50 protein-coding genes, 1 rRNA gene and 1 other RNA gene (1 of these 52 only partly in view) are annotated in these 56,805 nt (G+C 71.7%); 32 read left to right on the top strand and 20 right to left on the bottom strand.

The genetic code is table 11. The features are described from left to right. Window positions 1-335: the 5' portion of a GntT/GntP/DsdX family permease gene (locus D0D15_RS13170; protein ID WP_094006792.1), read on the bottom strand. The gene continues 1,039 nt to the left of window position 1, outside the view; only the first 335 of its 1,374 coding nucleotides appear in the window; its start codon is at window positions 333-335; its stop codon lies beyond the left edge, outside the window. Further along, window positions 332-829, bottom strand: a complete 498-nt coding sequence (locus D0D15_RS13165) for a gluconokinase (protein ID WP_094006791.1) — start codon at window positions 827-829, stop codon at window positions 332-334. Before D0D15_RS13165 ends, D0D15_RS13170 begins: the two co-directional genes overlap by 4 nt. A gap of 133 nt (window positions 830-962) precedes the next feature. Here D0D15_RS13165 and D0D15_RS13160 point away from each other — a divergent pair, with 133 nt between their 5' ends. Beyond that, window positions 963-1,631, top strand: a complete 669-nt coding sequence (locus tag D0D15_RS13160) for a FadR/GntR family transcriptional regulator (protein WP_094006855.1) — start codon at window positions 963-965, stop codon at window positions 1,629-1,631. A 34-nt stretch (window positions 1,632-1,665) separates the two neighbouring features. Next, window positions 1,666-2,619, top strand: coding sequence for a cobalamin biosynthesis protein CobD/CbiB (locus tag D0D15_RS13155; RefSeq protein ID WP_115944464.1), 954 nt, complete (start codon window positions 1,666-1,668; stop codon window positions 2,617-2,619). On the opposite strand, the gene D0D15_RS13150 is transcribed toward D0D15_RS13155, so the two are convergent. The 3 genes from D0D15_RS13150 to D0D15_RS13140 form a co-directional block, all read right to left on the bottom strand. Next, window positions 2,549-3,430, bottom strand: a complete 882-nt coding sequence (locus D0D15_RS13150) for an SURF1 family cytochrome oxidase biogenesis protein (protein WP_094006789.1) — start codon at window positions 3,428-3,430, stop codon at window positions 2,549-2,551. The genes D0D15_RS13155 and D0D15_RS13150 overlap by 71 nt on opposite strands. Before the next feature lie 370 nt (window positions 3,431-3,800). Next, a complete protein-coding gene (locus D0D15_RS13145) occupies window positions 3,801-4,661 on the bottom strand; it encodes a fructosamine kinase family protein (RefSeq protein ID WP_198958288.1) in 861 nt (286 codons plus the stop codon). Window positions 4,662-4,728: 67 nt separating this feature from the next. Continuing rightward, on the bottom strand, window positions 4,729-5,244 hold the full coding sequence (locus tag D0D15_RS13140) for a low molecular weight protein-tyrosine-phosphatase (protein WP_162830563.1): 516 nt from the start codon (window positions 5,242-5,244) through the stop codon (window positions 4,729-4,731). On the opposite strand from D0D15_RS13140, the gene D0D15_RS13135 reads away from it, so the two are divergent. From D0D15_RS13135 to D0D15_RS13125, 3 genes are read left to right on the top strand one after another with little or no spacing between them, the layout of a single operon-like run. Further along, window positions 5,243-6,049 (top strand): Nif3-like dinuclear metal center hexameric protein, encoded by an 807-nt coding sequence (locus tag D0D15_RS13135; protein ID WP_115944463.1) that lies wholly within the window; start codon window positions 5,243-5,245, stop codon window positions 6,047-6,049. The genes D0D15_RS13140 and D0D15_RS13135 overlap by 2 nt on opposite strands. A 15-nt stretch (window positions 6,050-6,064) precedes the next feature. Then, window positions 6,065-6,802, top strand: a complete 738-nt coding sequence (locus tag D0D15_RS13130; RefSeq protein WP_094006780.1) for a zinc ribbon domain-containing protein — start codon at window positions 6,065-6,067, stop codon at window positions 6,800-6,802. Continuing rightward, window positions 6,799-7,878 carry a bifunctional RNase H/acid phosphatase gene (locus D0D15_RS13125; RefSeq protein WP_094006779.1) on the top strand — a complete coding sequence of 360 codons (1,080 nt, stop codon included), beginning with the start codon at window positions 6,799-6,801 and terminating at the stop codon, window positions 7,876-7,878. Before D0D15_RS13130 ends, D0D15_RS13125 begins: the two co-directional genes overlap by 4 nt. A gap of 7 nt (window positions 7,879-7,885) precedes the next feature. Here the strand turns inward: D0D15_RS13125 and D0D15_RS13120 are convergent, their stop codons facing one another. After that, window positions 7,886-9,112 carry an SLC13 family permease gene (locus tag D0D15_RS13120; protein ID WP_115944462.1) on the bottom strand — a complete coding sequence of 409 codons (1,227 nt, stop codon included), beginning with the start codon at window positions 9,110-9,112 and terminating at the stop codon, window positions 7,886-7,888. Window positions 9,113-9,200: 88 nt separating this feature from the next. Between D0D15_RS13120 and rnpB the strand changes: the two genes are divergently transcribed. The 10 genes from rnpB (at window position 9,201) to D0D15_RS13070 (ending at window position 22,283) form a co-directional block, all read left to right on the top strand. After that, window positions 9,201-9,587: RNase P RNA component class A (gene rnpB / locus D0D15_RS13115), an RNA gene on the top strand. Window positions 9,588-9,627: 40 nt separating this feature from the next. Continuing rightward, window positions 9,628-10,500: an SCO6745 family protein gene (locus D0D15_RS13110; protein ID WP_115944461.1), complete on the top strand. Its 873-nt coding sequence runs from the start codon at window positions 9,628-9,630 to the stop codon at window positions 10,498-10,500. Between the two features lie 819 nt (window positions 10,501-11,319). Beyond that, a complete protein-coding gene (locus tag D0D15_RS13105; protein WP_094006776.1) occupies window positions 11,320-11,586 on the top strand; it encodes a hypothetical protein in 267 nt (88 codons plus the stop codon). 18 nt (window positions 11,587-11,604) lie between these two features. After that, the gene (locus tag D0D15_RS13100; RefSeq protein WP_094006775.1) at window positions 11,605-12,060 is read left to right on the top strand and encodes a hypothetical protein; all 456 of its coding nucleotides are present in this window, start codon (window positions 11,605-11,607) and stop codon (window positions 12,058-12,060) included. 10 nt (window positions 12,061-12,070) lie between these two features. Then, window positions 12,071-14,956, top strand: coding sequence for an ATP-binding protein (locus D0D15_RS13095; protein ID WP_094006774.1), 2,886 nt, complete (start codon window positions 12,071-12,073; stop codon window positions 14,954-14,956). After that, window positions 14,953-17,013 carry a hypothetical protein gene (locus D0D15_RS13090; protein ID WP_094006773.1) on the top strand — a complete coding sequence of 687 codons (2,061 nt, stop codon included), beginning with the start codon at window positions 14,953-14,955 and terminating at the stop codon, window positions 17,011-17,013. Before D0D15_RS13095 ends, D0D15_RS13090 begins: the two co-directional genes overlap by 4 nt. A gap of 5 nt (window positions 17,014-17,018) precedes the next feature. Continuing rightward, window positions 17,019-17,615, top strand: a complete 597-nt coding sequence (locus D0D15_RS13085) for a hypothetical protein (RefSeq protein ID WP_094006772.1) — start codon at window positions 17,019-17,021, stop codon at window positions 17,613-17,615. Between the two features lie 3 nt (window positions 17,616-17,618). Next, on the top strand, window positions 17,619-18,617 hold the full coding sequence (locus D0D15_RS13080) for a C40 family peptidase (protein WP_094006771.1): 999 nt from the start codon (window positions 17,619-17,621) through the stop codon (window positions 18,615-18,617). Window positions 18,618-18,630: 13 nt separating this feature from the next. Further along, window positions 18,631-19,932, top strand: a complete 1,302-nt coding sequence (locus D0D15_RS13075) for a hypothetical protein (RefSeq protein WP_115944460.1) — start codon at window positions 18,631-18,633, stop codon at window positions 19,930-19,932. 311 nt (window positions 19,933-20,243) lie between these two features. Continuing rightward, entirely contained in the window at window positions 20,244-22,283 is a 2,040-nt protein-coding gene (locus tag D0D15_RS13070; RefSeq protein ID WP_158224455.1) for a tetratricopeptide repeat protein, read from the top strand. Here the strand turns inward: D0D15_RS13070 and D0D15_RS13065 are convergent. From D0D15_RS13065 to D0D15_RS13060, 3 genes are read right to left on the bottom strand one after another with little or no spacing between them, the layout of a single operon-like run. Next, entirely contained in the window at window positions 22,267-23,190 is a 924-nt protein-coding gene (locus D0D15_RS13065; RefSeq protein ID WP_158224454.1) for a carbohydrate kinase family protein, read from the bottom strand. The two genes, D0D15_RS13070 and D0D15_RS13065, sit on opposite strands and share 17 nt — an antisense overlap. Continuing rightward, window positions 23,187-23,474: a hypothetical protein gene (locus D0D15_RS35910; RefSeq protein WP_158224453.1), complete on the bottom strand. Its 288-nt coding sequence runs from the start codon at window positions 23,472-23,474 to the stop codon at window positions 23,187-23,189. The genes D0D15_RS13065 and D0D15_RS35910 overlap by 4 nt, the downstream gene beginning before the upstream one ends. Next, on the bottom strand, window positions 23,467-24,678 hold the full coding sequence (locus D0D15_RS13060; RefSeq protein ID WP_094006767.1) for a UDP-N-acetyl glucosamine 2-epimerase: 1,212 nt from the start codon (window positions 24,676-24,678) through the stop codon (window positions 23,467-23,469). Before D0D15_RS13060 ends, D0D15_RS35910 begins: the two co-directional genes overlap by 8 nt. Before the next feature lie 274 nt (window positions 24,679-24,952). On the opposite strand from D0D15_RS13060, the gene D0D15_RS13055 reads away from it, so the two are divergent. Further along, window positions 24,953-27,856 (top strand): AfsR/SARP family transcriptional regulator, encoded by a 2,904-nt coding sequence (locus D0D15_RS13055; RefSeq protein ID WP_158224452.1) that lies wholly within the window; start codon window positions 24,953-24,955, stop codon window positions 27,854-27,856. A gap of 185 nt (window positions 27,857-28,041) precedes the next feature. Continuing rightward, the gene (locus D0D15_RS13050; RefSeq protein ID WP_094006765.1) at window positions 28,042-28,239 is read left to right on the top strand and encodes a hypothetical protein; all 198 of its coding nucleotides are present in this window, start codon (window positions 28,042-28,044) and stop codon (window positions 28,237-28,239) included. Between the two features lie 53 nt (window positions 28,240-28,292). Here D0D15_RS13050 and D0D15_RS13045 read toward each other — a convergent pair whose 3' ends face one another. Next, window positions 28,293-28,685, bottom strand: coding sequence for an SCO5389 family protein (locus D0D15_RS13045; protein WP_094006764.1), 393 nt, complete (start codon window positions 28,683-28,685; stop codon window positions 28,293-28,295). 21 nt (window positions 28,686-28,706) lie between these two features. Further along, window positions 28,707-29,669, bottom strand: coding sequence for an ATP-binding protein (locus tag D0D15_RS13040; protein ID WP_094006763.1), 963 nt, complete (start codon window positions 29,667-29,669; stop codon window positions 28,707-28,709). Between the two features lie 125 nt (window positions 29,670-29,794). Between D0D15_RS13040 and D0D15_RS13035 the strand changes: the two genes are divergently transcribed. From D0D15_RS13035 to D0D15_RS13025, 3 genes are read left to right on the top strand one after another with little or no spacing between them, the layout of a single operon-like run. Further along, window positions 29,795-31,198, top strand: a complete 1,404-nt coding sequence (locus D0D15_RS13035) for an RNB domain-containing ribonuclease (protein WP_094006762.1) — start codon at window positions 29,795-29,797, stop codon at window positions 31,196-31,198. Continuing rightward, on the top strand, window positions 31,195-31,569 hold the full coding sequence (locus D0D15_RS13030) for a DUF4326 domain-containing protein (RefSeq protein WP_094006761.1): 375 nt from the start codon (window positions 31,195-31,197) through the stop codon (window positions 31,567-31,569). Before D0D15_RS13035 ends, D0D15_RS13030 begins: the two co-directional genes overlap by 4 nt. Then, a complete protein-coding gene (locus tag D0D15_RS13025) occupies window positions 31,566-32,339 on the top strand; it encodes a helical backbone metal receptor (RefSeq protein WP_094006760.1) in 774 nt (257 codons plus the stop codon). The genes D0D15_RS13030 and D0D15_RS13025 overlap by 4 nt, the downstream gene beginning before the upstream one ends. On the opposite strand, the gene D0D15_RS13020 is transcribed toward D0D15_RS13025, so the two are convergent. After that, complete coding sequence (locus D0D15_RS13020; RefSeq protein WP_094006759.1) at window positions 32,326-33,054, bottom strand: cache domain-containing protein; 729 nt, start codon at window positions 33,052-33,054, stop codon at window positions 32,326-32,328. The two genes, D0D15_RS13025 and D0D15_RS13020, sit on opposite strands and share 14 nt — an antisense overlap. A 34-nt stretch (window positions 33,055-33,088) precedes the next feature. Further along, a complete protein-coding gene (locus D0D15_RS13015) occupies window positions 33,089-33,832 on the bottom strand; it encodes a FadR/GntR family transcriptional regulator (protein WP_167481501.1) in 744 nt (247 codons plus the stop codon). Window positions 33,833-33,964: 132 nt separating this feature from the next. On the opposite strand from D0D15_RS13015, the gene D0D15_RS13010 reads away from it, so the two are divergent. Genes D0D15_RS13010 through D0D15_RS12985 form a run of 6 tightly spaced genes read left to right on the top strand, consistent with a single transcriptional unit; the run spans window position 33,965 to window position 40,375 of the window. Next, complete coding sequence (locus D0D15_RS13010) at window positions 33,965-35,395, top strand: gamma-aminobutyraldehyde dehydrogenase (protein ID WP_094006757.1); 1,431 nt, start codon at window positions 33,965-33,967, stop codon at window positions 35,393-35,395. A 5-nt stretch (window positions 35,396-35,400) separates the two neighbouring features. After that, window positions 35,401-36,468 carry an ABC transporter ATP-binding protein gene (locus tag D0D15_RS13005; protein ID WP_115944466.1) on the top strand — a complete coding sequence of 356 codons (1,068 nt, stop codon included), beginning with the start codon at window positions 35,401-35,403 and terminating at the stop codon, window positions 36,466-36,468. Window positions 36,469-36,480: 12 nt separating this feature from the next. Next, the gene (locus D0D15_RS13000) at window positions 36,481-37,692 is read left to right on the top strand and encodes an ABC transporter substrate-binding protein (RefSeq protein WP_094006756.1); all 1,212 of its coding nucleotides are present in this window, start codon (window positions 36,481-36,483) and stop codon (window positions 37,690-37,692) included. A gap of 1 nt (window position 37,693) precedes the next feature. Further along, the gene (locus D0D15_RS12995) at window positions 37,694-38,551 is read left to right on the top strand and encodes an ABC transporter permease (RefSeq protein WP_162830562.1); all 858 of its coding nucleotides are present in this window, start codon (window positions 37,694-37,696) and stop codon (window positions 38,549-38,551) included. Between the two features lie 10 nt (window positions 38,552-38,561). Then, window positions 38,562-39,368, top strand: a complete 807-nt coding sequence (locus tag D0D15_RS12990) for an ABC transporter permease (RefSeq protein WP_094006755.1) — start codon at window positions 38,562-38,564, stop codon at window positions 39,366-39,368. Between the two features lie 53 nt (window positions 39,369-39,421). Beyond that, the gene (locus D0D15_RS12985; protein WP_115944459.1) at window positions 39,422-40,375 is read left to right on the top strand and encodes an undecaprenyl-diphosphate phosphatase; all 954 of its coding nucleotides are present in this window, start codon (window positions 39,422-39,424) and stop codon (window positions 40,373-40,375) included. Between the two features lie 436 nt (window positions 40,376-40,811). On the opposite strand, the gene panB is transcribed toward D0D15_RS12985, so the two are convergent. Further along, entirely contained in the window at window positions 40,812-41,672 is an 861-nt protein-coding gene (panB, locus tag D0D15_RS12980; protein ID WP_094006753.1) for a 3-methyl-2-oxobutanoate hydroxymethyltransferase, read from the bottom strand. Between the two features lie 601 nt (window positions 41,673-42,273). After that, window positions 42,274-42,981 (bottom strand): maleate cis-trans isomerase family protein, encoded by a 708-nt coding sequence (locus D0D15_RS12975; protein ID WP_094006752.1) that lies wholly within the window; start codon window positions 42,979-42,981, stop codon window positions 42,274-42,276. A gap of 292 nt (window positions 42,982-43,273) precedes the next feature. Here D0D15_RS12975 and D0D15_RS12970 point away from each other — a divergent pair, with 292 nt between their 5' ends. Then, window positions 43,274-43,807 carry a methylated-DNA--[protein]-cysteine S-methyltransferase gene (locus D0D15_RS12970; protein ID WP_094006750.1) on the top strand — a complete coding sequence of 178 codons (534 nt, stop codon included), beginning with the start codon at window positions 43,274-43,276 and terminating at the stop codon, window positions 43,805-43,807. A 146-nt stretch (window positions 43,808-43,953) separates the two neighbouring features. Here D0D15_RS12970 and D0D15_RS12965 read toward each other — a convergent pair whose 3' ends face one another. From D0D15_RS12965 to secA2, 3 genes are all read right to left on the bottom strand, one after another. Then, window positions 43,954-44,550: a DinB family protein gene (locus D0D15_RS12965; RefSeq protein ID WP_094006749.1), complete on the bottom strand. Its 597-nt coding sequence runs from the start codon at window positions 44,548-44,550 to the stop codon at window positions 43,954-43,956. Between the two features lie 65 nt (window positions 44,551-44,615). Then, entirely contained in the window at window positions 44,616-46,325 is a 1,710-nt protein-coding gene (locus D0D15_RS12960) for an NAD+ synthase (protein ID WP_094006748.1), read from the bottom strand. Between the two features lie 33 nt (window positions 46,326-46,358). Beyond that, a complete protein-coding gene (gene secA2, locus D0D15_RS12955; RefSeq protein WP_094006747.1) occupies window positions 46,359-48,677 on the bottom strand; it encodes an accessory Sec system translocase SecA2 in 2,319 nt (772 codons plus the stop codon). A 114-nt stretch (window positions 48,678-48,791) separates the two neighbouring features. Here secA2 and D0D15_RS12950 point away from each other — a divergent pair, with 114 nt between their 5' ends. Next, window positions 48,792-50,384 carry an alpha/beta hydrolase gene (locus tag D0D15_RS12950; RefSeq protein WP_244214951.1) on the top strand — a complete coding sequence of 531 codons (1,593 nt, stop codon included), beginning with the start codon at window positions 48,792-48,794 and terminating at the stop codon, window positions 50,382-50,384. A gap of 22 nt (window positions 50,385-50,406) precedes the next feature. Continuing rightward, window positions 50,407-51,960, top strand: coding sequence for an alpha/beta hydrolase (locus D0D15_RS12945; protein ID WP_094006746.1), 1,554 nt, complete (start codon window positions 50,407-50,409; stop codon window positions 51,958-51,960). Here D0D15_RS12945 and D0D15_RS12940 read toward each other — a convergent pair. Next, entirely contained in the window at window positions 51,957-52,652 is a 696-nt protein-coding gene (locus D0D15_RS12940) for an LppX_LprAFG lipoprotein (protein WP_094006745.1), read from the bottom strand. The two genes, D0D15_RS12945 and D0D15_RS12940, sit on opposite strands and share 4 nt — an antisense overlap. Before the next feature lie 17 nt (window positions 52,653-52,669). Next, window positions 52,670-53,620: a GlxA family transcriptional regulator gene (locus tag D0D15_RS12935; RefSeq protein WP_094006785.1), complete on the bottom strand. Its 951-nt coding sequence runs from the start codon at window positions 53,618-53,620 to the stop codon at window positions 52,670-52,672. Between D0D15_RS12935 and D0D15_RS12930 the strand changes: the two genes are divergently transcribed. The 3 genes from D0D15_RS12930 to D0D15_RS12920 all read left to right on the top strand — a co-directional run. Beyond that, window positions 53,619-54,971, top strand: coding sequence for an MFS transporter (locus D0D15_RS12930; protein WP_233157368.1), 1,353 nt, complete (start codon window positions 53,619-53,621; stop codon window positions 54,969-54,971). The two genes, D0D15_RS12935 and D0D15_RS12930, sit on opposite strands and share 2 nt — an antisense overlap. 9 nt (window positions 54,972-54,980) lie before the next feature. Continuing rightward, window positions 54,981-56,324, top strand: coding sequence for a type I glutamate--ammonia ligase (gene glnA, locus D0D15_RS12925; RefSeq protein WP_017987056.1), 1,344 nt, complete (start codon window positions 54,981-54,983; stop codon window positions 56,322-56,324). Between the two features lie 377 nt (window positions 56,325-56,701). Further along, window positions 56,702-56,805 (top strand): 16S ribosomal RNA (locus D0D15_RS12920); the annotation flags it as partial.

The following is a 56,805-nucleotide window of genomic DNA, read 5'->3' as shown; positions in this document are numbered from 1 at the left end:
CACGGCAGCGCCTTCGACGAGGTGCGGGACAGGATCGTGTCGACGATCTGCTCCGCCCCGCCGGAGTCGGCCAGCAGCTTGCCGAGCATCGCACCCAGCGCGATCAGCAGGCCGACCGACGCGACGGTCGAGCCGACCCCGCTGGAAAAGCTCTTGATCACTTTGTCGACCGGCAGCCCGCCCAGCAGGCCGACCACCAGCGATCCGAAGATCAGGGACAGGAAGGCGTGCATGCGGGCCTTGCTGATCAGCACCACGATCAGGGCGATGCCGACCAGCGTCGCGACGACCAGCCGGGTGTCGGTCCCGGTCCAGGCGGCGGCGAGAGTACTCACGGCTGCTCCTTCGCCAGCTCGGTGAGCGCGCGGTCCACGATCGCCGCGGGGGATTCGAGGATGTCGGCGACCATGCCGCGCTCATCGGTTTCGAGGGGTTCGAGGTCGGCGAGCTGGGAGTCCAGCAGCGACACCGGCATGAAGTGCCCGGTCCGCCCGCGCATCCGCTCCGCCAGGACGTCCCGCGGGCCGTCGAGGTGCAGGAACCACACGTTCCCGCCGGTCCGCAGCACGTCGCGGTAGCGCCGCTTGAGCGCGGACGACGACACCACGCCGCCGGTGCGCTGGTGCTCGGCGATCCACGCCGCGATGGCGTGCAACCAGGGCCACCGGTCGTCGTCGTTCAGGGGATGGCCGGACGACATCTTCTCGATGTTGGCCGGCGGGTGGAAGGCGTCGGCCTCGGCGTATTCGACGCCCAGTCGCTCGGCCAACGCCGAACCCACCGTCGTCTTGCCCGACCCGGCGACACCCATCACGACGATGACCGTCATTGGCTTCGCTCCTCCGACCTCGCTGTCACTCGATCAGTGCAACGCAAAAGTACTACTTATTCAACCCACAAGTACTACTTAATCGAATCAGTGGTCTAGCGTCACCGGCGTGGCCGAGGGAATGCACGAGCGCATGCTCGACGCGGTGGGGACCGCGATCGCCTGTGGGGAACTGCCGCCGGGATCGGTGCTGCGGCTGGAGGAGCTGCAGCAGAGCTACGGCGCCTCGCGGACGGTGGCGCGCGAGGTGGTGCGCGCGCTCGAAGCGATGCGGCTGACCACGAGCAAGCGCCGCGTCGGCGTCACCGTGCGGGACTGCGCCGACTGGAACCACTACGACCCCCGGTTGATCCGCTGGCAGCTGGACAGCGAGCAGCGGCCCATCGCCCTGCGCAACCTGATGGAGCTGCGGTGGGCGGTCGAACCGAGCGCCGCGCGCTTCGCCGCGATCCGCGCGACCCCCGAGGAGCGCGGACGGCTGCGTGCACTGGGTGCCCGGCTGGAGGTCACCGCACACGCCCGGGACCTGCACACGTTCCTCGGGCACGACATCGACTTCCACCACCTGGTGCTCGCGGCGTCGGGTAATCCGATGTTCACGCAGCTGTCCGAGGTGGTGGCGGAGGTGCTGACCGGCCGCACCGAGCACGGCCTGATGCCGCCGGAACCACAGCCCGAGGCCGTCGCGCTGCACCTGGAGGTCGCCCACGCGATCGATTCCGCCGACGCCGACCGGGCCGAACGCGCGATGCGGGACATCATGGTCCAGGCACGCGACGAGGTGGCTTCCCAGTTCCAGTAGTCTCACGCCGGGATTCGACTTCGGGGGGCCACGAGTGAGTGCCGCACGGGCGATCGGACTGCTGCTGGGGGCGGCGGCGGACGGGGTGATCGGCGAGCCGAAGCGCGGCCGGCCGGTCACCGTGTTCACCCGCGCCGTCCGGACCGCCGATGCGAACCTGCCCCAGCACCGCCTCGCCGGCGTCGCCTTCGCCGGTGGCCTGGCCGGTTCGGCCGTGGTGGCCGGGCTGCTGGCCGAGCGGTCGGTGCGGCGCAGCCCGGTCCTGCAGGCCCTCGGCACGGCCGTCGCGACCTGGGCGGTCCTCGGGGACGCCGGTCTCGCCGCCGACGGCACCGAGCTGGCCCGCGACCTCGAAGAGGGCGAGCTGGACGCGGCCCGCGCGACGCTGTCCGAACTGGACAGCCGGCAGACCGGCGGGCTGAACGTGGTGGGTCTGTCCCGGGCGTCGGTGGAGTCGGTCGCCCAGCACACCGCCGATGCCGTCGTCGGGCCGCTGTTCTGGGGCGCGGTCGCCGGGATGCCCGGCCTGCTCGCCGCGCGGACGGTGTCGGTGCTGCGGACCCTGGGTGATCCGACGCGGCCGGCCGGCTGGTTCGCGCGGCGCCTGGACGACCTGGTCAACCTGCTGCCGACGCGGTTCGCGGCCGCGTTGACGGTGTCGAGCGCGCCGGTGGTCGGCGGTTCGGCGGCCGGGGCGTGGCGTGCGTGGCGGCGGGACACCGCGGCCCACCCGAGCCCCAACGCGGGCCGCATGGAGGCGGCGTTCGCGGGCGCGTTGGAGATCCGCCTCGGCGGCCGCACGGTCTACCCGCACGGCGTCGAGGAGCTGCCGGTGCTGGGCGACGGGCGGAACCCGGACGCCGGGCACGTGACCCGTGCGGTCGAGTTGTCCCGGGTGGTGGGGTGGCTGGCCGGGGTCAGTTCCGCCGTGCTGGCTGCTCTGTTCGGTCTGCGTCGCCGGAGTCGTCAGCCCCAGCCCCAGCCCTAGCCTCGTCTTCGGCGAGGATTTCCGCGACCGACTTCCGCTTGCGCTTGTTCTTCTCGGCCATCTCGTTGAGCACGCCGCCGGGTTTCATCTCGCGGACGGTGAAGTACACCAGGCCGGCGATGGCCATGATCCCGAACGCGATCCACTGCAGGGCGTAGGAGAAGAAGGGGCCGGCGTCGGTCTGCGGCAGGGGGAGCGCGTTGAGCACGCCCGGCTGGTCGGAGTCGAGCTGGAAGTAGCCGCCGCGGATGTCCAGGCCGCTCGACCGCGCCACGACGCGCGAGTCGACGCTGTAGCTCTGGAGCTTGCCGTGGGTGGAGGCGTCGGCGAAGGCGTCGCGGGTCTTCGGGTCGTTCTCGTCCGCCCGGATCCGCGCGACGATCGTCACGGTGCCCGCCGGCGGGGCGGCGTAGGGCGGGACCTCGGTGCGGGAGTCCGGCTGGAGGTACCCGCGGTCGACGAGGACGACCTGGCCGTCGGTGGTGCGGAACGGAGTGAGCACCTCGAAGGCGGGCTGCCCCTGAACGGTCCGCAACCGGGCGACGACCTCGTGCTCGGGGAGGTAGGCGCCGGTGATCTCGACGCGGGTCCACTCGGTGTTCGCGTCCGGCGCGGTGCCGAGCGGGAGAACGTCGTTCAACGGGCGGGGGTCGGCGGTGAGAGAGGCCTCGATGGCCCGGTTCTGGGCTTCGCGCTCGTCGTTGCGGGAGAACTGCCACGGAGACAGCAGCGTGAAGCAGGCGAACGCGAACGCGAGCACACCCACCACGAGGGCGAGCCAGCTCGGCCGGAGGAGGAACTTCAGCCGCACAGGTACACGGTAGGCCGTGCCCGGTGGGGGTGGTGTGGGGAGGTCAGCGCAGGGTGTGGCAGGTGACACCGGCTCCGGCCGCTGAGGGCTTCGGGCTCTGCCCCGCATGGGGCGTGCTCCCGCCTGGCGACCCCGGCGAGCCCAGGCGCCCTGCGGGCGCTTCGCGCCGCGCGCCCTGCGGGCGCTTCGCGCCGCGCGCCCTGCGGGCGCTTCGCGCCGCGCGCCCTGCGGGCGCTTCGCGCCGCGCGCCCTGCGGGCGCTTCGCGCCGCGCGCCCTGCGGGCGCTTCGCGCCGCGCGCCCTGCGGGCGCCCCGCGCCGCGCGCCCTGCGGGCGCCCCGCGCCGCGCGCCCTGCGGGCGCCCCGCGCCGCTCAGCCCGCCAGCGTCTCCGCCACCCGGAGCGCCTGCCGCGCGTACCCGGCCCCGAACACAGCGGCGTGCATGAGCAGCGGGAACAGCTGGTGCAGCTCCACGCGCTCCCGCCAGCCGTCGGCCAGCGGGGCGTCCAGATCCTTCGCCTCCTCCTCGTACGCGCCGAGGATGTGCTCCAGCAGCGGCGTCCCGAACAGGCGCAGCATCGCCAGGTCCGTTTCGCGGTGGCCGCCGTGCGCGGCGGGGTCGATCAGCCACACCGCGCCCCGCGCCCAGTGCACGTTGCCGCTCCACGCGTCGCCGTGGAGGCGGGCCGGGGGTTCGGCCGGGCCGCCCAGCTCGGGCAGCCGCGCGCACACCCGCTCGAACACCGCCGCCTGCCCGGCGTCGTACAGGCCCTGGTCCACGCACATCCGCACGTACGGCAGCACGCGGTACGAACCGTAGAACGTCGCCCAGTCGGCGCACGGCTCGTTGCGCATCGGCGCCAGGCCCATCCACGCGTCGGCCGGTCCGCCGGGCGGTGGCGATCCGTACGCGGGCGCGCCCCGCAGGTGCAGGCGCGCCAAGCCGCGTCCGAACGCCTCCGCCGCGGCGGCCTCGGGATACGTCGGCGGGACGTACTCCATGACGATCCACTCGTCGTCGTGCGCGTGGACCCGCGGGACCGGCACGTCGCCGTGCTCCCCGAGCCAGCGCAGCCCGGCGGCCTCGGCGTCGGTCGCGCCCGGGCCGCTGCCCTGCTTGGCGACCAGCACGCCGCGCCCCTCGGTCGTCACCAGGCACACCGCGCCACCGCTGCGGCGCACCCCGGTGACCGGGACTCCCAGCAGCCGTTCGACGGCTTCGCGAACGCTCATGTCCAGCACCTTTTCGTCTGCCCGCCGCCACGGTATCCGCGCGCGGCGGCAACCGCATGGGCGCAGCTCAGAGCCGCGCCTTCGCCCAGTCCAGCAGCGCGGGGACGGTCCGTTCGACCATCGCGAGGACCTCGGGGAAGCCGTCGTCGCCGCCGTAGTACGGGTCCGGGACCTCGGCACCGTCGGGCGCCTCGGGGTCGAAGGACCGCAGCAGCCGCACCCGTGCGGGGTCGTCCACCATGCGCCGCAGCTCCCGCAGGTGGCCCCGGTCGGCGGCGAGGAGCAGGTCGGCGGTCAGGTGATCGCTGTCGACCTGCGCGGCCACGTGCTTGCCGCGGTAGCCGGCCTCGCGCAGCGTGTCGCGGGCGCGCGGGTCGGCCGGTTCGCCGACGTGCCAGGGTCCGGTGCCGGCGCTGGTGACGCGGACCCGGTCGGCGAGCCCGGCTCGCTCCAGGTGCGCGCGGAAGACGATGGCCGCCATCGGGGAGCGGCAGATGTTGCCGGAACAGACGAAGCAGATGTGCAGGCTCGGCTCGGTCACACCCCGCAGTCTGCCCCACGGCACGTGCGAAGATCGCCCCATGCCCGCGCTCGCCGAAGTGATCGCCGCCCTGGAGGACGCCTATCCGCCCGCGCTGGCGGAGAGCTGGGACGCGGTCGGCCTGGTCTGCGGCGACCCCGCTGAGCCGGTCACCGACGTCCTGATCTGCGTCGACCCGGTCGCCGCGACCATCGACGAGGCGATCGAGACCGGTGTGCAGCTGGTCGTCGCGCACCACCACCTCCGGCTGCGCGGCGTGCACGGCGTGCCGGCCGACACCCCGAAGGGCGCGCTGGTGCACCGGCTCATCCGCGCCGGCGTCGCCCTGTACTGCGCGCACACGAACGCCGACTCGGCGAATCCGGGCGTGTCCGACGCGCTCGCCGAAGCGATCGGCCTGCGCGTGCTCCGCCCGCTCGACCCGCACCCGGACGGCGGCACCGGCCTGGGCCGCATCGGCGAGCTGCCCGAGCCCGAACCGTTCGCCGCGTTCGTGCGCCGGGTCGCCGACGCCCTGCCGCGCACCGAGCCGGGCGTGCTCGGGGCAGGCGACCCGGATCGTCTGATTAGGACGGTCGCGGTGTCCGGCGGGGCCGGCGACGGCTTCCTGGGCGCCGCGACCGCGGCCGGGGTGGACGCCTACGTCACCGCCGACCTGCGCCACCACCCCGCCGGCGAGCACCTGGAGACCGGCGCGGACGCGCCCGCCCTGGTCGGCCTGACCCACTGGGCCAGCGAGTGGCCGTGGTGCGGGCAAGCCTCGGCGGTCCTGCGTGCCGCCTTTGCGGGTAACGTCAACGTGCACGTGTCCGCGCGCCGGACCGATCCGTGGACCATCCGCGCGTAATCCGAGGGAGTACCAGTGAAGGCAGAGCCAGCCGTCCAGCGTCAGCTGCTCGAGCTCGCGAAAGTGGATGCCGAGCTGTCCCGGGTCGAGCACCGCCGCCGCACCATGCCCGAGCTCGCCGAGATCGAGGGCATCCAGAAGACCCTGCGCGAGCTGCGCGACACCGCGATCCGGCACGAGACCGCGGCCTCCGACCTGGACCGCGAGATCGCCCGCCAGGAGAAGGAGATCGAGTCCGTCCGCGCCCGCGAGGACCGCGACCGCAAGCTGATCGACGGCGGCACGCTGCCGTCCAAGCAGGTCGCGGACCTGCAGCACGAGCTGGAGACCCTGGCCCGGCGGCAGAGCGCGCTGGAGGACGACCTGCTGGAGCTGATGGAGCGCCGCGAGGCGCTGGGCCTGGACGTGCAGCGCACCGGCGCCGAGGTGGACAAGACCGAGCAGGCGCTGGCCGACGTGGAGAGCCGCCGCGACGAGACGCTCAAGGACCTGGACACCACGAAGACGCGCCGCGAGGAGGACCGCGCCAAGCTGGTGCCGCGGTTCCCGGAGGGCCTGCTCAAGCTGTACGAGCGGGTCCGCGCGCACAAGGGCATCGGCGCCGCGCTGGTGCGGGCACGCAAGTGCCTGGCCTGCAACATGGAGTTCGACCGCAACACGGTGTCCGAGCTCAAGGCGGCCGCGGAGGACGAGGTCGTGCAGTGCGAGAACTGCGGCGCGATCCTGGTGCGCACCGTGGAGTCGGGCCTGTGAGAGCGGTCGTCGAGGCCGACGGTGGCTCGCGGGGCAACCCCGGGCCGGCCGGCTACGGCGCCGTCGTCCGCGACGCCGCGACCGGTGAGATCCTGGCCGAGCGCCAGGAGGGGCTGGGCGTGGCGACGAACAACGTCGCCGAGTACTCGGGCCTGATCGCCGGGCTGCGCGCGGCCGCCGAGGCGGGGGCCACCGAGGTCGACGTGCGGATGGACTCCAAACTGGTGGTCGAGCAGATGTCCGGCCGCTGGAAGATCAAGCACGAGGCCCTGAAGCCGCTCGCCGAGCGGGCGCGCGAGCTGGCCGCCGGGTTCGCGCGGGTGAGCTACCAGTGGATCCCGCGCGCGGAGAACGCGCACGCCGACCGGCTCGCCAACGAGGCGATGGACACCCAGGCCGGCAAGGACCCGGCGCCGGAGCGCACGACGCCGCAGAAGTGGACCGGCGCGCAGGGCACGCCGGTCCGGATGATGCTGCTGCGGCACGGTCAGACCGCGATGTCGGTGGACCGCCGGTATTCCGGCCGCGGTGACGTGCCGCTGACCGAGCACGGCGGGCAGCAGGCCGCGGCGGCCGCGAAGCGCCTGGCCGCGGTGTCCGAGCTGGGCACGGACACCGCGATCGTGGCCTCCCCGCTGACCCGGACGAAGCAGACCGCGCAGGCGGTGGCGGACGCGCTCGGCGCCCGCGTGGAGACCCACCCCGGCCTGCTGGAGACCGATTTCGGCGAGTGGGAGGGGCTCACGTTCGCCGAGGCCGCCCAGCGCGATCCGGAGCTGCACGGCCGCTGGCTGCGCGACCCGTCGGTGCCCGCGCCGGGCGGGGAGAGCTTCGACGCGGTGCACCAGCGGGTCCGCCGGACCCGCGACGAGCTGGTCGAGACCCACGCCGGGAAGACGATCGTCGTGGTCAGCCACGTCACCCCGATCAAGTCCCTGCTGCGGCTGGGTCTGGACGCGGGCCCGTCGCTGCTGTTCCGGCTGCACCTGGACCTGGCGTCGCTGTCGATCGTCGAGTTCTACCCGGACGGCAACGCCTCGGTGCGGCTGGTGAACGACATCTCGCACCTGGCCTGAGCACGCGTCACGGGAGCACCAGCCACAGCGCGACGGTCGCCGCGGCCAGGCTCGCCGGGACCGTCGCCAGGCCGAGCCGGGTGAACTCGCCCAGGCCGGGGGCGTCCCGGCCGAGCACGCGCCGCCACAGCAGCGTCGCCAGCGAGCCGACGTAGGTGGCGTTCGGGCCGATGTTCACGCCCAGCAGCACGGCGAGCAGCACTCCGGGAGCCGGGTGCGGGCCGAGCGCCGCCAGCAGGATCAGCGTCGCCGGGAGGTTGTTCACCAGGTTGGCCAGCGCGGCCGCCACGAACGCCGTGAGCAGCAGCGCGGGCAGCCCGTTCGTCTCCGGCAGCACCGCCCGCAGCGGGCCGCCGAGCAGGTGGTCCGACACCGCCTGGACGACGATCGCGAGACCCAGCACGAACAGGCTGAGCAGCGGGTTCGCCGCGACGACCAGCCGCACCGGGCTCGTCGTCCGCAGCGTCAGCGCCCGGACGGCGAGGACGGCGGCGGCGATCGCGGCCACCCACCCCGGCGCGAGCCCGATCAGCGGACCGGCCCCGAACCCGGCGAGCGTCAGCCCGAGGACGACCAGCGCGAAGACCGGCGCCTCCCGGCCGGCGTCCGCGGGCGGCGCGAACCCGGTCAGGTCGCGCCGGAAGAACCACCGGAAGACCGCCAGCTCGACCGCGATGGTGACCAGCCACGGCACCGCCATCAGCACGGCGAACCCGGTGAAGGTCAGCCCGGACGCGGCGAAGGCCAGCAGGTTCGTCAGGTTCGAGACGGGCAGCAGCGTCGACGCCGAGTTGGCCAGGTGCGCGCACGCGTACACGTGCGGCTTCGGCGGCAGGCCGAGGGTTCTCGTGGTGGCCAGGACGACTGGTGTCAGCAGGACGACCGTCGCGTCGAGGCTCAGCACCGCGGTCGTGCCCGCGGCGGCCGCGAAGGTCAGCGCGAGCAGCCACCGCGGCCTGCCGCGGCAGGCGGTGGCCAGCCGCGCGCCGAGCCACCGGAAGACGCCCTCGCGGTCGGCCAGGTCGGCGAGGACGAGGATCGCCGCGAGGAACCCGAGCGTCGGGGCCATCGCGGTGACCTGTTCCCACGCCTCGCCCGGCGGCACCAGCCCGGCGGCGAGCACGACGAGCGCCGCGGGCACCGCGACCAGCGCCTCCGGCAGACCCCGCGGACGCGCCATGGCGAACCCGAGAACGGCGGCGAGCGCCCCGAGGCTCCCGACCGCCGCGACCATGCCCGCACGCTAGCCCGCCGGCCGATGTTCTCCGGCGGGAGGGCAACCGCCGTCCGCGGCGCGGGAACGGTTACCCTGAGTGGGCGGACGAGTTGGCCGGGCGGTCGCGAGGGTCACTCCCTCGAGGAAAGTCCGGACTCCGCAGGGCAGGGTGGTTGCTAACCGCAACCCGGGGCGACCCGCGGGACAGTGCCACAGAAAACAGACCGCTCCGGCCGTCACCGGCCGGGGCAAGGGTGAAACGGTGGTGTAAGAGACCACCAGCACCCCGGGTGACCGGGGTGGCTCGGTAAACCCCACCCGGAGCAAGGCCAAGAGGGCGCCGCGAGGCGCCTGCGCAGGCGATCGAGGGCGGCCCGTCCGATGCCTGCGGGTAGGCCGCTCGAGCCTGCCGGCGACGGCAGGCCTAGATGGATGGCCGCCACCGCGGCTTCGCGCCGCGGGACAGGATCCGGCTTACAGGCCAACTCGTCCGCCCCTTTCCCGCCGGCCCGCCGGTGGCCTAGGGTCGGGCGGTGGATCACGCAGAAGCCCGCGGCGTCGCGTTCCGGTGTCACCGGGTGCTCGAACCGCTGCACTCGTTCGTCTACTTCGCGCCCGAGGCGGAGCAAGCGCTCACCGAGGCCGGGTTGCGGCCGGGCCGGATGGGCTACTTCGCCAGCCGCGCCGCGCCGATGGGCACGGTGAGCGCGGGTGTGGTCGCGGCCACCTTCTACAACTTCAACCCGGAGCTGGTCGCCCGGCACATCCCGCGGGCGTGGACGCTGGCCACGCCGGAGCGGATCCCGCCGGCCCGGATGGCGGCGGCGGACGCCGGGCTGCGCCGCGTGCTGGGGGAGGAGCTGATCACCTCGCCGCGGCTGGCCGAGGCGGCGGAGCTGGCCCGCTCGGCGGCGTCGGCCTGCACGGCGGAGGGGCGCCCGTTGTACGCGGGGCACGCGGAGCTGGAGTGGCCGTCCGAGCCGCACCTGGTCCTCTGGCACGCGGCGACGCTGTTGCGTGAGTACCGGGGCGACGGGCACATCGCGGCGCTGGTCGGTCACGGGCTGGGCGGGCTGGCCGCGCTGATCACCTACACGGCGACGGGGAAGGGCTTCCTGGAGCCGGTCGCCAAGACGAGCCGCGGCTGGTCGGACGAGCAGTGGGACGCCGGCGTCGAGGACCTGCGCGCCCAGGGCCTGCTCGACGAGGACGGCCGGCTCACCCCGGAGGGCACTGCGCTGCGCGAGAGCCTCGAGGAGCAGACGAACGCCTCCGCGGTGGCCCCGTGGCGCCACCTGGGCGCCGAGAAGGCCGCGCGACTGCACGAGCTGGGCCGGGAACTGGCTCGCCACGCGGTCGCACACGGCGCCTTCCCGGACGGCATCTTCGCGGCGACGCGGGCCTGAGCTTCGCGCCTGTGGGCACGGAGGTCGCGCCAGCGATGGCACGTGCGACGCCCCGCGGTCGCGCGGAACCGCGCGCCGCCCGGCTATCGAACGCCCGGCCCCTACCGTGCGGAGCCCGAGTTCTCACGGCGCCGGGCCCGCCGAACGCCCTCAGCCCCAGCCGCACGGAGCCGGACTTCTCACGTTCGGTGAGGAGGAAAGCGTTCGCCCTTGCCCTGTGTCACCGCCGCTCGCCGCGGAAAGCGCTCGCCGCCTCCGCGCGACCCGGTGGGCCCGCACTGTTCACCTCGCCGCGGTACACCGCGGCACTCCGCACAGCGAGCGCTTACACCCGAGTCCACCCGAAAGTGCGTATCGATCACACATCGTGAGGACGAAACGGCTCCACTTGGGCGCTGGGTGACGGTGTTCGCTGGATCGGATGATCGACTCGCCCGGAGAAGTCGTCACGCCCGGGTACATGGCATGCGGCCGATCGGGTCATGCCACACTGTTGTCCGCGCCATCGAGGAGCGATACCGCGCACCCAGAGTGAAACGGGAATGCGCCTGTGGGTGAGTCCCTACCCACACTAGGAAATCCGGGTGCAGGGGGTTAACCCTGAGCGGTCTTGCCACGATGATGGAGGGCGACGAGTTCAGGAGAAGTGGCCGTACTGTGCCTGGTGTGGATGGACTGCCGTTCGACAGAGAGCGCTTTGACCGTCACAGCTTGTGACGCCATGATGGGCTAGACAGACCGGACGAACTTTCCGACCTCGTGGGCCCGCCCCGCGCTGACCCACCCGACACCCACACTCCTCGCACCTGGGAGTACGCGATGACCATGATGACACTTGTGCAGCACCTGGCGCAGGGCGAGATCAGGACCCGTGGAGTCCAGCAGTGGCTCCTCGACAACATCATTCCCCTGGTCCTGCTCGCCGTCGCGCTGCTGCTGCTCTGGCTCGGTGGCGGCAAGGGCGACAACGCCGGCGTCATGCGCCGCCTGGCCGGTGTGGTGATCGCGCTCGCGATCGTCGGCCTCGCCGTGAGCGGGCTCGGCGTCAACGTCGGCGAATGGATCGCCGGCTTGTTCACCAGCTGACGGCGCGGGGTAGCGCGCGTGCGGATTCGAACCGATGACGAGGTCTACCGGGTCGACGCGGTCTGGCTCGGCCCGCCGAAGGCGACGTTCCCGTGGCGGGCGCGGTACGTGGCCTGGGGTGTCGGCATTCCGGTGTTCCTCGTCGTCCTGGCCGTGGAGCGGCAGCTCGGCTTCGGGTTCGGCTTCTTCTCCACCGCGTGGGCGTTCGTCATCACGATCTTGATCACCCGGATGATCACGGCCAAGATCAGTCACGAGCGTCCGCTCGGTGCCGTCATGACGATGTGGCTGCGCGAGCTGCAGACGCCCCGCGAGAAGACCTCCGGAGAGGGCGGTGCGGTCACGGCCACGAAGATCCGCGTGCGGAACGAGCGGCCGCTGCCCAAGCACAAACGGCACCTCGCCGCGGCGGGGTCGCATCCTCACCACCAGCCAGCACGACCGCGTGGCGCGCGCACTTCGGCGCCACGGTAGGAGGTAGAGGTTGTTCGGAAGCGGCGGACGCCGGAAGGCCGGGAAGTCCGACCCCAGCGGGGCTGCGCAGTGGCCGCCGCAGCCGGGTCGCGCCCCCGGCAAGCAGGGCCGCCGGCTCCCCGGTGAGCAGGCGATACCCAGCTACACCCCGTCGATCTCCCTGCGCACCATCGACGGGCACCTGGTGCGCACCGAGAACGAGGTCTACGCCTGGTACCGGCTGGCGCCGCAGCGGTGGTCGTTCCGGTCGGACTCCCAGCGTCGCGACCTGATCGCCGCGATCGCCGGCCAGTACGCCGAGCTGCAGGGCCGCTGGCTGCACCTGCGCGTCACCACCCGGCCGTACCCGATCCGCATGTGGGCCGAGGCCCACGTGCACAACGCCATCCGCCGCCCGCCGGACGTGCCCGGCGCGCTGTCGTTCGACGACTACCTGATCGGTGAGCAGCAGCAGCTGCTCGGCCGGTCGATGGCGGAGAAAGAGGTCTACATCGGCGTCCAGGTGCAGACCCGGCGCGTCGTCGACCGCGCGGTGGAGCGCGCCGCCCCGCTGCTGCGCCGCATCCTGCCCGAGGCGGTCGACGCCGAGCTGGCCGCGCTGGACTCCGAGGTCGAGCACCTGGACCAGGTGATCGGCTCGTCCGGGCTGGAGGGCCGCCCGGTGCACGCCGAGGAGATGTCCTGGCTGATGCACCGCTCGTGCTCGCTCGGCCTGCCCGCGCCCCGGAATCTGCCCGCCGTGCCCGGCGCGGTGTGGGAGCCGGAGGACCTGGCCAGCTTCACCGACGCGGCGGACTTCCACGCCGAGCCGTACGCGCCGACGCTGACCGTGCGCGGCCGCACCGGGTCCAACGCCGGGGTGCAGCGGCACCTCGCGGTGCTGACCGTGGGCCAGATGCACGGCCTGCAGATCCCCGAGGTCGACGACCCGTGGGTGCAGCACGCGGACCGGCTGCCGGCTTCGGTGGAGTGGTCGGCCCGCATCTACGTGCGCCGCCCCGAGGAGGTGGCCGGCGAGCTGCAGCGCCAGATGAACAAGGTGCGCTCGCAGGTCAAGCACTACACCGACGAGCACGAGCTGGAGCCGCCGCAGTCGCTGGCGCGGCAGGCGACGCGCGTGCTCGAGATCGACGACGAGATGACCTCCGGCTTCACCGCGCTGGCGACCCGCGTGCGGTCGTGGTGGCGGCTGGCGGTGTCCGGCGACACCGAGCGCGAGGCGCTGCGGCTGGCGCAGCAGCTGCTCGACCTGTACAAGCCGAAGATCGCGATCGAGCACCCGGAGGCGCAGTACGCGCTGGCGCGGGAGTTCATCCCGGGTGAGCCGCTGTCGTCCTCGGCGTACATGCGCCGGGGTTCGGTGGTCTGGGCCGCGGCGGCGGTGCCGACGGCGACGGCCGAGGTCGGTGACCGGCGCGGCATCCTGCTCGGCGAGACGGTCACCGCGACCCGGCGCCCGGTCGCCTGGGACCCGTGGATGGCGCAGGAGATCCGCGACGGGTCCGGCCTGACCGCGATGGTCGCCGGTCTCGGTGGCGGCAAGTCGTTCCTCGGCGGCGGCATCGTCTACAAGACCCTGCGCGCCGGGGCGCACTGGACGCTGCTGGACCCGTCCGGCCCGCTGTCCCGGTTGTGCGATCTGCCGGAGATCCGGCCGTACGCGCGGCCCATCAACTTGCTGAATGCACAACCCGGCATCCTCAACCCCTACCGCGTGGTGGCCGAGCCGCTGCTCGAGCACTTCATGGACGAGGAGGACCCGGAGCGGGCGTGGCGGCGCGAGCGGGCGCTGGCCGGCGCGACCCGGCGGCGGCTCGTGCTGGACGTGCTCACCGGGGTGCTGCCGTACGAGGTCGCGCGGATGCCGCAGAGCCGGATCGTGCTGCTGCGGGCGGTGCGCGCGGTCGGCGGCCGGTACGACGCGGACCCGGGCCAGGTGATCGACGCGCTGCGCCGGGACTCCAGCGAGCACCACGAGCACGCGGTGGTGGTGGCGGACTTCCTGGACGAGATGCGTGAGCGCATGTCGCTGCTGATCCCGGAGAACGACGCCGACCCGTACTCGGAGACGCGCGACGACCGGCTGACGGTGCTGACGATGGCCGGGCTGACGCTGCCCAAGGACGGCGTGGGCCGCGAGCACTGGACCGACGCCGAGGCGCTCGGTGTCGAGATGCTGAACCTGGCCGCGTGGCTGACGCAGCGGTCGGTGTACGAAAAGCCCAAGGACCTGCGCAAGGGCGTGTGGATCGACGAGGCGTTCTTCCTGTCCGAGGTGCCGACCGGGCGGGTGCTGATGAACCGGTTCGCGCGTGACTCGCGGAAGTGGAACGTCCGGGTGCTGCTGTCCTCGCAGATCCCGGCGGACTTCCTGAAGATCCAGGGTTTCGTCGCGCTGCTGGACTCGGTGTTCGTCGGGCGCCTCGACGACGACGAGGCGCAGGCCGACGCGCTGCGGCTGCTGAAGGTGCCGGTGGGCGTCGGGTACGAGCAGGTGGTCGCGTCGCTGGGCCGGCGGCCCGGTGCGCAGCGCGGCCTGGAGCGCGACCGCGAGCCGAGGCAGTTCATCTTCGGCGACGGTGCCGGTGGCGTGGAGCGGATCCGGGTGGACTTCTCCGGGCCGCACCTGGCCCACCTGCGCGCGTCCCTGGACACGACGCCGGGTTCGAAGGACGCGCTGCCGGCGGACACGCACGCCCGGGACACCGAACCCCCGCGCGAGGAGCAGCACGTGGCGTCCCCGCCACCGGACGACGAGCTGGAGCCGGACCTGGAGCTGGCCGCGGAACGCGACCTGGGGCTGACGGAGGAGCAAATCCTCGCCGAGGACGTCCCGGGTTCCGGCGACGGCGAGCGGGCGGGCGCGGGCAAGCGCGGCGGCTGGGACGCGGCATGACGCTCGTGACGGTCTTGAGCGTGCTGGCCGTGGCCGGGAGCTGGCACGCCCTGCGAAGGGGCCTGAAGAACCGCGGGAGCCGCCGGAAGAGACCACCCCGCTGGGCGGCCGTGGTGGCGGTCGCCCTGCTGATGGGTTTCCAGACCACGGTCATGGCCCCATCAGCCTCCGCGGCGTCCTGTGGTGAGGCGCCGAACCCCGAGCGGCCTGGTGCCGGTTTGGTGGGCGCTCTCGACCCACCTGCCCGGCACGGCGAGAACGGCAGCGCCTATCTGGACTACAGCTACGCCGGGACGGTCTGGTACGTGTACCAGACCGACTGCGGTCCGCTGTCCGGGATCACCAGCCCGAACACGACCATCGACACCTGGGCCGGCAACCAGCTCTTCAACATCGGCAAGAACATCGTGGGAGCCACCAACTCACTGCACTACACGGTGATGGAGGGCGGGCTCCTCAACCCGATCTACAACGCCGTGAAATCGGGCGCGGAGAAGGTCTACAACAACGTCTACGCGCAGCTCTTCGGTCTGTTCGCGCTGGTGCTCGCCATCATGATGTTCCGCAACATCTGGCGCGGGGACCTGTCCGCGGTGAGCAAACGCGGGCTCTACGCCCTCGGCGCCGTGTGGCTGGCGGCGTCGTCGATGGCGATGTTGCAGTACTTCGATCCCATCGACCGGGCGATCGTACAGACCAGCACCAACATCCAGGCCGGGTTCGTCGACAACTCGGGCGACCGGATCGTGCGCGAAGTCCTGCCCACGGACCTCTACAACCAGGTGATCTACAACAACTGGCTGCGCGGGGAGTTCGGCGCGCCGGACGCGCCGCAGGCGCAGCAGTTCGGGCGTCCGCTGCTCGACGCGCAGGCGTTCACGTGGACCCAGATCCGCAACGGCGACGACGCGAACCAGGGTGTGGTGGACGCGAAGAAGGCCGCGTACAAGAACATCTCCACCCAGCTCGGTCCGGCGACCCAGTACTTCACCGGAGAGGGTGGCAGCCGGACGGGATCCGGGTTCCTCGCACTCGGCCAGAGCCTGGTCTACGCCTTGTTCCAGTTGCTGGCCAAGGCTTCCGTGCTGCTGGCCCAGGTGCTGATCCGGTTGTTCGTCCTGACGGCACCGTTGATCGGCCTGGTGGCCCTGGTCCACCACGACATCCTGCGCCGCGTGGCGCGGTTGCTCGGGGCGGTCGGCTTCAACCTGCTCGTCCTCTCGGTGCTCGCCGGTGTGCACGCCCTGCTGCTGCAGGCCATCTTCGCCGCGGGGAACTCGCTCTCGATCCTCACCCAGATGGTCATGGCGGGGCTGGTGACCGTTCTGCTGTTCCTCGTCGGGCGGCCGGTGCGTCGGCTCTGGCAGATGGTCGAGATGTCCGTCGGCGTGGTCGGGTCCTCCATTCCGGCCCCGAGCGGCGGCCTGTTCAGCCGCTTCCGCAGGAAGCAGGGGCCCACGCCGCAGGACGAGTTCTGGGAGAGCGTCCGCGAGAGCGAGGAGAGCGAGGTCGCCAGCCCGACCGGGTCCGCCGGCCGCGGGCGTCCCGAGGCGACCGTCTTCGCCACCGCCCAGCGGCTCGACGGCGCCGGCGCCATGGCCGCCCGCCCGGCGGCCGCCTGGTCCGGTGCGCCCTGGCCCGGCGGTGGACCGGCGCTGCCCGGACACGCCAGGCCCGGCCTGCCCGCCGGCGGCGGCAACCAGCCCGCCTTCGCCGGTTACGCACCCGACGGCGCGGACCCGGACGCGTTCGTCTACTCGGCCCCGCCGGGCACCACGCGCCGCGCGGACGGCTGGATGCCGCCGGTCGCGCAACGGCCCAGCCGCCGCGTGGACACCTCGCCCGTCTACGACCGCGGCTGGGACGAACCCGACCCCGTCGTCGTCCCGTCGCGCATCTCGCGGCCCGGCATGAGCGCCACCCCCGCCCAGCGGCCGGAACCCCGCCGCGCCGGGCAGGAGCTCGTCGGCGGCAAGCCGGTCCACGTGCTGTACCGGCCCTCCCGCGGGCTCGAGGTGCGCGACGACTCCCGTGACACCGACCGGATCGTGCGGTGATGTAGATGCCGATCCGGACCAACCGCGGCCGCGCCGCCGTCTACCGCCGCATCTGGGGTTTCCCGCTGCGCTCGCCGGCCCACCTCGTCGGCACCGCCGTCGCGGTGATCGTGCTGATCGTCGCCATCGGCATCGTCGTGCCGCAGTTGCTGGGCAACCCCAACCGTTCCGGGCCGACGCCGGTGCGCATCCAGGACCCCGGCGCCGGCAGCAGCCCGACCAGCGCGGGCTCCTCGCCGGCCCCGATGTCCACCCGCCTCACCGCGCCGCTGCTCCAGCCGACCTCCGCCGCGCCGGACCCGGCGGCCCTGCGGATCGCCAAGCAGTGGGCCACCGCGTGGGCCACCCACCCGGACGGCATCACCAACGCCCAGTGGCTGGACGGCCTGCGTCCACTCACGACGGAGGAGTACCTGCCGGAGATGTCCACTGTGGACCCGGCGAACATCCCGGCGACCAGGGTGACCGGCGAACCCACCGTCACCAAGTCCTACACCAGTTCCGTGGAGGTGCTCGTCCCGACCGACGGCCCGAAACTGTCGATCACCGTGGCGAAGACGCCGTCCGGCTGGCTCGTCACCGGCTACGACCAGGCGAGCTGACCCATGCGGATCGGTGTCCTCGTCGGCGTTCTCGTCGCCGTGCTCTTCGCGGGGGTCGCGACCGTCGGGGTCGTCACCAAGGTCGTGACCGACCAGCAGCAGGCCCAGATGCAGGCCGCGTACACCAACGTCAGCTGCGACGCGGCGATCGGCCCGAGCGTGCCCGGCACCGACCAGGGCGCCGCCCAGGCCGCGAAGCTCAACGACGAGCAGCGGTACATCATCAGCCAGATCATCGAAATCGGCAAACAACGCGGGTTGTCGCCGCGTGCGTGGCAGATCGCGATCCAGGCCGGCATGACCGAGTCCGGCATGCGCAACCTGAACTACGGCGACCGGGACTCGCTGGGCATCTTCCAGATGCGGCCGTCGATGGGCTGGGGCACGCCCGCGCAGCTGCAGGACATCCCGTACCAGATCAACAAGTTCTACAACGTCCTGCTCACCGTGCCGGACTGGGACAAGCAGCGCCCCGGTGCGTCGGCGCAGGACGTCGAGCGGTCGGCGTTCCCCGAGCGCTACCACAAGTGGGAGCAGATGGCAGCCCACCTGGTGGAGAACCTGGGCCAGGTCGCGGACATGGTCGGCTGCGGGCAGAGCGCGGGGCTCGTGCTGCCGCCCAACAACGCCGCGGCCGCCGCGATCCAGTTCGCGCTGGGGGAGCAGGGCAAGCCGTACGTGTGGGGCGCGACCGGGCCGAACTCCTACGACTGCTCCGGCCTGATGCTGCGGGCGTACGAGGCGGCGGGCATCACACTCAGCCGGGTGTCGCGCGACCAGTACAAGAACGGCGCGATGCTTCCGGTGCGTGACGCCCAGCCCGGTGACCTGCTCTTCTGGGCGTATGACCCGTCGAACCCGGCGACCATCCACCACGTCGCGATGTACCTTGGCGACGGGAAGATCGTGGAGGCCCAGCAGACCGGCGTGCCGGTGCACACCCGGAAGGTCTCCTGGAACGAAGACGAGCTTGTGCCGCAGGCAGTCCGGCCCGGCGTGTAGAAGGTGATGCCCCGTGGCGAAGAAGTTCGGTAAGCGCAACAAGAAGCCGGCGCAGCTGGGCGACCTGTTCGGCGCCCCGCCGCCCCCGCCGCGGTCGGGGCCGCCCGCGTCGAGCACGCCCCTGTCCGATTACCTGTCGCAGGGACTGCCGGGTGTGGACGACGGTTACGTCGTGCTGCCGCGTTCGCTGGCGGAGGGGATGTCGCTGCCGTGGCAGCAGCAGATGGCCGCGTTGCTGTCGCAGTTCCACCAGACGCACCGGTCGCTGTCGTGGCCGATCTACCGCACGGTGCCCTCGCGCTACGAGAAGCTCGTCGACCTGGACGAGGAGCAGCTCGCCGAGGTCGGCTACCTGGTCGAGATCGACGCCGACGGGGACATGGTCTACCGGGAGCGCAGCGGGCGGAAGGTCGAGGAGCCGGAGAACACGACCGTCCTGGTGCCCTGCCTGGACCCGATCCCGCCGCGCGGACGGACCAGCCGCGAGGCCGAGGCGCCCGCCCCGGCCGCGGACGCCCCCCGCGCCGCGCCGATGATCATCCCGCCCGCACCGGTGTGGCGGACCACGCCGACGACGCCGTCGCCGGAGGTGCCGCCGCTGCCGGAGCCGCCGAAGAAGCTCGCCGCCCCGCGCACACCCCCCGAGAGCGGCCCAGCGCTGCCCAGCGCACCCGAGGCGGGTGCCGTGGCCGGTCCGGCCGCGGTGCCTGGTGCTGCTGAGAGTGGCTCGGGAGTGGCCAGGGTGCCCGGTGCGCCCGAGGTGGGTCCGGTGGCCGGTGCGCCTGGGGCCGGTCCGGCCACGGTGCCCGGTGCTGCTCCCGCCGGTCCGGTGACGCCGGGCCCCTCCGGGAGTGGTTCGTCCGCGGCGCCCGGCGCCTCTCCGGCCGGCCCGGTGGCGCCCGCCGCGCCCCAGGCCGGCTCGGCAACCGGGGCTTCCCAGGCGGGGCCCGGAATGCCCGCGACTGGCTCGGGGCCGGCCGTGGCGCCGGCCGGCCCCGCCGCGCCCGGTCCGTCCGGGGCAGCCCCCAACGCGCCGTCGCCCGAGGGTGCCCAGCGGGTCACCAACCCGCAGGCCTGGCGCACGATGGAGCCGCCGGAGGAGCCCCCGCGCTTCACCGAACCGCTGCCCCCGCAACCGCAGCCCACCCCGGCGGCCGGTATTCCGCTGGGCGGCCTCACCAAGCACGATCCGGAGCCGACGCCGCCGCAAGGCACGCCAAGGGTGAACCGCGACTGGTTCGAGCCGGACCAGCCGGAGCACGAGTTCGGCCCGACCGGCCAGCCGACGGAGCTGCCCTACCGCTACCGCCCCTGACCGGGACGTCCCGGCCACAGCCGACCTTCTGGGGGCCGCCGTATCTCCGTCGGCGGTGCGCTGCCCGTTCACGGCACCGGGGCCCGCCCCCGTCCGGAGGGATCGTCGTATCTCCGTCGTCGGTGCGCTGGCCGCTCACAGCACCCCTACTCCGCCCGGAGTAGCCGCCGTACGCCACCAGCCGTGGCTTCGGCGTTCACCGCACCGCCCCAGGGAGCAAACCACCGCACCCCGGCCACCCTTTCCTCCACCCACCCGTTGCACGCCGTACTACTTTGGAGTGAGTAGGCGAGCGTGACTGGGGGTTGACGGTGAGTGAGCACGCCAACTCGGTTTCGGGCGGGGTCGAGGGTGCCGTCGTCCAGGCGGGCTCCGTGCACGGCAACGTGTACATCTCGCAACCGGCGCCGATTCCGGTCGTGCCCCGCCAGCTTTCGCCGCCGCCGGCCGGGTTCGTCGGCCGCGACGCCGAAGTGGCGCGGCTCGACGAACTCCTGGCCGACGGCGGCGTCGTCGTGCTCAAGGGACCGGGCGGCGTCGGCAAGACCGCCCTCGCGTTGTCCTGGCTCGCCCGCGCCTGCAAGCGCTTTCCCGACGGTCAGCTCCACGCCGAACTCGCCCTCCCGACCGGCGAACCGGTGGCGCCGGAGGACGTGCTCGGCCAGTTCCTCCGCGCGCTCGGCGTGCCGGCTCCGCAGGTGCCGGCCGGGCTGGCCGAGCGAACCGCCCTCTACCGGTCGGTGACCACCGGCAAGTCACTGGCCGTCCTGCTCGACGACGCGGTCTCGGCCGCACAGGCCCGCGTGCTGCTCCCGGTTTCGGGTGTCACGGTGGTGACCACGCGCCGGGCACTGCTCGGTCTCCTCGCCACCGGGGCGCACGTCGTTCCGGTCGGCCCGCTGCCCGCGGAGCCCGCGCTGACACTGCTGGAAGCGCGGATCGGCACCGAGCGGCTGGCGGCCGAGGAAGAGGCCGCGCGCGATCTGGTCGGCTTCTGCGGAGGACTGCCCATCGCGCTGTGCGTCGTGGCCGCCCGGGCCGCCACCAGGCCACGGCGTCCGTTGATCCGGTTGGTGGCCGAACTGGCGGACGAGCGCGCCCGGCTCGACCGCCTGTCGGCGGAGGGAGACCTTTCGGTGCGTTCTACTTTGGACGGTGCGTACGACGACCTTCCCGCTGACCTCAGGCGCCTCTACCGCGCCCTGAGCCTGCACCCCGGCGACGGGTTCGGCCCCGAGGTGGTCGCCGCGATGCTCGCCGTCGGCGTGGACACCGCCCAGGACGGGCTGGACGCCCTGGTGGACGCCAGCCTGGCCGAGGAACTGGAGGAGGGCTCCTACCGGCTGCACGATCTCGTCCGCGTGCACGCGCACGGCCTGGCACTGGCCCAGGACAGTGAGGACGAGCGTGCCGGCCTGGTGCACCGGATCGCCCGCTGGTACGTGTACGCGACCCACCGCGCGAACCGCGTGGTGATGCCCGCGCGAGCGATCATCAGTTCCGAACCCGAGCCGGCCGAGTTCGCCTGGCCACGGTGCCTCACCCAACACAGCTCGGCACTGGACTGGCTGGAAGCGCACCGCACCACGCTGCTCGCACTGGCCAAGGAAGCCCTGGGACGTTCGTGGCCGCGGCTGGCCCTCGAACTGGCCGACGCGTTGCAGCCGCTGCTCAAACTGCACAAGCACCGCGCGGACGCCTTCGCCAGCAACGAAATCGCCCTGCGCGCCGCCGAAACCGCGGGAGAACCAGCACTGCGCGACCGCATGCGCAAGCGGTTGGCCCGGGCGCACCTCGCGCAGGGGCGGTGGCAGGTCGCGGAGGAGCAGGCCGAGGAACTGTTGCGCAGTGCGCGGATCAGGCGGGACCGGCGCGGGGAGGCGGGTGCCCTCAAGACGCTGGGGCTGGTCGCGGTCCACCGCGGGGATCTGCCGGGAGCGGTCGACGCGCTGCGGGCCACGGCCGACATCCTGCGTTCGCTGGGACGCCGGCGCGGCGAGGGCCTGGCCCTGATCGAACTCGGTGAGGTGCTTCTGGCGCTCCAGCGGTTCGAGGACGCCCGGGACGCCGCGAACCGCGCGCGTCGTCTGCTGGCCGCCCTGCCCGATCCCTACAACGAGGCGCGGGCCAACGTCGTGCTCGGGCGAGCCGCGTCCGGCAGTGGTGACGATTCGGCAGCCCGGCCGTTGCTGGAGAAGGCCCTCACCGCGTTCGCCGCGCAGGACTCCGATCATGAGCGCGGCCGCACCCACCGGCTCTTGGCCGAGCTCGCTCGTCGTGACGGCGACCTGGAACAGGCCCGGCGCCACGACGAGCTGGCCGACGCCCTGCTGGCTACTCCACCGGGATGACGCCGGGGAGGCCACCTTCGGCGATCAGGCGCTCCAGCACGACCGCCGGCACCCCGGCCTCCTCGTCCGGTGTGCCGCCCACCTTCCACCCTGCGGCCAGCACGGCCCGCCGGATGGCCGCCACCGGATCGCCGGACCGGAAGTAGCCGTGAACGAACGTCGCGAGCAGGGTGTCTCCCGCGCCGGCCTGGAACCGCACCCCGCGTGGTGCCACGGCCGGCACGTGCCAGATCCGGCGCTGAGCGCGGAGCCCGAGCAGCGCGCCACGAGAGCCGCAGCCGACGATCACGACCTCCGTTCCGTACCGTGACCACAACCGGCGGACCCACTGTTCCGGCGACATCGGCAACTTCTCGTGCGACGACGCCAGCACGTGCGCGCACCGCATCCAATCCTGGTTGTGCGCCGATTCGACGTCGCGGACGAGGTGCAGGTCCGTCGCGAACGGGATGCCGCGCTCGGCCACGACCGGGATCAGGGACCGGGTGAAGCCGATGTTGGTGAGCACGGCGGCCGTGCAGTCACCGGGGACGGTCTGGGCGAACAGCGTGGCCGGGTAGGTCAGGCGAGGGGTTCGTCGCAGATCCGACGCCCCGCACCGGCGCCCCTCCCGGTCGTAGAGCACCATCGACCGGGGCTGGCTGTCGGTGCTCAGGACGGTGGGTCCCGCGAGGCCGTGCTCATGCAGTTCCAGCTTGGCCAGCCGGCCGGCGAGGTCGGTGCCGACGTAGGTCGCCAACCGGACCGCGTCGCCCAGCTGCTGGAGCGTTCTGGCCACCGTCCAGCCCACACCGGCGAGCCGGATGCTGATGTCACCGGGGTGCGTGGTGCTGGAGACGAACGGGATGGGGAAGGACTCGAACTGCCGGGCCACCCGGACGGTGACCACTCCGGCCACGACGATCACGGCGTCACCGCCTCGGCCGCACGTACGGCGAGCGCTGCCCAGCCGATGCGGGTGCCGAATCCGGGACGCAGCAGCCACGACTCCCGGTCCCGTGGGCCGATCACACACCATCGCCCTCCGGCGTGTCGCACAGCCACGACGACGCACCCCGGAAACCGGGTGAGCAGGCAGGTGACCTGCCAGGTCGCGCTGGTCAGATCCGGTGCTTCGCCGAGGATGATGTCGGCGCACTGCAGGACCGCCCGGCTCGACGCGGTCGCGCGCGCGATGACGTGGTCACACATCGCCGTACCGTCCGATCAGCGGAAGCGGAGCCGGCTCGACGGCCCGATGCCGACCGGGCACCGGCAACCCGAGCAACCGGTACATCTCTTCCCGCAACAGCCGGTGCGCCAGTCCCGGCCGGGACGTGAGTCTCCGGGCCACCTGTGTCTGCCAGCCGGGCGGCGGTGCCTGTTTCAGCTGCGGCTCGATGGGCTGGAAGCGGGCCAGCCGGGGCGCGTGCCTGCCGACGTAGGCCTGGGCGGACGACTCGTCGAGTTCGCCGAGCGGGATGTCGGTGTGCAGCACCGGTTTGCCGAGCGCGGCCGCGTACACGGTGCTCGAACCGTGATCGCCGATGACCCGGTCGGCTGCCACCACCACGCCTCGCCAATCCGTGTCAGGCTCCACCAGGACGAGTCCCGCTCGCCGTTCGTCGCGCAGCCACGCACGCAGCTGCCGCCGGCCGTGCCCGGACCAGGTGGCCGGGTGAATCATCAGGGCGACCTGGTAGCGCCGGGCATCCAGCTGATCGAGGACCGCACCGATCAATCCCGGATCGCGCCCGAACAGGGAGTGCCGGCCCCAGGTGGATGTGATCAGCACGATCTCACGCTCGTCGGTGACGCCCAGCGCGCGCCGGTACTCGTCCCGGTGCGCAACGCTGGCCAGCAACTGGTCGTAACACGGATCGCCCGCCACGACCGCGACGTCCGCCGCTTCCGGGCACTGCCGGACGAGCACGTCGCGCTCGGATTCGTGGGACAGGACGATCGAGGCGGGTACGACTCGCCCGGCTTGCACGAGGTGCTCGGCGCCGAGCCCGTACACCGTACGGGCCGCGGGCCGTCCAGCACGAGCCGGCGTCTTCTTCGCGTGCCCGGCTCCGTGCGGCAGGACCATGACCGGTGCGTGGATCCGCGAAATCCCGCCGTACGACGCGGCCAGCCCGAGATCGAACTGCTCGCGCACGGCTTGCCGCCACGGGATCTCCAGGGCGCCGGTGCCGCGCAACATCTCGCTCACCCCTTCGCTGAACACGTCGGGGGCTCGCGTGAAGACCGCCTGGATCGCGCGGTCGGATTCGATCAGCCCCAGGACGTCCAGCAGGCGCTGCCCGGACACCGTCGTGTGCACGATGACCAGCACCGTCCGGCAGCGGGGCCTGGTGACCCACGTCTGCGCGTCCGGTCCGACCGGAACCACCGCCCACTCTTCCTCCGTCATGGCGACTCCCCTCGCTAGGTGGTGGAACCGACGATGACGGCGCGACCGGCCGGATCACTTGCAGTTCGCTTGCAATGCCGTTGACCGCCGCGTAACGATGGGATATCGGACGCGGAATACCGGAACGGCCGCCCCGGCGCCGCGTCGAAAATCCTGACCGAGGATCTTTGTCCCGCAGCAAAGATGGATACCCATGGAATTTCAAATTCTGGGACCGGTGCGCCTCCGTGTCGGTGATTCTTTGATCAATCCGGGCGCAGCGAAGACGAGAGCCATGCTGGGCGTGTTGCTGCTGCGCGCGAACACGCACGTGCATGTGCACGAGCTGGTTGAGGCGTTGTGGGACAACGACGTCGACCCGTCCCACGCCGCGCGGAAGTTGCAGATCTACGTGTCCCGGGTGCGTTCCTTCTTGGACAAGCACTCCGTTCCGGCATGCGTGCACACCGCGCAGCGCGGTTATCGGCTGGAGATCGATCGAGATCTCGTCGATTACCACCGGTTTCGCAAACTCGTTACGGACAGCCGTGCCTTGCGCAAGGTCGACCGCAAGCGGAGTGTGGAGAAATTGCGAGCGGCGGTCGGCTGCTGGCGCGGGGATATGTTCGACGACCTCCGGGGAGACTGGCTCGACGAGCTCCGCGACGATCACACCCGCAACGATTTGCTGCCGGCCTACTACGCCTTGTTCGATGCCGAGCTCGACGATGACGGCCACGAAACCGTGGCCGCCCGGACCCGGGATCTGCTGCAGACCTACGACCTGGACGAAACGCTCGCCAGGCAGCACCTGACCGCGCTCGCGGTCGTCGACGGAGCCGGCAGCGCGGCCAACTTCCACAGCCAGTTCACGGATCGGTTGCGGCGAAAACACGACCGGAAGCCGGGGCCGGAATTCCAGGAAGCGTGGCGCCGGATCGTGGCGGCGCAGGCGTCGACGGCACGCATGGGGCGGCCCGAACCACCCTGCACGCTGCCGCGGCGCGTGCCGGGATTCCACGGCCGTGCCGACCTGCTCGACCGCCTCGACGAGTGGTTGTTGCACGGGGAGATGTCCGCGGTGATCGCGCTGGACGGGGCGGGCGGAATCGGGAAGACCACGCTCGCGACGCACTGGGCCCACACGCGGAAGGACTACTTCCCGGACGGGGTGCTGTACTTCGACCTGAACGGCTACGGCAACGACGAACCGGTCGCGCCGGCCACCGTGATGCGGACCTTCCTGGAGGCCCTGAACGTCCGTCCCGCCGACCGCAGCCCCGACCTGGGGGCACTACTGCGCAGCGCGCTGGCCGGCCGCCGGATCCTCGTGGTGCTCGACAACGTCCGCGACCGCCGGCACCTCGGCGATCTCCTGACGGTGACCGCGCCGAGCCCGGTCCTCATCACCAGCAGGCAGAAGATCACGCTCCCCGAGGGCAGGTCGTTCACCGTGCCGCTGATGAGCGAGTCCGACTCCTCCTTGTTGCTGCAGCGGCGGCTCGCCGATCTCGTCCCCGAGGCCGATCTCGCCACCGTCCCCCAGCTGGCGAAGCTGTGTGACGGACTGCCGATGGCTCTGCGGATCGCCGCCGAGCACGTTGCCCGGCGCCCCGGTGTGCCACTGGCTGTCCTCACCGCTCAGCTCGAGCGTGAACGCGCGCGTCTGCTGGACGCCGGTGCCGACGACGGTTCGACGACGTTGCGCGCGATCTTCACCTGGTCCTGCGATGCGCTGAGCCCGGAACTGGATCACTTCTTCCAGGTGCTGGGGCTCCACCCGAGCGCGCGGATCAGCCTGCCCGCGGCGGCGGCGATGGCGGGTTCGACGGTCGCGACAGCCGAGCGGCTGCTGGAGAGGCTGATCACGGCCCACCTCGTGCAGCAGGACAGTGGTGACACCTACCGCTTGCACGACCTGCTGCACCTCTACGCCGCCCAGCGCGCGGGCGAGCGGTGTGACCGGGAGGAACGTGTCCTCGCCCTGCGGCGGATGCTCGACTGGTACCTGGGTTCCGTGCTCGCCGCCATGGAGCACGTCGCCCCGTTCCTGCGGGACATCCCGCCGCAGCCGCTCCTCGCCGGCGTGCGCCCCCTTCAGTTCGACGACGCCGCGGTGGCACTCGAGTGGTGTGTGCGGGAGCGGCCCCAGGTGATCGCCGTCAGCCGGTTCGCCGCTGCCGACGGTCATCCGGGCCACGCCTGGCGGCTCATCGGAGCCTTCAGCGAGGTGCTCAACCGGTTCGGCGATCCGCGACGGCTGAGCGGCCTCTACACCCTGGCCGTCGACGCGGCGATCAGAGCCGGTGAGCGGGACGGCGAAGCGGGCGGGCTGAACAACCTCGGCGTCAACCACTTCCACCTCGGCGAGTACGACGCCGCCGCGGCGTACTTCGGCCGGGCGATGAAGCTGGTCCGGGAGGGCGACGTCATGGCGGAAGCCATGGCCTTGTACAACCTCGCGAACTGCCACCTGGAACGGGGCAACCACGAGAAGGCGATCGAGCTCCACGAGCGCAGCCTCGCGTTGTCCGAGGCCATCGACGATCTCGACGGCCAGGCCCGGGTGTACCACCGGCTGGGCGATCTCTACCAGCGCGGCGGGCGGTTCGAGACCGCGGACCGGCACTACCGCCACGCGCTCGCGCTGCGGAGCGGTTCGGGCGAGGCCCGCGAGCAAGGGGACACCTACGCGAAGCTGGCGGGCCTGGCCTTGGTGCGGGGTGATTTCGCGGGTGCCATCGCCGATGCGGAAGCGGCGCTGGCGATCTACCGGCGCACCCGGACCGACCGGAGGCTGGCGGAGCCGTGGTCGGTGCTGAGCGAAGCGCACCGCCGGCTGGGCAACCTCGGGAGCGCGGTGACGGCCGCGGAGGAAGCGGTGGCCGCGTGCCGTGCGGCGAACGACATCCCGGCCGAGATGCGGGCGACCCGGCTGCTCGCCGAGGCCCGGGAAGCGAACGGGAACTGGGCGGAGGCGATCACCGACTGGTCCACAGTGGCAGCGCTGGCGGACACGCTTGGTGAGCACGACCAGGCAGGTGCAGCGCGGAGCGCGATCGAGCGGCTGGAGTCGGCGGTTCCGGGCCCCAGGCGTGGCTCGCCGCGCCCCGCGCCGTCACGCGACGGCTACCGCGACGTGGTCCGTGGGCTGCCACCACAAGGAGGAGACCCCTGGGAGGGTCACCACGTACAGTGACAGAGCCCCGACCACCGCCGTGAGGAGCGCTAAGGCGCGTCCCTTGATCATCATGCGGGCAGGGTAGTCCACGCGATCCAGTGGACTGTGACCGGTGTCGCATCCGAGGGACCGTCGAATGGAGTAGCGACTCTACGGAGGGTTTGTCGCTGGCGTGGTCCGTGCGGTGGTGCGAAGCTCGGAGCATGGCGAAGAGCAAGGATCCCAACCCTGACCAGGGGTGGTATTATAATACCAGGACCGGCGAGGTCGAGCACCTCGAGCGGTCGCGGTCCATCGATCTCCTCGGGCCGTACCCGGACGAGGCCACCGCCCGCCGGGCGCTCGAGATCGCCCGGGAGCGCACCAAGAAGGCCGACGAGGAAGACGCCAAGTGGCGCTGACCGACGAGCAGGAGCCCCGGACCGCGGGGGTCCGGGGCTCCTAGAACACACCGTCAGCAGTCGCGCAGCGCGGGGCTCTGGTTGCGCAGCTGGCCGGCCGCCGAGATGAACTCCCGGTACGCGTCACTGTCCACGGCGGCCGGGCGGAAGGCCGCGACCCGGTGGCAGTTCTGGAACGCCAGCTTCATGCCGAAGTGCCGCTCCAGCCCGCCGCGGATGGCGTCCGACGCCAGCGCCCGCAGCAGCTGGCCCCGCTCCTTCTCGCTCGGCGGCGGGGTCGCGTGGTCGGCGAAGTCGGCGGCGCCGCCCTCGAGGTCCGCGGCCACTTCGCTGATCACCTGCCATGCGTAGGGCAGCGAGTCGCGCACGCAGGCGACGAACTCGGCGTCGCTCACCTCACCGGATTCGGCGCGGGCGAGCAGGTCGGCGGGTACATCGAGGGACATCGTGCTCCTTTCGATTTCTTCCTACGCCCCGGCCAGCGCGGGCGGGCCGGGCACGAACTCGGGGTCCACCTGCGCGGCCAGGTCCAGCCCGGTGCGCTCGTTGCCCCACGACCGGGCGTTGCGCAGGTGGAACTCGACCGCCTGGCGGTGGAACTTCGCCCAATCCCGCGGTGTGGCATCCACAGTGGACTGGATGGTGGCCAGCGCGTCCAGGTTGTGCGGCTCCAGCGCGGTGATCGGCCGGGTCCGGCCGCGCTCGGCGGCCCGCACGTGCGACGACCCGGTCAGCCAGCACAGCAGGTCCGGGCCCAGCTGGTCGCGCAGGAACTCGACGTCCTCGTCGTCGGTGACCTTGTTCCCGACCACCGCGAGCCGCACGCCGAAGTCGCGCGCGTACTCGGCGTACTGCCGGTACACGCCGACGCTGCGCAGCGTCGGCTCGCACACCAGGAACGTCACGTCGAACCGCGTGAACAGGCCGGAGGCGAACGCGTCGGCGCCCGCGGTCATGTCCATCACCACGTACTCGCCTGCGTCGTCGACCAGGTGGTTGAGCAGCAGCTCCGCCGCGCCGACCTTCGAGTGGTAGCAGGCCACGCCGAGGTCGTCCTCGGTGAACTGCCCGGTCACGCCCAGCCGGACCCCGGCGACCTCGCGGAAGCACGCCGCGAAGACCGGGTTGTCCTCGAACGGCCGCACCAGTCGCGATCCGCGCCCGGGCGGGGTCGTCTTGATCATCGCGTCGGCGCCGGTGATCCGCGGGTTGTCGCCACGCAGCCAGTCCTTGATCAGCGGGAGGTGCTCGCCGAGCGTCGGCAGCGCCGCCGCCTCCTCGGCGGTCGCGCCCAGCGCGACGGCCAGGTGCTGGTTGATGTCGGCGTCGATGGCCAGGACGGGGTGGCCGGAACCGGTGAGATAAGCGGCGAACAGCGAGGTCAGCGTCGTCTTCCCGCTTCCGCCCTTGCCGACAAAGGCGACTTTCACAGTGGGGGCACCCTTCATCCAGTTGAAAACGATATCGCTTTTCGGTGGTGTGCGGGCAAGATACACCCGTCCGGCTCAACCCCGAACGGGCGACCGAACCGGCGATACCGGGTTAGGGTCTAGGTGTGCACCACGTCGTGACCAGCACGAACTCGGCGGACGGCGGGTTCGCCCGGCTGCGCGCCGAGTTCGAGCTGCCGGAGGACTTCGACCCGGCTGTCCTGGCCGAGGCCGAGAGCGTCGTGATGGACCCGTCCGAGTTCGCCGCCGACCGCGCCGACGCGACCGACCTGCCCCTGGTCACGCTCGATCCGCCGGGCGCGAAGGACCTCGACCAGGCCATCCTGATCGAACGGCGCGCACGCGGCTTCCGGGTGCACTACGCGATCGCCGACCTCGCCGCGTTCGTCACGCCGGACGGCCCGATCGACCGCGAGGCGCGCCGCCGCGGCCAGACCCTCTACCTGCCCGACGGCACCGTGCCGCTGCACCCGCCGGTGCTGTCCGAGGGCGCCGCGAGCCTGTTGCCCCGCGAGGTCCGGCCCGCCGTGCTGTGGACCCTGGACCTCGGCCGCGACGGTGAACTCACGCACGCCACCGTGCGCCGCGCGCTCGTCCGCTCCACCGAGCAACTCGACTACGCGACCGAGGACCCGGCCGCGCCGCACCCGTCGATCGCCGCCCTGCCCGAGCTGGGCACGCTCCGCCGCGAACTGGCCGTCCGCCGCGGCGCGGTCGAACCGCAGCTGCCGGACCGGATCATCGGCGCGAACGGCGGCGACTGGGTGCTCGGCATGCGGCCGCGCACCAGACTGGAGGCCTGGAACGCCGAGATCTCCCTGCTCACCGGCATGGCCGCGGCGGAGATGATGATCGGCGCGAAGATCGGCCTGCTGCGCACCCTGCCCGAGCCGGACGCCGAAACGCTCGACTGGCTGCGTGGCGCGGCCGGCGCGCTGGGCATCGACTGGCCGGCGGGGACCAGCGTCGCCGAGCTGCTCGCTGGGCTCGACCCGGCGCAACCGGAGTCGATGGCCTTCTACACCGACACCACCCGCCTGCTGCGCGGCGCCGGCTACACCACCTTCGACGGCGAGCTGCCCGAGGTCGTCACCCACGCCGGCATCGGCGCCCCGTACGCGCACGTCACCGCGCCCATCCGGCGGCTGGCGGACCGGTTCGCCGCCGAGGTCTGCCTCGCCGTCAGCGCGGGCGAGCCGGTCCCGGCGTGGGCCCGCACGGCGCTGACCGAGCTGCCCGGCCTGATGAACGCCTCCGACCTGCTCGCCGCGCGCGTCGAGAAGGCGTGCCTGGACCAGGTCGAGGCGTGGATGCTGGCCGACCGCGTCGGCGACACGTTCGAGGCGGTCGTGCTGCGGGCGGAGGAGAACCGGGCGGAGATCCTGCTGGCCGACCCGCCGGTGATGGCGCGGTGCGCGGGGGAGAACCTGCCGGAAGGCCGCCGCATCACGGTCCGGCTCACCGCGGTGGACGTCGACAAGCGGAAGGTGTCGTTCGAGCGGGCATGAGCGACTGGACCGACGAGGAGCGCGACCTGGCGCGGCGCGTGCGGGACGGCCACGCGGTGGTCGTCAACGTGCGGAAGTCCGGGCCGCACCAGCACCTCGTGCCGTGGCTCGTGGAGCACGACCTGATCACCTACATCGGCCACCGGGGCAACCGGCACGCCTGGCCCGGGTCCCCGTTCGCGAACCCGTTCGTCAAGGAGGCCAAGCAGGACCGCGCCGCCATGGTGCGGCACTACCGCGAGTACCTGAACGGGCGGCCGGACCTGCTGGCCCGGCTGGACGAACTGGCGGGGCGGGCGCTGGGATGCTGGTGCGCGCCGGAACCCTGCCACGGCGACGTCCTGCTGGAACACCTCGAAGGAGACCGATGACGCTGTTCGACGACCTCGGCGCGGACGTGCCGCTGCGCGGTGTGCCCCAGCGCGTGGTCTCGCTGGTCCCGGCTCTGACGGAAGCGGTCGAGGAGAGCGCGCCCGGCCGCATCGTCGGCGCCACCGACTACTGCACGCACCCGGACCGCCTGGAGGTGTCGCGGGTGGGCGGGTCGAAGTACCCGAAGGTCGACGACGTCCTGGCGCTGCGCCCGGACCTCGTGCTGGCCAACTCCGAGGAGAACCGGCCGGAGGACGTGGAACGCCTGCGCGCCAACGGGGTTCCGGTGTGGGTGATGGAGGCGCCGGCGACCGTCCCGCACGCGCTGGCGTCGTTGCGCCGCCTGCTGGCCCAGGCGCTGGAAGTGTCCGAACCGGACTGGCTGGTCACCGCCGAGGAGCTGTGGCGGGAGGCGAAACCCGAGCGCGCCCGGGCGGTCGTCCCGGTCTGGCGCAAGCCGTGGATCGTGCTCGGCCGGGACACCTTCGGCGGCGACGTGCTGCACCGGCTGGGCATCGTGAACGTCTACGCCGACCACGAAGATCGTTATCCCCGGCCGAAGATCGACGAGCTGCGGGCGCGGTTCACCGAGGGCGGGGCCGATCTGCTGGTGCTGCCCGACGAGCCGTACCTGTTCACCGACACCGACGGCCCGGAGGCGTTCCCGGACGTGCCGTTCGTGCTGATCTCCGGCCGTTACCTCACCTGGTACGGACCGTCCCTGGTGGACGCCCACCGCGAGCTGTCCGCGGCGTTCAGCGCTTGGTGACCAGCAGGGCGATCGGCGCGTCACCGCAGCGGAGCAGCACCGTGTCCGCGTCGTGCACCGGCGGCGCGCCGGAGTTCCACCAGGACGCGATGTCCGGATCCCGCACCAGCGAACCGGTCGCCTGGCGGGCGGTGTTCGCGGCGATCACCCGGCCCTGCGCGTTGATCACGGCGGCCCGGCCGTCGACGCGGCGCAGCTTGGGCAGCAGCAGCCGCTCGAACTGGTGCACGAACACGTCCGCCCCGACGACCCCGGCGAACGCGCCGTCCCGCAGCACCGGGACGGTGAAGGTCAGCGTGTACTCGTCGGTGCACAGGTAGTCGACGTAGGGGCCGGTGATGTGGCGGCGGCCGGAGTCGCGCGGCACGGTGAACCACGACTGCCGCGTGTAGTCCAGGAAGTGGTCGCTGGCCGGGTCGAGGCTGATGAACAGCTGCGCGGGCGGCCCGCCGGGCGTGCACGTCCACCATTCGAAGCCGAAGCGCTGGTCGGCCAGTGCGTCCGGGGCGGCGATGAACCCGGCCCCCACGATCCGCTCGCCCAGCGCCGCGATCACGTCCGGGCGCAGCGCGTCCAGGTCGGCGGCGCGGACCGGGCCGGGTCTGCCGAGGATCGCGGTGGCCGCGGCGACGGCGGGCGCCAGCCGCTCGAAGACGCCCTCGACGATGCCGGACACCTCTTCGGCGATGTCCTCGCCGGCCAGCGTGTCGTTCACGATGCCGCCCCTGGTGTAGTCGAGGTGTCGAAGCTTAGGACCCGAGTAGGTCAAGATGCACCTCACCCAATCGGTCGATGGTGTCCAGGATGTGCTGCTCGGTCAGCTTGCGGGCCAATTCGCCGTCGGCCTGGGCGATCGCCGCGGCGATCGCCCGGTGCTCGGTGCACGCCGTCACCGGATCGTGGTGCCCGAGCGGCAGCCACAGCAACGCGCCCTGTTCGCTCTGCAACCGGATCTCCTGGTGGGTGAGCCGCGGGGACTGGGACGCGGCGGCGACCTCCAGGTGGAACTGCCGCTCGGCGCGGGCGGCCGCGGTGCCGACCGCACCGTCCAGGTCCTCGGCGGCGAGCTGGACGCGGGCGATGTCCTCGGTGGAACTGCGTTCGGCGGCCAGCCGGGCGGCGGCGCCCGCGATCGCGACGTAGTCGTCGCCGATGTCCCGCAGTTCGCTCAGCGAGACCTCGCGCAGCCGCGCCCGCCAGGTCTCGTCGTTCTCCTCCGGCGGCGCGCAGACGAAGCTGCCGCCGCCGCGACCCCGCTTCGTCTGCACCAGACCCTGCTGCCGCAGGGCCACCAGCGCCTCCCGCACGGTCACGGTGGACACCCCGAACTGCTCGGCGAGCTCGGCCTCGCTCGGCAGTTGCTCCTGGTCGGCGAGGACACCCAGCGTGATCGCGTCCACCAGCCGCCGGGCGACGAGCTCGGCCCGCCCGGTCTGGTCCAGGGGCGCGAACAGTACTGATCGCGCGCTGGGGGACGTCAACGGCCTTCGCATCGGGCTCCTTCTTTCGGGTACCGCCGCGAACAATCCTGCCTCAAAGCCTTGTCCTATGAAATATGGTCTTATATGTTTTCCGGCCATCGGGGTACCGACCCGCACCGTCCCCGCCGAGCCAGGAGCCTGCCCGTGCACCAGCTGAAGCACTTCATCGACGGCGAACTCGCGGATTCCGCTGACGGAGCCGTCGCCGAGATCATCGATCCGGTCACCGGCCGGCCGTACTGCACCGCGCCCGTCGGCGGCCCGCAGGACGTGGACCGTGCCCTGCGCGCCGCGGCCCGGGCCTTCGAGCAGTGGCGCGAAACCACGCCCGGCGACCGCCAGGTCGCGCTGCTGAAGATCGCCGACGCCGTCGAGCGGCGGGCCGAGGAGATCGTCCGCGCCGAGTCGGCCGACACCGGCAAACCGCTGGCCGTCACCACGGCCGAGGAGATCCCGGTGATCATCGACCAGTTGCGGTTCTTCGCCGGGGTCGCCCGCGCCCTGGAGGGCCGCGCCGCGGGCGAGTACCTCACCGGGCACACGTCCTACGTCAGGCGTGAGCCGATCGGGGTGTGCGCCCAGGTGACGCCGTGGAACTACCCGCTGATGATGGCGATCTGGAAGATCGCGCCCGCGCTGGCGGCTGGGAACACCGTCGTGCTCAAACCCGCCGACACCACCCCGGCGTCCACCGTGCTCCTCGCCGAGATCGCCGCCGAGTTCCTGCCGCCGGGCGTGCTCAACGTCGTCTGCGGCGACCGGGCCACCGGCCGGACGCTGGTCGAGCACGACATCCCGGCGATGGTGTCGATCACCGGCTCGGTCCGCGCCGGCATCGAGGTCGCCGGCTCCGCGGCCGCCGACCTCAAGCGCGTCCACCTGGAACTCGGTGGCAAGGCGCCGGTGATCGTCTTCCCCGACGCCGACCTGGAGAACGCGGCCGAGACCATCGCGGGCGCCGGGTTCTTCAACGCCGGCCAGGACTGCACCGCCGCCACCCGGGTCCTGGTCCACGAGGACGTGCACGACGAGTTCGTGGCCGCGCTGACCCGGCACGCGGAGGCGACCAAGACCGGGCTGCCCGACGACCCGGACGTGCTCTACGGGCCGCTGAACAGCGCCGGTCACCTCGCGAAGGTCACCGGGTTCATCGAGCGGCTGCCCGCGCACGCGACCGTCCACACCGGAGGCAAGCGCGCCCGCGACGAGGGCTACTTCTTCGAGCCGACCGTGGTTTCCGGCGTCCGGCAGGACGACGAGATCTCGCAGAACGAGGTGTTCGGCCCGGTCATCACCGTGCAGCGGTTCGCCGGCGACGACGAGGCGCTGGCCGCGGCCAACGGCGTCGAGTACGGGCTCGCGTCGTCGATCTGGACCGCCGACCACAGCCGCGCGATGCGCCTGTCCGCCAAGCTCGACTTCGGCTGCGTGTGGATCAACACGCACATCCCGCTGGTGGCGGAGATGCCGCACGGCGGGTTCAAGAAGTCCGGCTACGGCAAGGACCTCTCGCTGTACGGCCTGGAGGACTACACCCGCGTGAAGCACGTCATGACGGCCTGGGGAGCGCAGTGATCGACATGTCGCCCAACCAAGCACCCGCACTGGCCGAGAAGACCGCCCCGGCCGGGACCACGAGCGCGATCCGCCTGCGCGGCCTGCGCAAGGAGTTCGGGTCCGTCGTCGCCGTCGAGGGCGTCGACCTGGACATCGCGCAGGGCGAGTTCTTCTCGATGCTCGGACCGTCCGGCTCGGGCAAGACCACCGTGCTGCGCATGATCGCCGGGTTCGAGCTGCCCACGTCCGGGACGGTCGAACTGGCCGGCCGCGACGTCACCCGGCTGGCGCCGTTCGAACGGGACGTCAACACGGTGTTCCAGGACTACGCGCTGTTCCCGCACATGACCGTGCAGCAGAACGTCGAGTACGGGCTGCGGGTCAAGAAGGTGCCCCGCGCGCAGCGCCGCGACCGGCGCCGCGAGGCGCTGCGGACCGTCCACTTGGAAGGGTTCGAGGGCCGCAAACCCACGCAGCTGTCCGGCGGGCAGCGGCAACGCGTCGCGCTCGCCCGCGCGCTGGTCAACCGCCCCAAGGTGCTGCTGCTCGACGAACCGCTGGGCGCGCTGGACCTGAAACTGCGGCACGCCATGCAGACCGAGCTGAAGCAGATCCAGCGCGACGTCGGCATCACATTCATCTTCGTCACGCACGACCAGGACGAGGCGCTGACGATGAGCGACCGGATCGCCGTGTTCAACACCGGCGGGATCGAGCAGGTCGGCACGCCGAGCGAGGTGTACGAGAAGCCGGCCACGGCGTTCGTCGCCGGGTTCGTCGGCACGTCGAACCTGCTGTCCGGCGACAGCGCCGAAGCCGTGCTCGGCACGCGCGGCGTGTTCAGCATCCGGCCGGAGAAGATCCGCATCGACCCCGACCTGTCGCAACCGGCCGCCGCGGGCGAGGTCTCCGCGACCGGCACCGTCACCAGCACGTCCTACGCCGGCGCCACGGTTCGCTACGTGGTGGCGCTCGACGTCGGCGGGCAGCTCTCGGTGGTCCGGCAGAACGCCGGCGCACCCCTCGAACTTGCCGACAACCGCGTCCGTCTCGCCTGGCGGCAAGAGCACAACTTCCGCATCACCGAGTAAGGAGCCAACCAGATGCGCAACAGCCGGACCCTGCGCTTGATCGCGGGGCTGATGTGTGCGGGGACCGCCGTGGCGGCCTGCGGCACGTCGAGCACTTCGTCCAGCCCGTCCAGCACGGGCGGGCAGGGGTTCACGCCGCCCAAGCTCGAAGCCCTCTCCCAGCTCGGTCAGCCCGAGGGCGCGCTGAACATCCTGGCCTGGCCCGGTTACGCGGAGAACGGGTCCAACGACCCGAACGTCGACTGGGTCACCCCGTTCGAGCAGGCCACCGGGTGCAAGGTCAACGTCAAGACCTTCGGCACCTCCGACGAGGCCGTCAGCCTCATGAAGACCGGCCAGTACGACGTCATTTCCGCCTCCGGTGACGCCTCGCTGCGGCTCATCGCCGCCGGCGACACCGAACCGGTCAACACCAGCCTCATCCCGAACTACGCCGACGTCTACGACTTCCTCAAGAACAAGCCGTGGAACAGCGTGAACAACGTGTCCTACGGCGTGCCGCACGGCTGGGGCGCCAACGTCCTGACCTACCGCACCGACCACGTCAACCCGGCACCGACGTCGTGGTCGGTGGTGTTCGACGCGAACTCGCCGTACAAGGGCAAGGTCACCGCGTACGACTCGCCGATCTACATCGCCGACGCCGCGCTCTACCTGATGAAGACCAAGCCGGAACTGGGCATCAAGAACCCCTACGCCCTGGACGACAAGCAGTTCCAGGCCGCGGTCGACCTGCTCAAGCAGCAGCGCCCGCTGGTGTCGGAGTACTGGTCGGACTACCTCAAGGAAAGCCAGGCGCTGAAGAACGGCGACGCCGTCATCGGCACCGCGTGGCAGGTGACGGTCAACCTGACCAAGTCCGAGGGCGCGCCGGTGGAGTCCACGCTGCCGGTCGAGGGTGCCACCGGCTGGTCGGACACCTGGATGGTCTCCACGAAGTCGCCGCACAAGACCTGCGCCTACAAGTGGCTCGACCACATCGTTTCCCCGCAGGCCAACGCGAAGGTCGCCGAGTACTTCGGCGAGGCCCCGGCCAACCCGAAGGCGTGCGCGCTGACCGCGGACGCGAAGCACTGCGAGACCTACCACGCCGGTGACGCCGCCTACGCCAGCCAGATCTGGTACTGGACCACGCCGATCGCGCAGTGCGTCGACGGCCGCACCGACGTCAAGTGCAAGGACTACGGCGAGTGGACTCGCGCGTGGACGGAGATCAAGGGCTGACATGAGCATCGCCGCCAGTGTGTCGGGATTCCTCTACCGCAAACCCAGGCTGCGGCTGGGCATGCTGCTCAGCGCGCCGCTGCTCTGGCTCGGCCTGGCCTACCTCGGCGCACTGGCGGCGTTGTTCGTCACCGCCTTCTGGCACACCGACACGTTCACCGGCCAGGTCGTCACCGAGTGGTCGCTGGACAACTTCGCGACCCTGTTCACCGACGAGGTCTACCGCACGATCACCTTCCGCACGCTCGGGATCGCGGTGGCGGTGACGGTGATCGACGCCGTCATCGCGTTCCCGATGGCCTTCTACATGGCCAAGTTCGCCTCGCCGCGGGCGCAGCGGATCCTGGTGATCGCGGTGATGACGCCGCTGTGGGCCAGCTACCTGGTCAAGGCGTACTCGTGGCGGGTCATGCTGTCGGGCAACGGGCTGGCCGGGTGGCTCTTCGGCACCACCCCCGGCTACGGCCTGACCGCCACCATCCTCACGCTGTCCTACCTGTGGCTGCCGTACATGATCCTGCCGATCTACGCGGGACTGGACCGGTTGCCGAACTCGCTGGTGGAGGCGTCGAGCGACCTGGGTGGACGGTCGTGGCGGACGTTCCGCACGGTGGTGCTGCCGCTGACCTTCCCCGCGATCGTGGCCGGGTCGATCTTCACCTTCTCGCTGACCCTCGGCGACTACATCACGGTCAAGATCGTCGGCGGCGCCAACCAGATGCTCGGCAACGTCGTCTACGACAACATCGGCGCGGCGAACAACCTCCCGTTCGCGGCGACGGTCGCGACGGTGCCGGTCGTGATCATGCTCGTCTACCTCGCCGCGGTGCGCCGGACCGGCGCGCTGGACAACCTCTAGGCGGTTCCCGATGATGCTGTCCAAGAAGACCAAGTACGTCCTGCTCGCCGCGCTGGTGCTCGGGCTCGCCGTGATCTACGTGCCGCTGCTGGTGGTGCTGCTGAACTCGGTCAACAGCGACACCACGTTCGGCTGGCCGCCATCCGGGTTCACGCTGGAGTGGTGGGGCCGCGCGGCGCAGAACGAGGGCGTGTTGCGGGCGCTGCTGACCAGCCTGCAGGCGGGACTGGCGGCCACCGCGATCGCGCTGGTGCTCGGCATGATGGCGGCGTTCGCGCTGCAGCGGTACCGGTTCTTCGGCAAGGACACGGTGTCGCTGCTGATCATCCTGCCGATCGCGCTGCCCGGCATCGTCACCGGCATCGCGCTGAACAACGCGTTCCGCACGATCCTGGGCATCGACCTCGGGCTGTTCACCGCGATCGTCGCGCACGCCACGTTCTGCATCGTGGTGGTGTTCAACAACGTCGTCGCCCGGCTGCGGCGGATGGGCGGCAACCTCGAAGAGGCGTCGATGGACCTCGGCGCCGACGGGATCACCACGTTCCGGCTGGTCACGTTCCCGATGCTGCGATCGGCGCTGCTGGCAGGCGGGCTGCTGGCGTTCGCGTTGTCGTTCGACGAGATCATCGTGACCACGTTCACCCTCGGTGCCGGGCTGCAGACGCTGCCGATCTGGATCCTGGACAACCTGTTCCGGCCCAACCAGGCGCCGGTGGTCAACGTGGTCGCCGCGGTGCTGATCGTCGTGTCGACCGTGCCGGTGTACCTCGCGCAGCGGCTGTCCGGAGACACGGCCAGCGGCGGCCGGCTCTAGCGCCTCGGGTATTTTCGGCGGACGGTTTCCGGCGGTCGGAAAAGAGGTCCGCGATGTCCGCTGTCACGTATTTCGAGGCGATTGTCGTCGGCGCTGTGCAGGGTGTGTCGGAATTGTTTCCGGTGTCCAGCCTCGGGCACAGCATCCTGATTCCGGCCTGGCTGGGCGGTTCGTGGGCGCGCGACCTGAGCATGGGCGGGGAGTCGCCGTACCTGGCCGTGCTGGTCGCGATGCACGTCGCGACCGCTCTCGCGCTGGTGGTCTTCTACCGGCGGGACTGGGCGCGCATCGTGCGCGGGCTGTGGACGTCGGTGCGCGACCGGCGGGTGTCCGATCCGGATCAGCGGCTGGCGTGGCTGCTGGTGCTGGCGACGATCCCGGTCGGCGTGGCCGGGTTGCTACTGGAGCGTGCGCTGCGTGACGTGCTGGGCAAACCGGTGCCGACCGCGGTGTTCCTGGCGCTCAACGGGATCGTGCTGCTGGCGGTGGAGCGGTCGGCGCGTGCCGCGCGCCGTCCGGTCCCGGTCGCGCCGGTGCCCGAGCCGACCGAGGTGACGCGGGACTTTTCGGCGGAGATCACGATGCCGGTCCGGATCGTCTGCGCCGAGGAGGCGGCCGACCGCCGCCTGGCCCGGCTCGGGGTGGGTGAGGCGGTGCTGATCGGGGCGGCGCAGATCCTGGCGCTGTTCCCGGGCATCAGCCGGTCGGGCATCACGATGGTGGCGGGCCTCCGGCGGGGCCTGTCCCACGAGGACGCCGCGCGGTTCGCGTTCCTGCTGGCCACGCCGGTGATCCTGGCCGCTGGCGTGCTGAAGCTGCCGTCCCTGTTCACCCCGGCGAACTCCGCGTCACTGGGCCCCGCGCTGGTGGGCAGTCTGGTGGCGGGCGTGGCCGCGTATCTGGCGCTGCGATTCCTGACCCGTTATTTCGAAACCCGGACATTGACCCCGTTCGCGATTTATTGCGTGGTCGCCGGATTGGGCAGTCTGGCGTATTTCCTGGCGTGAATGCGGCCCGGTCTGCCGCCCTTCGCGGGAGGACGGCAGACCGGGCCAGGGTTGCGCCGCGCCGCGGCCGCGCGTTGCTGCTGCCCGCCGCGCGTTGCCGTCACCCGCGCACGTTGCCGTCACCCGCGCACGTTGCTGCTTCCCGCCTCGGGTTGTCGTCACCCGCGCGCGTTGCTGCTTCCCGCCTCGGGTTGTCGTCACCCGCGCGCGTTGCTGCTTCCCGCCGCGCGTTGCTGTTACCGCCACGCGTTGCTGCCACCCGCGCACGTTGCCGTCACCCGCGCACGTTGCCGCCACCCCGCATTGCCGCCACCCGCGCAGGGTCGCTCTGCCGCCACCCGGCGTGCCCGCGCTGCGCCGAGCCCGTCTTGCCGCGCCGTCTGGGCCTGCCGCGCCCGCCCGCGCCTGCGGCCCTCGCGCTCCGGGCCGTCAGTGATCAGTGGAAGGCGTGCTCGGCAGCCGGGAACTCGCCGCGGCGGACCTCGTCCGCGAAGGCGGTCGCCGCGCCGGACAGGGCGCCCGCGAGGTCGGCGTACCGCTTGACGAAGCGCGGCGCCTTGCCGCGGCGCAGACCGGCCATGTCCTGCCACACCAGCACCTGCGCGTCGCAGTCCGGGCCGGCGCCGATGCCGACCGTCGGGATCTTCAGCTCGTGCGTGACCTGCTTCGCGACCTCGGCCGGCACCATCTCCATGACCACGGCGAACGCCCCGGCCTCCTGGAGCGCGAGGGCGTCGGCGATCAGTTCCGCGCCCGCCGCGCCGCGGCCCTGGACCCGGTAGCCGCCGAGGTTGTGCTCGCTCTGCGGCGTGAAACCGATGTGGCCCATGACGGGTACGCCGGCGCCGGTGAGGGCCTCGACGTGCGGTGCGAAGCGGCGGCCGCCTTCGAGCTTGACGGCGTGGGCGCGCCCTTCCTTCATGAACCGGACGGCGGTGGCCAGCGCCTGCTCGGGCGAGAGCTGGTAGGAGCCGAACGGCAGGTCCGCGACGACGAGCGCACGTTTCGTGGCGCGCGTGACGGCGCGGACGAGCGGCAGCAGCTCGTCGACGGTCACCGGGAGTGAGGTCTCGTAGCCGAAGACGTTGTTGGCGGCCGAGTCGCCGACGAGGAGCACCGGGATGCCCGCCTCGTCGAACAGTTCGGCCGTGTACATGTCGTAGGTGGTGAGCATGGGCCACGGCTCGCCGCGGCGCTTGAGTTCCTGCAGGTGGGGGATGCGGACCTTCTTCACGGGGCCGCCGGAAGCCGGGCCGGAGCCGTACGGGGCCGCGGTCTCGCCGCTGTTGGTGGACATCTTCGTCGACCGTCCTTCCCTCGAGGCCCTCGTCGGGTCCCCGGGTCGTGGATCTGGGAAACCCAGCGTGACACCGGGGAACAACGGAGCCCAAGCCCCTGCGATGAGCTTCACACGACGGTGATCCAGGCCCCGGCAGGCGACGCGGAGCCGCGGACGCGTGGCCGAAGGGACACACCCGAACTCGCGGGTGACGGCCCGACCGGCCCGAAACGGCGAGACACCGAGCATCCCGGTGAGGGAGAGGAGGGCGCCAGCGGCCGCTTCCCGCGCAAGGATGGCCCTCCGCACCCAGGCAACGATGTCCCGGTCTGCGTGCTCGCTGCGGCGCCTCGGGTGCCGCGCGAGGGCGTCCCGGTCTGCGTGCCCGCTGCGGGGGTGGTGGGTTGGTGCGGTGGCGCCTCGGGTGCTGGGCGAAGGCGTCGCGGCCTGTGTCCCCCCGCGGGGCGGTAGGGCTTTCGTTCGGTGGTGGCCTGGCTGCTGGTGATGGCGTCCCGTTCGGCGTGCCCGGTGCGGGACCGGCTGGGGCTGGCGAGCTCGGCGCGAGCGTTGCCTCCGGCTGGCCGGTCGGGGCTTCCGGCGGCGGCTCCCGCGGAACCCATCAGCTCGTCAGCAGGTGCTGTCCCGGGCCGAGGGCGTTTGCGCCCACCTCGCGGAGCAGGGCCCACATCGTCGCCTGGTTGGCGGTCACCACGGGCTTGCCCAGCTCCTTCTCGAGCGGAGCGATGACCTCGTAGGTGGGCAACCCGGTGCAGCTCACGAACACCGCGTCGGCCGTGGGGGTGTCGCCCTCGCGGATCAGGTCGGTCACCTCGTCGGGCTGGACGTCGGGGACCTCGTCGGCCGTCAGGGCGAAACCGGTGATCCTGGTGATCTCGAAGCCGTGCGCCGTCAGATACGCGTGCAGGCGCCTGCCGACCGCGGGCGCGTACGGGTGCACGACCGCCAGACGTCGGGCACCGATGCTCCGCAGGGCATCGACGACCGCGCTGGACGTGGTCATCGCCCGGGGCGCGCCGAACGCCTCCATGGCCTCGCGCAGGGCGCGTTCGCCCGCGTCGCCGCCCACGAAACTGCACGCCGTGCAGGCGTAGGCGATCGCCGCCACGCCGGTGCCGCACAGGGCCCGGACCGGGGCGGTGAGGTACGCGGGGTCGGCCAGCGCGGACACCATCGTCAGGTTGTCGTCGGCCGGGGCCTCGGCGGTCCGGCGCACCTCCAGCCCGACCCCTTCGGGCAGCCAGCGGCGGATCTCGTCGTCCCGGGTGAAGTCGAACGACGCGACCACACCGACGCGCAAGGTGTCCATGACGCCGGATACCCGCGCGGCAACGCAAGAACCGTCAAGACCCTGGCTTCAACACATACGGAAACCCTGATCCACACTCCTCTCGACACGGCCTGGGCTGCCCTACGGGACCGGGGTGCGCTCCACGAACGCCTCGCCCCCCGGCTTCGTCATCGGCACACGCCTCGACGGCACCGCTCGGCTCGTCACCTCCTCCCCGGCACGCCGGCCGAGCTCACCGGTGCTTTGATGGAGCAAGGCACCGCCGTCATCAAGAACACGTTGGCGGCACCGGTCGGCCTGAGGGGACACCATGACAGCACTCGGTTACGCGCTCTTCGACACCGCGATCGGCCACTGCGGCATCGCCTGGGGCGAGCACGGTGTGACCGGCGTCCGCCTGCCCGACGGCGCCCCCGCGACCACGCGCGCCCACCTGCAGGCAGCCTTCCCCGAAGCCACCGAATCGACGCCCCCGGCGGAGATCCAGGCCGCGATCGACGAGATCACCGCCCTCCTGCGCGGCGAGCGCCGGGACCTCCTCGGGATCGTCCTCGACTACGAGGGCGTGCCGGAGTTCAACCGCCGCGTGTACGAGATCGCGCGGACCATCCTGCCCGGACGGACCCTCACCTACGGCGACATCGCCCACCGGCTCGGCATGCCGGGGTCGGCGCAGGCCGTCGGCCAGGCCCTGGGACACAACCCGTTCCCGATCGTCGTGCCGTGTCACCGGGTGCTGGCGGCCGGGCGCCGGATGGGTGGCTTCTCCGCACGCGGTGGCGTGGAGACCAAGCGGCAGATGCTCATCATCGAAGGCGCCGACGTCCAGCCGACTCTGTTCTGACGCGAGAGGGGGATCGCGCCCGACCGGGAGCCGGCGGCCGGCGTGGCGGCTGTTGTTCAGGAGGGCCTCCTCTGGGCAGGGTGCGGACGGACACGGGCTCTTCGCGTCGGAGGGAACAGGACGGGGCGACCCGAGCGGCGGCGCCCTCAACCGCTCGGTTGCCACGGGGCCAGCCACGGCCTGACCGGCCACCCCTCCACCGCGGCCATGAGTGGCACGGCCGTCGCGCCGTCGATGTGCTCCCGGAGGATGTCCGCGTGCCCGGCGTGCCGCGCTGTCTCCTGGATCAGGTGCAGCAGCACCCATCGCACCGGCCACGCGTCGGCGTCGTCCGGGAACCACGGCACGCCCCGCGGCGCCGGCACCGGTTGCCCGAGATCCTCGATCCCGCCGACGATCTCCTCGGTCTCCCTGGCCACCGAGTCGTAGGCGGCCAGCACGCCGGACAGGCTCTCCCGCTCACCGAGCCGGAAGCCCGCCAAGGCATCCCGGCCCGCGGACGCCGGAATTTCCCGTCGCCGCAACGGTTTCTCCCGGTGCAGCACCGCGGCCATCCATCTCTGCTCGGTGCTCGTCACGTGCTTGATCAACCCGCCGACGCTCAACGCGCTCCGCGTGGGCGTCAGCCGCGCCTGCTCGTCGCTCAGACCGTGCGCCGCCAGCCGCAGGACATGGCGCTGCTGCGCGAGAAAGGTGAGCAGGCCGTCGCGCTCGTCGGCCACCGGACGGACATTCCCAGCCATGACAACAGTTCCTTCCAGGAGGGTCATGGGGGAATGATGGCATCCGGGTCCGACAGTTTCCGGCCTCAGAACTCCCCTTCACGCCAGCAGTTCGTGATGGGCAGCCGTCGATCTCGCCCGAAAGCCTTAAAAGTTGTCTTCGTACCGATCGGGTACTGGCGGCGTTTGTACTCCGCACGGTCGACCATCCGGATCACCCGATCGATCGTTTCCGGCGAAAACCCGGCCTCCACCAACGAACCGTAACCCCGATCGCCTTCGACGTAGTCGTCGAGGATGGCGTCCAGCAACCCGTAGTCCGGCAGGGAATCCGTGTCCAGCTGACCCGGTCGCAGCTCGGCCGACGGCGGCTTCGCGATCGAGTTCTCCGGGATCGGCGGCACCTCACCCCGCTTCTCGGCCGAGGCGTTGCGCCACCGCGCCAGCGCCCACACGTGTGTCTTGAACACGTCCTTGAGCGGCGCGAAACCGCCCACCGCGTCCCCGTACATCGTCGAGTACCCGACCGCCAGCTCGGTCTTGTTCCCGGTCGCCAGCACCAGATGACCCTCCTGATTGGACAGTGACATCAGGAGCATGCCGCGCACCCGCGCCTGGATGTTCTCCTCCGCCAGGCCGGACAACCCCAGCCGGTCCACGTAGATCCGCACCATGTCCTCGACCGGTTCCACCCGGAAGTGGCACCCCAGCCGCCGTGCCAGCTCCGCCGCGTCGTCCCGCGAATGCCCCGACGAGTACCGCGACGGCATCGACACCCCGTGCACCGAATCCGCCCCCAGCGCATCCACCGCCAGCGCCGCCGTCGCCGCCGAGTCGATCCCGCCGGAGAGCCCCAGCACCACCGAGCGGAACCCGTTCTTGTGCACGTAGTCCCGCAGCCCGACGACCAGCGCCGACCACACCTCCGCCTCGTCGGACAACGGCTTGCTCACCGCCGCGGCCAAGGGTTCGTACGCCGGCACCGGATCCGCGGACAGCACCCGCCGCCGCACCTCGAGCCCCTCGTACGTCCCCGGCGCACACCCCACCGCGTCCACGAAGAGATCCACCACCAGCAGGTGCTCCACGAACTGCGGCGCCCGCGCGAGCACCGACCCGTCCGCGCCGACCACGAACGAGTCGCCGTCGAACACCAGGTCGTCCTGCCCGCCGACCTGGTTCGAGTAGACCAGGGGCGCACCGGCCTCCGTGGCCCGCCGCGCGACCAGCGGCAGCCGGATGTCGTCCTTCGATCGCTCGTACGGCGACGCGTTCGGCGACACCACCACGCCGACCCCGGCCGCTCCGAGCGCGGACACCGGCCCGCCCTCCTGCCAGAGGTCCTCGCAGATCACCATGCCGATGTCGACGCCGTGGAACCGCAGCACGTCCAGCGTCCGCCCCGCCTCGAACCACCGCTGCTCGTCGAACACGCCGTAGTTGGGCAGGTGGTGCTTGAACTGCCGCGCGACGACCTCGCCCCGCCACAGGGCCGCCGCCGCGTTGCGCGGGCCGACGGCGTCCACGTCGAGGTAGCCCACGTACACGAGCAGCTCGCCACAACCCGCGTCAGCCAGCGAAGCAGCCAACGCCCGCAACGCAGCGCGCGACGCCTCCGCGAACGTCCCCCGCAACGCGAGATCCTCGACCGGGTACCCGGTCAGCGACATCTCGGGGAACACCACGACGTGCGCCCCCGCCTCGGCGGCCTTGCGGGTCCACGTCACGGTCTGCGCCGCGTTGCCCGTGAGGTCGCCGACGGTCGGGTTCACTTGGGCCAGCGCGATCCGGAGCATGACCCCATTGTCGGTCACACCCCGGCGGACGGCTCAGTTCTTCTTGCGCCGCAACAGGCTGCGCACCTGCCGCAGCGTCTCCTCGAACCCCGCGTCGAACGGCGCGTCGTGCACCAGGTACGTCCACGTCGAGCTGGCCCGCCGCACGCCCGAGGCCGCCAGGTCGATGCCGTCCGCGCTGATCTCCGCCTCCGCGAGCGTCTCGGCGGACCGCTCCTGGATCCTCGGCACGATCTTGCGGAACTCCGGGATCGCGATGCGGTGGAACTCGTCCAGCGGCGTCTCCCGCGCCAGCGCGCGCAGGTGGATGCTCTCCCGCACGTCGGTCAGGAACGCGAGGTGGTCCGACCACAGCTGGTCCAGGTGGTACAGCATGATCTCGCGGCACACCTGCTTCGCCGTCTCCTCGCCGGCCTTCTCGACCAGCTCGTCGTACCGCTTCTCGCCCTCCAGCGCCTCCGCGGCCGCGTCGGTGCGCAGCAGCTTGTCGCGGTACTCCAGCAGTTCGCGCCGCTGGTGCTCGATCAGCCGCGTGTAGCGCCAGGTGTTGCGGTGGATCTCCAGGTCGACGCCCTCGGCGACGCGCTGCGCGTGGTCGATGTGGCGCTTGGCCGCCGGGTCGGTGATCTCGCCCGAGTCGTCCGCGTCGATGCCATCGGGCACGTCCGGCGCGTTCGAGGTGACCAGCTCGTCGTTCAGGCTCGCGAAGAACACCGCGCTGCCCGGGTCGCCCTGACGGCCCGACCGGCCACGCAGCTGACCGTCGAGGCGGCTCGACGGGTACCGCGCGGTGCCGATGACGTGCAGACCGCCCAGCTCGGCGACGCGTTCGCGGTCCTTGCCGTCCGCGCCGCCCAGCCGGATGTCGGTGCCGCGGCCGGCCATCTGGGTGGACACGGTGATCGCGCCGTACTTGCCGGCTTCGGCGATGATCGCGGCTTCCTCGGCGTCGTTGCGCGCGTTGAGCACCACGCACGGCAGGTCGGCCTTCGCCAGTTTCTCGGCCAGCTCCTCCGATTCGGCGACGTCCTGGGTGCCGACCAGGATCGGCCGCCCGGTCTCGTGCACCTCGCGGATCTCCGTCACGATCGCCCGCAGCTTGTGCGACGGCGAGGCGAAGATCCGGTCGTCGAGGTCCTCGCGGATGTTCGGCTTGTTCGGCGGGATGACCGCCACCTCGAGCCGGTAGAACTCACGCAGCTGCTCGGCGACCGCGACCGCGGTGCCGGTCATGCCGGCGACCTGCGGGTACCGGGCGATGAGGGCCTGCACGGTGATCGAGTCCAGGATCTCGCCGCGGTCGGTGGGCGCGACCTGCTCCTTCGCCTCGACCGCGGCCTGCAGGCCGTCCGGCCAGCGCTGCAGCTCGGCGACCCGGCCGCGGGAGGCGTTGATCAGCTCGACCTTGCCGTCGCGCACCAGGTAGTCGACGTCGCGGGTGAGCAGCGCGTGCGCGTGCAGGGCGACGTTGACCGCCGCGAGCCGCTCGGAGCCGGACTCGCTGTAGAGGTCGACGCCGCCGAGGGCCTTCTCCACGACCGACGCGCCGGCCGTGGTCAGCCACGCGTTGCGGCCGTCGGTGTCGGTCTCGTAGTGCAGGCCCAGCCGCAGCCGCCGGACCACGTTGGCGACTTCGGTGTCGGCGATCGCCTGGTCGACCGAACCGGCCATCACCAGCGGGACCCGCGCCTCGTCGACGAGCACCGAGTCGGCCTCGTCGACGATCGCGACCTCCGGGTCGGGCTGGACGACGTCCTCGGCGCGCGTGACGAGCCGGTCGCGCAGCATGTCGAACCCGATCTCGCTGACCGCGCCGTAGGTGACCTCGGCGTCGTACGCCGTGCGCCGCTCCTCGCGGGTGAGGCTGCCGTCGACCCAGCCGACGGTGACGCCGAGCAGGTCGTACACCGGTTTCATCCACTCGCCGTCGCGGCGCGCCAGGTAGTCGTTGACGGAGATGACGTGCACGCGCTTGCCCTGCAGCGCGTACCCCGCCGCGGCCAGCGCGCCGGCCAGCGTCTTGCCCTCACCGGTCTGCATCTGCACCACGTGCCCGGACAGCAGGCCCATCGTGCCGAGCAGCTGCACGTCGAACGCGCGCTCGTCCAGCGCCCGCCGCGCGGCTTCCCGGCCGAGGGCGCACAGCTCCACCAGCTGCGGGTCGCCGAGCTCGGCCTCCAGGCGGAGCTTGCCCGCGCGCTCGGTCAGCTCGGTGTCGCTCAACGCCTCCAGCTCGGGTTCGAGCGCCTCGATGTCCGGCAGCAGTGCCTCGTACTTGGTCAGCTCGACGCTGCCCGGCCGCTCGATGAGCTTGCGAAGCCGCTTGCCCATTCGGCTGATCAGTGCTGGCACCCGTGGTCTCCTGTCCTTCTCGCGCGCAACCCACCAGCCAACGAGGTGGCGGTGCACCTGTGTTCCCACTCAGGATGGCACGATCACGACGTGCGCCTCCTTCAGCGAGCCAGGTTGTCCTCCGTACGCGCCGCCGTCCTCGGCGCCTGCCTGCTGGTGCCGGTCGCGGCCTGCACCTCGCCGGAGCCGTCGCCTGCTCCGGCGCCGACGGTGACCACCGAGTCGGCGGGGCCGGCCGGCGTGGTGCCCGCGGGGCTGGACAGGTTCTACGCACAGCCGTTGACCTGGGGCGACTGCGAACCTTACGCGACTTCCGACGACATCCGATCCGCTTTCGGCAGGACTGGCCTCCAGTGCGCCCGGCTGACGGTGCCGCTGGACTACGGCAAACCGGACGGCGACACGATCACGATCGGCGTGCTCCGGCACAAGGCGACCGGAAACCGCATCGGCTCGCTCGTGATCAACCCGGGCGGCCCGGGCGCGTCCGGCATGTACGCGGCCGCGGGGCTCTCGTCCCAGGTCGCGAACACCGACATCGGCAAGCGCTTCGACCTCGTCGGCTTCGACCCGCGCGGGATCGGCGCCAGCGAGCCCGACGTCACCTGCCTGACCGACGCCGAGCGGGCCGAGCAGCGCGCCGAGGACCTGGAGGCCGACGGCTCGCCGGCCGGCGTGGCCCGCCAGGACGCCGAGTCGAAGGAGTTCGCCGACAAGTGCGCCGAGCGCACCCAGTTCGGCACCGCGATGCTGGCGAACCTGGGCACCCGCGACGTCGTCAAGGACATGGACGTCCTGCGGTCCGCGCTCGGCGAGGAGAAGCTGACCTACCTCGGCTACTCCTACGGCACCCGGATCGGCTACACCTACGCCGAGGCGTTCCCGCGGAACGTGCGGGCGATGGTGCTCGACGGCGCGCTGGACCCGAGCCAGGACGAGGTCGAGTCGCTGGTCGCGCAGGGCCAGGGCTTCGGCGTGGCGTTCAACGACTTCGCCAGGTGGTGCGCCGCCCGCCGCGACTGCGCGCTCGGGACGAACCCGGCGGCCGCCACGCAGGCGTTCCAGAACCTGGTGCGGCCGTTGATCGACAACCCGGTGCGCCTGCGCGACGGCCGGGTCCTCAGCTACGACGACGCCACCCTGGGCGCGATCCAGGCGCTGTACTCGCAGCAGCTGTGGACGGTGCTGAACGCCGGGCTCAACGAGCTGAAGAGCGGCCAGGGCACCACGCTGATGGCACTGGCCGACCAGTACAACGAGCGCGACAGCAGCGGCCGCTACGCCAACACGCAGGACGCCTTCACCGCGATCCGCTGCGTCGACGACCCGCCGGTGACCGATCGCCGCGAGATCCTCGAGGCGGAGAACCGCTACGACCAGGTGGCGCCCTTCCTCGACGACGGCAGGCCGAACGGCGCGGCGCTGGACCCGTGCGCGTACTGGCCGGTGCCCAACACCTCGCAGCCGCACGAGCCGAACGTCGCCGGCGTGCCGCCGGTCCTGGTGATCTCGACCACCAACGATCCGGCCACTCCCTACCAGGCGGGGGTGAACCTCGCGAAGGCGATGAAGGGCGCGCTGCTGACGTTCGAGGGCACCCAGCACACCGTCTTCCTGCAGGGAATCTCGTGCGTGGACGACATCGGCAGCGACTACCTGATCAACGGGACGCTCCCGGCGGAGGGCACGCGCTGTACCTCTCAGTGACCGGACTGGCACGATGTGGGAGATGCGTTTCTCCCGCTGCCGGACGCTGATCACCGCGGGCCTGCTGGCCGGCGCGCTGACCGCGTGCACCCCGCAGGCCACCGCACCGCCGCCGTCACCCTCCCCGGTGGCGGACACCCACGCGCTGGACCGCTTCTACGACCAGAAGCTCGCGTGGGGCGACTGTGCCGCGTACGCGACGGGGCAGCCGAGCCAGGACGCGTTCCGCACGCCGGGCGTCGAGTGCGCCCGGCTGACCGTGCCGCTGGACTACGCCAACCCCCGCGGCGAGACGATCACCATCGGCGTGCTGCGGCACAAGGCGCTCGACCCGGCCAACCGGATCGGCTCGCTCGTGATGAACCCGGGCGGGCCGGGCGGGTCCGGCATGGAGGCGGCCGCGCGGCTGGTGCCGACGGTGTCCAACAACGCCATCGGCCTGCGGTTCGACTTCGTCGGCTTCGACCCGCGCGGCGTGGGCGCCAGCCGTCCGCGCGTGCAATGCCTGACCGACGCCGAACGCGACGCCGAGCGGGCGAGCAACCCGGGCACGTCGGAGGCCGCGTGGAGCGGACAGGCACACGACTTCGCGGCGAAGTGCGCCCAGCGCACCGAGCACGGCACCGCGATGCTGGCCAACATGGGCACCCGGGACGTGGTCAAGGACCTCGACGTCCTGCGCGCCGCGCTGGGTGACGCGAAGCTGAGCTACCTCGGCTACTCCTACGGCACCCAGATCGGCTACAGCTACGCCGAGGCTTTCCCGGAGCGGGTCCGCGCGCTGCTGCTGGACGGCGCGATCGACCCGGCCGAGAACGACCCGGATTCGCTGGTCGCGCAGGGCGCCGGGTTCGCCCGCGCGTTCGGGCAGTTCGCGGTCGAGTGCGCCCGGCACGACGGCTGCGCGCTGGGCCGCGACCCGGCGAAGGCGGCGGCGGAGTTCCAGAACCTGGTGCAGCCGCTGGTCGCCGCCCCGGCGAAGGCCGGCGACGGCAGGCTGCTGTCGTACCGGGACGCGATCACCGGCGTGGTCGAGGCGATGTACTCGAGCCACTCGTGGCCGTTCCTCGACACCGGCCTCGGGCTGCTGCGGCGCGGTGACGGCTCGGTCCTGCTCCGGCTCGCCGACGGCTACTACGAGCGCGCCGCGGACGGGAAGTACTCGTCGCTGCAGGACGCCTACTACGCGGTGCGCTGCGTGGACAACCCGCGCGCGAGCGACCCTGCGGTGTCCCGGCAGCGGATGACCGACGCCGCGCCGTTCCTCGGCTGGGGCCGTCCCGACCAGGGCGAACTCGACGTGTGCGCGTCCTGGCCGGTGCCGAGCACGTCCCAGCCGCACCGGCCGACGGTCACCTCCGCCGCGCCACCACTGGTCATCTCGACGACCAACGACCCGGTCACCCCGTACCAGGCGGGCGTCAACCTCGCGAACGTCTTCCACGGCGGCCTGCTCACCGTCGACGACACCCAGCACACCGCGTTCCTGCACGGCAACATGTGCGTGGACGTGGCCGGCCTGGACTACCTCGTCGACAACAGCCAGCCGGCCCCGGGCACCCGCTGCCAGGCCTAACCGCCGGTCGTGGTCCCCACCGGGACGTTCTGGTCGGACAGCGCCAGCTCCAGCTGGATCGCGCCCTCGTTCGGCTGCCGCGGCGGCACCTGGATCCACACGCGCACCAGGTTGCGCGGCTCGGCCTTGGTGACCCAGAACTTGATGTCCACGTCCGCCTGGATGCCGGGGATGACGCCGGAGATGACGTCCCGTGCCAGCTCACCGGTGACCCGGTAGGCCTCCACGCCGAGGACGTCCTCCTTGGTCTCCGTCTTCAGCGCCGTCGCGTCGGACATCAGCCTGGGCAGCCCGCGCTCGGGATCCAGCAGCGTCATCGGGTTGTAGTCGGCCGGCACCGGGACCTGCCGCTGCTGCCCCTTGGTGTCGGTGAGGAACAGCGTCTCGCCGACGAGCACGTAGTCCAGCTCGAACCGGTCGGCCGAGGCCTGCACGTCCGCCTGCCCGATCGCGGTGCCGTGCGGCCCGCCGTCCTTGCTGGCCTGCCCCTTGACCTCGCGGATGTCCAGGCCGGGGATGGTCGAGCTGACGCTGAAGTCGAAGCGCACGCTGCGGATCCCGTTCAGGCTCGTCTCCGCGGCGTCCACGAGCGCGCGCCCGTCGGGGAGCGGTTCCTCGGGAGCGGCCGAGCAGGCGCTGGACAGTGCCAGGACCAGGGCCAGGGTGACACCGGCGGTGCGTCGGCGGAGCATGCGTCCAACGGTAGCGATCAGCGGCGGGCGAAGGTGCGGCGGTATGCCAGCGGTGCGACGCCGATCGCCGCGTTGAGGTGCTGCCGCAGCGAAGCCGCGGTGCCCAGCCCGGACTCGGCCGCGACCCGCTCGACGGGCAGGTCGGTGGTCTCGAGCAGGTGACGGGCGTGCAGCACGCGCTGCTGGTTCAGCCAGACCCGCGGCGACTGCCCGGTCTCGGCGCGGAAGCGGCGGCTGAAGGTGCGCACGCTCATGCCCGCGTGCTTCGCGAGCGCAGCCAGGTCGAGCGGTTCGCTGAGCCGTTCCAGCGCCCACGCGCGCGTCGCGGCGGTGCTGCCGTCGCCGCCGGGCAGCGGTTGCTCGATGAACTGCGACTGCCCGCCGTCCCGCCAGGGCGCCACCACGCAATACCGGGCGACGTGGTTGGCGACCGCGCTGCCGTGGTCGGACCGCACGAGGTGCAGGCACAGGTCCAGCCCGGCGGCGAGCCCGGCCGAGGTCAGGATGTCGCCGTCGTCCACGAACAACACGTTCTCGTCCAGGTCGACCCGCGGGTAGAGGTGCCGGAAGCGGGCCGCGTGCGCCCAGTGCGTGGTCGCGCGGCGCCCGTCGAGCAGGCCGGCGGCGCCCAGCACGAACGCGCCGGTGCAGATCGAGACCAGCCGCGCCGACGACGGGATCCGGGCCAGCGCCGCGGCCAGTTCGGGCGGCAGGACGCCCTCCTGACGCGGCCCGTGCACGCGCGTGCCGGGGATGATGACGGTGTCGGCGTCGTCGAGGGCCTCCGGACCGTGGCCGAGGTGCGCGTCGTAGCCGTGGCTGACCCGCACCGGCCGGTCGTCGACCCCGCAAACCCGCACGTCGTAGAGCTGTTCGCCGTCCTGGCGCGCGGTGCCGAAGACGAGCGGCGCGATGTTCAGGTCGTACCCGACCACCTCGGATACCGCGAGGACCACCACCCGGTGCATGGCCGGATTCTTGCACATATTGGCGCTCCGGCCACTCGACCGAGTGATCCAGATCGGCGAGGCTGTGCCGGTGACAAGAACGAAGTCGCGCATCCACCCGGCCTGGTTCGTCGCCTTCGCGGCCTTCGTCGCGCTGGTCGGCGCGGCCGGCTTCCGCGCCACCCCCGGTGTGCTGATCGACCCGCTGCACGAGGAGTTCGGCTGGTCGACGGCCACCATCTCGGCCGCCGTGTCGATCAACCTGATGCTCTACGGCCTGACCGCGCCGTTCGCCGCGGCGCTGATGGAGCGGCTCGGCATGCGCAAGGTGGTGACCGGCGCGCTGGTCCTGGTCGCCGCGGGCAGCGGGCTGACGGTGTTCATGACCGCGAGCTGGCAGCTGCTCCTGTGCTGGGGCGTGCTGGTCGGGCTGGGCACCGGGTCGATGGCGCTGGCGTTCGTCGCGACCGTGACCTCGCGCTGGTTCGTCCGCCACCGCGGGCTGGTCAGCGGCATCCTGACCGCGGCTGGCGCGGCCGGGCAGCTGGTGTTCCTGCCCCTGCTCGCCGCGATCGCCACGAACGACGGCTGGCGCACCGCGTCCCTGGTGGTCTCCTTCGCCGCGCTGGCGGTCGTCCCGATCATCCTGATCTTCCTGCGCGACCACCCGAGCGAGATCGGCCTGACCGCGTACGGCGCGACCGAGGCCGAGGAGCTGCCGCCGTCGACGGGAGCGGCCCGGCGCGCGCTGCAGGTGCTGGGACAGGCCGCGAAGACGCGCACCTTCTGGCTGCTCGCCGGCGGGTTCGCGATCTGCGGGGCGTCCACCAACGGCCTGATCCAGACCCACTTCGTGCCCGCGGCGCACGAGCACGGGATGCCGCCGACCACCGCGGCCTCGCTGCTCGCGCTGGTCGGCATCTTCGACGTGGTCGGCACGATCGCGTCCGGCTGGCTGACCGACCGGGTCAACCCGCGGATCCTGCTCGGCGTGTACTACTTCCTGCGCGGCGCGTCGCTCATCGTGCTGCCGCACCTGTTCGCCCCCACCACCGAGCCGCCGATGTGGGCGTTCATCATCTTCTACGGCCTGGACTGGGTGGCCACGGTGCCGCCGACGGTGGCGCTGGCGCGCGAGCAGTTCGGCCTGAGCGGTCCGATCGTGTTCGGCTGGGTGTTCGCCTCCCACCAGGTCGGCGCCGCGATCGCCGCGACGGGCGCCGGGCTCATCCACGACCGCGCCGGAAGCTACGACCTCGCGTGGTACATCTCGGGTGGGCTGTGCGCACTGGCCACGGTGATGTCGCTGCTCATTCCCTCCGTCAGGGCAACACGGGAACCACGAAACACGCCGTTAACACACCATGCGTAGGGTGCGGCCATGGATCGCCAGCAGGAGTTCGTGCTGCGCACGCTGGAAGAACGTGACATCCGATTCGTTCGTCTGTGGTTCACCGACGTCCTCGGTTTCCTGAAGTCGGTGGCGGTCGCCCCGGCCGAGCTCGAGGGCGCCTTCAGCGACGGGATCGGGTTCGACGGGTCGGCCATCGAAGGCTTCGCGCGCGTCTACGAATCGGACATGGTCGCGAAGCCCGACCCGTCGACGTTCCAGGTGCTGCCCTGGGAGACCCCGGAGGGCGGGCACTACTCGGCGCGGATGTTCTGCGACATCGCGATGCCCGACGGGTCGCCGTCCTGGGCCGACCCGCGGCACGTGCTGCGGCGTCAGCTGTCCAAGGCCGGCGAGGCCGGGTTCACCTGCTACGTGCACCCGGAGATCGAGTTCTTCCTGCTCTCGTCGCTGCCCTCGGACGGCAGCGAGCCCGAGCCGGCGGACAACGGCGGGTACTTCGACCAGGCCAGCCACGCCACCGCGACGCACTTCCGCCGCCACGCCATCGAGGCGCTGGAGGCGATGGGCATCTCGGTCGAGTTCAGCCACCACGAGGGCGCGCCCGGGCAGCAGGAGATCGACCTGCGCTACGCCGACGCGCTGACCATGGCCGACAACGTCATGACGTTCCGGTACGTGGTGAAGGAGGTCGCGCTGACCCAGGGGGTGCGCGCGACGTTCATGCCCAAGCCGTTCACCGAGCAGCCCGGTTCGGGCATGCACACGCACGTGTCGTTGTTCGAGGGTGACCGCAACGCGTTCCACAACCCCGAAGACCCGTACGAGTTGTCCGAGACGGGCAAGGCGTTCGTGGCCGGCCTGTTGCACCACGCGCGGGAGATCTCCGCGGTGACCAACCAGTGGGTGAACTCGTACAAGCGGCTGATCAGCGGGGGAGAGGCGCCGACCACGGTGTCGTGGGGCCGGGCGAACCGGTCCGCGCTGGTGCGGGTGCCGAACTACTCGCCGGGCAAGGCGTCGTCGCGGCGGGTCGAGATCCGCACGATCGACTCGGCCTGCAACCCCTACCTGGCGTACTCGGTCGTGATCGCCGCCGGGCTGAAGGGGATCGAGAAGGGGTACGAGCTGCCGCCGGCGGCCGAGGACAACATCTGGTCGATGAGCGACGCCGAGCGCCGCGCGGCCGGGTACGACCAGCTGCCGCAGAACCTCGGCGAGGCGCTGGCCGAGATGGAGAAGTCCGAGCTGCTGCCCGACGCGCTCGGCGAGCACGTCTACGACTTCTTCCTCCGGAACAAGCGCGCGGAGTGGGACGCCTACCGCCGGTCGGTGACCCCGTACGAGCTCAAGACCCTGCTACCTGTGCTCTGACCAGGGGAAATCGGCTTAAGGGACCCCCCTGTTTCAGGGGGGTTCCGGGGCATGTAATCTTCTCTTCGTCGCCAGGGAGACCGGGACGACGGGGCCGGAAAGCCCCGGCGGACGGGCCAGGGTCGGGCGGTGTTGACACCGCGAACCGAACCGGGTAAAGTTCTTGGTCGGCCCGCGGGTGGGTCGCCAACCACTACTACTAAACCAGTAGGGTTGCTGACGCCCTCCGCGACAACCAGAAAAGCTTTGCAGAAGCAGCAGCTTCGTGTTGTTTGAGAACTCAACAGTGTATTGGTGAGCTAAAGCCAGTTGATTAGCTAGAACCCTTTGTGGGTTCCTTTGAGGCTATGAATTATAGCCGGATCGATTTTCTAGCATTGTTGGAGAGTTTGATCCTGGCTCAGGACGAACGCTGGCGGCGTGCTTAACACATGCAAGTCGAACGCTGAAGCATCTTCGGGTGTGGATGAGTGGCGAACGG

The sequence above is a fragment of the Amycolatopsis thermalba genome, assembly GCF_003385215.1.
GTDB lineage: Bacteria > Actinomycetota > Actinomycetes > Mycobacteriales > Pseudonocardiaceae > Amycolatopsis_E > Amycolatopsis_E thermalba.
This window is presented reverse-complemented; position numbering and strand designations above follow the sequence as displayed.

Excerpts from the sequence above, each read along its gene's own strand:
- D0D15_RS13165 (WP_094006791.1), bottom strand. The coding sequence starts at position 829 with ATGACGGTCATCGTCGTGATGGGTGTCGCCGGGTCGGGCAAGACGACG.
- D0D15_RS13060 (WP_094006767.1), bottom strand. The coding sequence starts at position 24,678 with ATGACGGAGGAAGAGTGGGCGGTGGTTCCGGTCGGACCGGACGCGCAG.
- D0D15_RS12930 (WP_233157368.1), top strand. The coding sequence starts at position 53,619 with ATGGCCGGATTCTTGCACATATTGGCGCTCCGGCCACTCGACCGAGTG.
- panB (WP_094006753.1), bottom strand. The coding sequence starts at position 41,672 with ATGTCCACCAACAGCGGCGAGACCGCGGCCCCGTACGGCTCCGGCCCG.
- D0D15_RS13030 (WP_094006761.1), top strand. The coding sequence starts at position 31,195 with ATGAGCGACTGGACCGACGAGGAGCGCGACCTGGCGCGGCGCGTGCGG.
- D0D15_RS12990 (WP_094006755.1), top strand. The coding sequence starts at position 38,562 with ATGATGCTGTCCAAGAAGACCAAGTACGTCCTGCTCGCCGCGCTGGTG.
- D0D15_RS12945 (WP_094006746.1), top strand. The coding sequence starts at position 50,407 with ATGCGTTTCTCCCGCTGCCGGACGCTGATCACCGCGGGCCTGCTGGCC.
- glnA (WP_017987056.1), top strand. The coding sequence starts at position 54,981 with ATGGATCGCCAGCAGGAGTTCGTGCTGCGCACGCTGGAAGAACGTGAC.
- D0D15_RS12965 (WP_094006749.1), bottom strand. The coding sequence starts at position 44,550 with ATGGCTGGGAATGTCCGTCCGGTGGCCGACGAGCGCGACGGCCTGCTC.
- D0D15_RS13025 (WP_094006760.1), top strand. The coding sequence starts at position 31,566 with ATGACGCTGTTCGACGACCTCGGCGCGGACGTGCCGCTGCGCGGTGTG.
- D0D15_RS35910 (WP_158224453.1), bottom strand. The coding sequence starts at position 23,474 with ATGTGTGACCACGTCATCGCGCGCGCGACCGCGTCGAGCCGGGCGGTC.
- D0D15_RS13080 (WP_094006771.1), top strand. The coding sequence starts at position 17,619 with ATGCGGATCGGTGTCCTCGTCGGCGTTCTCGTCGCCGTGCTCTTCGCG.
- D0D15_RS13135 (WP_115944463.1), top strand. The coding sequence starts at position 5,243 with ATGCCCGCGCTCGCCGAAGTGATCGCCGCCCTGGAGGACGCCTATCCG.
- D0D15_RS12940 (WP_094006745.1), bottom strand. The coding sequence starts at position 52,652 with ATGCTCCGCCGACGCACCGCCGGTGTCACCCTGGCCCTGGTCCTGGCA.
- D0D15_RS13160 (WP_094006855.1), top strand. The coding sequence starts at position 963 with ATGCTCGACGCGGTGGGGACCGCGATCGCCTGTGGGGAACTGCCGCCG.
- D0D15_RS13145 (WP_198958288.1), bottom strand. The coding sequence starts at position 4,661 with ATGAGCGTTCGCGAAGCCGTCGAACGGCTGCTGGGAGTCCCGGTCACC.
- D0D15_RS13120 (WP_115944462.1), bottom strand. The coding sequence starts at position 9,112 with ATGGTCGCGGCGGTCGGGAGCCTCGGGGCGCTCGCCGCCGTTCTCGGG.
- D0D15_RS13050 (WP_094006765.1), top strand. The coding sequence starts at position 28,042 with ATGGCGAAGAGCAAGGATCCCAACCCTGACCAGGGGTGGTATTATAAT.
- D0D15_RS13085 (WP_094006772.1), top strand. The coding sequence starts at position 17,019 with ATGCCGATCCGGACCAACCGCGGCCGCGCCGCCGTCTACCGCCGCATC.
- D0D15_RS13090 (WP_094006773.1), top strand. The coding sequence starts at position 14,953 with ATGACGCTCGTGACGGTCTTGAGCGTGCTGGCCGTGGCCGGGAGCTGG.
- D0D15_RS12960 (WP_094006748.1), bottom strand. The coding sequence starts at position 46,325 with ATGCTCCGGATCGCGCTGGCCCAAGTGAACCCGACCGTCGGCGACCTC.
- D0D15_RS13045 (WP_094006764.1), bottom strand. The coding sequence starts at position 28,685 with ATGTCCCTCGATGTACCCGCCGACCTGCTCGCCCGCGCCGAATCCGGT.
- D0D15_RS12975 (WP_094006752.1), bottom strand. The coding sequence starts at position 42,981 with ATGGACACCTTGCGCGTCGGTGTGGTCGCGTCGTTCGACTTCACCCGG.
- D0D15_RS12995 (WP_162830562.1), top strand. The coding sequence starts at position 37,694 with ATGAGCATCGCCGCCAGTGTGTCGGGATTCCTCTACCGCAAACCCAGG.
- D0D15_RS13005 (WP_115944466.1), top strand. The coding sequence starts at position 35,401 with ATGTCGCCCAACCAAGCACCCGCACTGGCCGAGAAGACCGCCCCGGCC.
- D0D15_RS13105 (WP_094006776.1), top strand. The coding sequence starts at position 11,320 with ATGACCATGATGACACTTGTGCAGCACCTGGCGCAGGGCGAGATCAGG.
- D0D15_RS12985 (WP_115944459.1), top strand. The coding sequence starts at position 39,422 with ATGTCCGCTGTCACGTATTTCGAGGCGATTGTCGTCGGCGCTGTGCAG.
- D0D15_RS12970 (WP_094006750.1), top strand. The coding sequence starts at position 43,274 with ATGACAGCACTCGGTTACGCGCTCTTCGACACCGCGATCGGCCACTGC.
- D0D15_RS13140 (WP_162830563.1), bottom strand. The coding sequence starts at position 5,244 with ATGGGGCGATCTTCGCACGTGCCGTGGGGCAGACTGCGGGGTGTGACC.
- D0D15_RS13015 (WP_167481501.1), bottom strand. The coding sequence starts at position 33,832 with ATGCGAAGGCCGTTGACGTCCCCCAGCGCGCGATCAGTACTGTTCGCG.
- D0D15_RS13000 (WP_094006756.1), top strand. The coding sequence starts at position 36,481 with ATGCGCAACAGCCGGACCCTGCGCTTGATCGCGGGGCTGATGTGTGCG.
- D0D15_RS13055 (WP_158224452.1), top strand. The coding sequence starts at position 24,953 with ATGCTGGGCGTGTTGCTGCTGCGCGCGAACACGCACGTGCATGTGCAC.
- D0D15_RS12935 (WP_094006785.1), bottom strand. The coding sequence starts at position 53,620 with ATGCACCGGGTGGTGGTCCTCGCGGTATCCGAGGTGGTCGGGTACGAC.